The sequence below is a fragment of the Tamlana sp. I1 genome, assembly GCF_015355625.1.
GTDB lineage: Bacteria > Bacteroidota > Bacteroidia > Flavobacteriales > Flavobacteriaceae > Pseudotamlana.
This window is the reverse complement of record NZ_JACLAF010000012.1, coordinates 1-57671: the sequence shown is the minus strand read 5'-3', so window position 1 is coordinate 57671 and position 57671 is coordinate 1. Positions and strand designations below refer to the sequence as shown.

Annotated in this window: 44 protein-coding genes (1 of these 44 running past the window's edge); 28 read left to right on the top strand and 16 right to left on the bottom strand. The window is 34.0% G+C overall.

Going from position 1 to position 57671, the window contains the following annotated elements:
* The 3 genes in view from cysK to pepT are tightly spaced (at most 60 nt apart) and all read right to left on the bottom strand, a layout consistent with a single transcriptional unit that may run on beyond the window.
* Positions 1-191, bottom strand: partial view of a cysteine synthase A gene (cysK, locus tag H6X70_RS12165; protein ID WP_194767967.1) — the 5' end (the start) only. The gene continues 718 nt to the left of window position 1, outside the view; only the first 191 of its 909 coding nucleotides appear in the window; it begins with the start codon at positions 189-191; its stop codon lies off the left edge, out of view.
* A 60-nt stretch (positions 192-251) separates the two neighbouring features.
* Positions 252-761: a serine protease inhibitor ecotin gene (eco, locus tag H6X70_RS12160; RefSeq protein WP_194767966.1), complete on the bottom strand. Its 510-nt coding sequence runs from the start codon at positions 759-761 to the stop codon at positions 252-254.
* A 59-nt stretch (positions 762-820) separates the two neighbouring features.
* The gene (pepT, locus tag H6X70_RS12155) at positions 821-2059 is read right to left on the bottom strand and encodes a peptidase T (protein WP_194767965.1); all 1239 of its coding nucleotides are present in this window, start codon (positions 2057-2059) and stop codon (positions 821-823) included.
* Between the two features lie 162 nt (positions 2060-2221).
* Here pepT and H6X70_RS12150 point away from each other — a divergent pair, with 162 nt between their 5' ends.
* Complete coding sequence (locus tag H6X70_RS12150; RefSeq protein WP_194767964.1) at positions 2222-3253, top strand: quinone-dependent dihydroorotate dehydrogenase; 1032 nt, start codon at positions 2222-2224, stop codon at positions 3251-3253.
* Between the two features lie 99 nt (positions 3254-3352).
* Complete coding sequence (locus H6X70_RS12145) at positions 3353-5569, top strand: FUSC family protein (RefSeq protein ID WP_194767963.1); 2217 nt, start codon at positions 3353-3355, stop codon at positions 5567-5569.
* Positions 5570-5584: 15 nt separating this feature from the next.
* Here the strand turns inward: H6X70_RS12145 and H6X70_RS12140 are convergent, their stop codons facing one another.
* Positions 5585-7483 carry a T9SS type A sorting domain-containing protein gene (locus tag H6X70_RS12140; protein ID WP_194767962.1) on the bottom strand — a complete coding sequence of 633 codons (1899 nt, stop codon included), beginning with the start codon at positions 7481-7483 and terminating at the stop codon, positions 5585-5587.
* 222 nt (positions 7484-7705) lie between these two features.
* Between H6X70_RS12140 and H6X70_RS12135 the strand changes: the two genes are divergently transcribed.
* The 7 genes from H6X70_RS12135 to guaB all read left to right on the top strand — a co-directional run bounded on the left by H6X70_RS12135 (position 7706) and on the right by guaB (position 17186).
* The gene (locus H6X70_RS12135) at positions 7706-8569 is read left to right on the top strand and encodes a hydroxymethylglutaryl-CoA lyase (protein WP_194767961.1); all 864 of its coding nucleotides are present in this window, start codon (positions 7706-7708) and stop codon (positions 8567-8569) included.
* A gap of 129 nt (positions 8570-8698) precedes the next feature.
* A complete protein-coding gene (locus H6X70_RS12130; RefSeq protein WP_194767960.1) occupies positions 8699-9892 on the top strand; it encodes a DUF4856 domain-containing protein in 1194 nt (397 codons plus the stop codon).
* Between the two features lie 86 nt (positions 9893-9978).
* Positions 9979-11076 (top strand): imelysin family protein, encoded by a 1098-nt coding sequence (locus H6X70_RS12125; RefSeq protein ID WP_194767959.1) that lies wholly within the window; start codon positions 9979-9981, stop codon positions 11074-11076.
* Positions 11077-11133: 57 nt separating this feature from the next.
* Positions 11134-12498, top strand: a complete 1365-nt coding sequence (locus H6X70_RS12120; RefSeq protein WP_194767958.1) for an HTTM domain-containing protein — start codon at positions 11134-11136, stop codon at positions 12496-12498.
* Positions 12479-14902 carry a TonB-dependent receptor domain-containing protein gene (locus H6X70_RS12115; protein ID WP_194767957.1) on the top strand — a complete coding sequence of 808 codons (2424 nt, stop codon included), beginning with the start codon at positions 12479-12481 and terminating at the stop codon, positions 14900-14902. Before H6X70_RS12120 ends, H6X70_RS12115 begins: the two co-directional genes overlap by 20 nt.
* Before the next feature lie 37 nt (positions 14903-14939).
* Entirely contained in the window at positions 14940-15644 is a 705-nt protein-coding gene (locus tag H6X70_RS12110; RefSeq protein ID WP_194767956.1) for an Insecticidal toxin complex protein, read from the top strand.
* Positions 15645-15719: 75 nt separating this feature from the next.
* Complete coding sequence (gene guaB, locus H6X70_RS12105; protein WP_194767955.1) at positions 15720-17186, top strand: IMP dehydrogenase; 1467 nt, start codon at positions 15720-15722, stop codon at positions 17184-17186.
* 80 nt (positions 17187-17266) lie between these two features.
* Here guaB and H6X70_RS12100 read toward each other — a convergent pair whose 3' ends face one another.
* The 5 genes from H6X70_RS12100 to H6X70_RS12080 are packed head-to-tail and all read right to left on the bottom strand — an operon-like array spanning position 17267 to position 21412.
* On the bottom strand, positions 17267-17818 hold the full coding sequence (locus H6X70_RS12100; RefSeq protein WP_194767954.1) for a type 1 periplasmic binding fold superfamily protein: 552 nt from the start codon (positions 17816-17818) through the stop codon (positions 17267-17269).
* Positions 17819-17856: 38 nt separating this feature from the next.
* A complete protein-coding gene (locus H6X70_RS12095; protein ID WP_194767953.1) occupies positions 17857-20256 on the bottom strand; it encodes a TonB-dependent receptor in 2400 nt (799 codons plus the stop codon).
* 31 nt (positions 20257-20287) lie between these two features.
* Entirely contained in the window at positions 20288-20620 is a 333-nt protein-coding gene (locus H6X70_RS12090; protein WP_194767952.1) for a hypothetical protein, read from the bottom strand.
* A complete protein-coding gene (locus tag H6X70_RS12085; RefSeq protein WP_194767951.1) occupies positions 20621-20923 on the bottom strand; it encodes a DUF6787 family protein in 303 nt (100 codons plus the stop codon).
* 36 nt (positions 20924-20959) lie between these two features.
* Positions 20960-21412, bottom strand: coding sequence for a DUF6146 family protein (locus H6X70_RS12080; protein ID WP_194767950.1), 453 nt, complete (start codon positions 21410-21412; stop codon positions 20960-20962).
* Positions 21413-21598: 186 nt separating this feature from the next.
* Here H6X70_RS12080 and H6X70_RS12075 point away from each other — a divergent pair, with 186 nt between their 5' ends.
* Positions 21599-22213: a DUF502 domain-containing protein gene (locus H6X70_RS12075; RefSeq protein ID WP_194767949.1), complete on the top strand. Its 615-nt coding sequence runs from the start codon at positions 21599-21601 to the stop codon at positions 22211-22213.
* Between the two features lie 86 nt (positions 22214-22299).
* On the opposite strand, the gene H6X70_RS12070 is transcribed toward H6X70_RS12075, so the two are convergent.
* The 4 genes from H6X70_RS12070 to H6X70_RS12055 form a co-directional block, all read right to left on the bottom strand.
* Entirely contained in the window at positions 22300-22938 is a 639-nt protein-coding gene (locus H6X70_RS12070; RefSeq protein WP_194767948.1) for a DUF937 domain-containing protein, read from the bottom strand.
* A 143-nt stretch (positions 22939-23081) separates the two neighbouring features.
* Positions 23082-24032 carry a D-2-hydroxyacid dehydrogenase gene (locus H6X70_RS12065; protein ID WP_194767947.1) on the bottom strand — a complete coding sequence of 317 codons (951 nt, stop codon included), beginning with the start codon at positions 24030-24032 and terminating at the stop codon, positions 23082-23084.
* 180 nt (positions 24033-24212) lie between these two features.
* Positions 24213-25277 carry a 3-phosphoserine/phosphohydroxythreonine transaminase gene (gene serC / locus H6X70_RS12060; RefSeq protein WP_194767946.1) on the bottom strand — a complete coding sequence of 355 codons (1065 nt, stop codon included), beginning with the start codon at positions 25275-25277 and terminating at the stop codon, positions 24213-24215.
* 76 nt (positions 25278-25353) lie between these two features.
* A complete protein-coding gene (locus H6X70_RS12055; RefSeq protein WP_194767945.1) occupies positions 25354-26412 on the bottom strand; it encodes an acyl-CoA reductase in 1059 nt (352 codons plus the stop codon).
* 67 nt (positions 26413-26479) lie between these two features.
* On the opposite strand from H6X70_RS12055, the gene H6X70_RS12050 reads away from it, so the two are divergent.
* The 6 genes from H6X70_RS12050 to H6X70_RS12025 all read left to right on the top strand — a co-directional run bounded on the left by H6X70_RS12050 (position 26480) and on the right by H6X70_RS12025 (position 33928).
* Positions 26480-26833, top strand: a complete 354-nt coding sequence (locus tag H6X70_RS12050; RefSeq protein ID WP_194768078.1) for a 4Fe-4S dicluster domain-containing protein — start codon at positions 26480-26482, stop codon at positions 26831-26833.
* 263 nt (positions 26834-27096) lie between these two features.
* Positions 27097-28191, top strand: coding sequence for a redox-regulated ATPase YchF (ychF, locus tag H6X70_RS12045; RefSeq protein WP_194767944.1), 1095 nt, complete (start codon positions 27097-27099; stop codon positions 28189-28191).
* Between the two features lie 93 nt (positions 28192-28284).
* Positions 28285-28776, top strand: coding sequence for an SRPBCC family protein (locus H6X70_RS12040; protein WP_194767943.1), 492 nt, complete (start codon positions 28285-28287; stop codon positions 28774-28776).
* A 350-nt stretch (positions 28777-29126) separates the two neighbouring features.
* On the top strand, positions 29127-30977 hold the full coding sequence (locus H6X70_RS12035; protein WP_194767942.1) for a DNA topoisomerase IV subunit B: 1851 nt from the start codon (positions 29127-29129) through the stop codon (positions 30975-30977).
* 173 nt (positions 30978-31150) lie between these two features.
* Entirely contained in the window at positions 31151-31294 is a 144-nt protein-coding gene (locus H6X70_RS12030; protein ID WP_194767941.1) for a hypothetical protein, read from the top strand.
* Between the two features lie 3 nt (positions 31295-31297).
* Complete coding sequence (locus H6X70_RS12025; RefSeq protein ID WP_194767940.1) at positions 31298-33928, top strand: DNA gyrase/topoisomerase IV subunit A; 2631 nt, start codon at positions 31298-31300, stop codon at positions 33926-33928.
* A 1-nt stretch (position 33929) separates the two neighbouring features.
* Here H6X70_RS12025 and H6X70_RS12020 read toward each other — a convergent pair whose 3' ends face one another.
* Complete coding sequence (locus tag H6X70_RS12020; RefSeq protein WP_194767939.1) at positions 33930-35225, bottom strand: carboxypeptidase-like regulatory domain-containing protein; 1296 nt, start codon at positions 35223-35225, stop codon at positions 33930-33932.
* A gap of 327 nt (positions 35226-35552) precedes the next feature.
* On the opposite strand from H6X70_RS12020, the gene bshC reads away from it, so the two are divergent.
* From bshC to H6X70_RS11995, 5 genes are all read left to right on the top strand, one after another.
* On the top strand, positions 35553-37154 hold the full coding sequence (gene bshC, locus H6X70_RS12015) for a bacillithiol biosynthesis cysteine-adding enzyme BshC (protein WP_194768077.1): 1602 nt from the start codon (positions 35553-35555) through the stop codon (positions 37152-37154).
* 85 nt (positions 37155-37239) lie between these two features.
* Positions 37240-38613, top strand: coding sequence for a pyridoxal phosphate-dependent decarboxylase family protein (locus tag H6X70_RS12010; protein WP_194767938.1), 1374 nt, complete (start codon positions 37240-37242; stop codon positions 38611-38613).
* Between the two features lie 60 nt (positions 38614-38673).
* Positions 38674-40209 carry a glutamine-hydrolyzing GMP synthase gene (guaA, locus tag H6X70_RS12005; RefSeq protein WP_194767937.1) on the top strand — a complete coding sequence of 512 codons (1536 nt, stop codon included), beginning with the start codon at positions 38674-38676 and terminating at the stop codon, positions 40207-40209.
* Positions 40210-40388: 179 nt separating this feature from the next.
* Positions 40389-42317: a LysM peptidoglycan-binding domain-containing protein gene (locus tag H6X70_RS12000; RefSeq protein WP_194767936.1), complete on the top strand. Its 1929-nt coding sequence runs from the start codon at positions 40389-40391 to the stop codon at positions 42315-42317.
* Between the two features lie 183 nt (positions 42318-42500).
* Complete coding sequence (locus H6X70_RS11995; protein ID WP_194767935.1) at positions 42501-42728, top strand: DUF3820 family protein; 228 nt, start codon at positions 42501-42503, stop codon at positions 42726-42728.
* Between the two features lie 249 nt (positions 42729-42977).
* On the opposite strand, the gene H6X70_RS11990 is transcribed toward H6X70_RS11995, so the two are convergent.
* Positions 42978-43217 carry a hypothetical protein gene (locus tag H6X70_RS11990; RefSeq protein ID WP_194767934.1) on the bottom strand — a complete coding sequence of 80 codons (240 nt, stop codon included), beginning with the start codon at positions 43215-43217 and terminating at the stop codon, positions 42978-42980.
* 158 nt (positions 43218-43375) lie between these two features.
* On the opposite strand from H6X70_RS11990, the gene H6X70_RS11985 reads away from it, so the two are divergent.
* Genes H6X70_RS11985 through H6X70_RS11970 form a run of 4 tightly spaced genes read left to right on the top strand, consistent with a single transcriptional unit; the run spans position 43376 to position 48562 of the window.
* Positions 43376-45331, top strand: a complete 1956-nt coding sequence (locus tag H6X70_RS11985) for a peptidylprolyl isomerase (RefSeq protein WP_194767933.1) — start codon at positions 43376-43378, stop codon at positions 45329-45331.
* Positions 45332-45336: 5 nt separating this feature from the next.
* Positions 45337-46188: a peptidyl-prolyl cis-trans isomerase gene (locus tag H6X70_RS11980; RefSeq protein ID WP_194767932.1), complete on the top strand. Its 852-nt coding sequence runs from the start codon at positions 45337-45339 to the stop codon at positions 46186-46188.
* Positions 46151-47605: a peptidylprolyl isomerase gene (locus H6X70_RS11975; RefSeq protein WP_194767931.1), complete on the top strand. Its 1455-nt coding sequence runs from the start codon at positions 46151-46153 to the stop codon at positions 47603-47605. The genes H6X70_RS11980 and H6X70_RS11975 overlap by 38 nt, the downstream gene beginning before the upstream one ends.
* A 3-nt stretch (positions 47606-47608) precedes the next feature.
* Positions 47609-48562 (top strand): AAA family ATPase, encoded by a 954-nt coding sequence (locus H6X70_RS11970; RefSeq protein WP_194767930.1) that lies wholly within the window; start codon positions 47609-47611, stop codon positions 48560-48562.
* Positions 48563-48595: 33 nt separating this feature from the next.
* Here H6X70_RS11970 and H6X70_RS11965 read toward each other — a convergent pair whose 3' ends face one another.
* The gene (locus tag H6X70_RS11965) at positions 48596-50275 is read right to left on the bottom strand and encodes an LIC_10190 family membrane protein (protein WP_410529880.1); all 1680 of its coding nucleotides are present in this window, start codon (positions 50273-50275) and stop codon (positions 48596-48598) included.
* A gap of 348 nt (positions 50276-50623) precedes the next feature.
* Between H6X70_RS11965 and H6X70_RS11960 the strand changes: the two genes are divergently transcribed.
* The 3 genes from H6X70_RS11960 (at position 50624) to H6X70_RS11950 (ending at position 57393) form a co-directional block, all read left to right on the top strand.
* Positions 50624-53401 carry a bifunctional aconitate hydratase 2/2-methylisocitrate dehydratase gene (locus tag H6X70_RS11960; protein ID WP_194767928.1) on the top strand — a complete coding sequence of 926 codons (2778 nt, stop codon included), beginning with the start codon at positions 50624-50626 and terminating at the stop codon, positions 53399-53401.
* Positions 53402-53572: 171 nt separating this feature from the next.
* Entirely contained in the window at positions 53573-55843 is a 2271-nt protein-coding gene (locus H6X70_RS11955; RefSeq protein ID WP_194767927.1) for an aconitate hydratase, read from the top strand.
* A 278-nt stretch (positions 55844-56121) separates the two neighbouring features.
* Positions 56122-57393: a T9SS type A sorting domain-containing protein gene (locus H6X70_RS11950; protein WP_194767926.1), complete on the top strand. Its 1272-nt coding sequence runs from the start codon at positions 56122-56124 to the stop codon at positions 57391-57393.
* The last annotated feature ends 278 nt before the right edge of the window (positions 57394-57671 follow it).

Below are 57671 nucleotides of genomic sequence, written 5' to 3'. Positions count from 1 at the left end.
ATTTCAGTGTCTTTTGTAAGCAGGTTCTGTTTTTCAGCATCTTCAATCATAGCTATAGCGATACGATCTTTAATGCTTCCTCCAGGGTTGGCTTTTTCAAGCTTCATCCATACATTGTTGTTTGGAAATAATTTCCTTAGACGAACCACAGGTGTATTGCCTATGCCTTCTAAGATGTTATTTATTTTCATAATATAGTGTTTGTTTTCAAAATGTTGTAGTTTTAACTACTTAACTACTTAACTACTTAACTACTGAATCTTAGCGGTTTGTTCCACATCACTCCTAGACCAAATTTTATAACGTACCTCGTAGCCTTTTGGGGTATAAACCACAATGGGTAACTTACTGTTATAACGTACCATTTCACTAGCAGAGTTTACAAATGCTTCATGTTTTGTGTTGTCTGGACAAAGCATTCTCGTGCTTATAATTTGGCCGTTGGTTTCGAAATTTAGATACGAATAACCCCAACCCGAAACAGTTTCTTCACGAAAAGAACCAGATAAACTGCTTTTATTACAGTCTACTTCAGCCATTTTTCCAACGTAAAGTTCTACTTTAAAAGCATCATCATTTTGTGTTTTTGGTATATTAATAATGTGTCGAAGTTGCGCGTCGTCCGCTTTAGGATACATGCTAATATCATGTTTAATTGGTGTTGCCATAACTTCCGATGATTTGTTAGTTGAAGTAGCTTGGTTTTGAGATTTACAGCTCACAAAAAGCACGATTGCTAAAATTAAAAGTTTAAATTTCATAGTTTCTATTTTTTGTAGAATGCTAGCATTCTAAGTTAAATTCATTGAATAAGCAATAGCTATTCTTTTTTGGCCGTGAGTTCGGCTATTTTACAAATCACTTCGGTGGCTTTTATGATACTTTCCACAGGAACATACTCATAGCGTCCGTGAAAATTATGTCCGCCAGCAAAAATATTGGGGCAAGGTAACCCCATATAACTCAATTGCGCCCCGTCGGTACCACCACGAATGGCTTTAATTATAGGTTTTATACCGCTTTCAATCATAGCTTCTTCAGCAATATCTACAATGTGCATCACAGGTTCAATTTTTTCAAGCATGTTGAAATATTGATCTTTAATTTCGGTAGTAATCACTTCCCAACCGTATTGAGAATTTAGCTCTTTAGTGAGCTTTATCATCACTTCTTTACGCGCTTGAAAATGCCCTAGATCGTGATCGCGAATAATATATTCTAGTGTGGTTTCTTCAACTTCACCTTTCATGTCGTGTAAATGGAAAAAACCTTGATAGCCTTCGGTATGTTCGGGTGTCTCCATTCTAGGCAGCGAATTAATAAACTCGGTGGCAATGTACATGGAGTTTATTAATTTTCCTTTGGCATAACCAGGATGCACAATTTTACCTTTTATTTTCACAACGGCACTAGCCGCATTAAAATTTTCGTATTCCAGTTCGCCAATTTGACTTCCATCCATAGTGTAAGCCCAATCTGCACCAAATTTTTTCACATCAAATTTATGAGCCCCTCTGCCAATTTCTTCATCGGGGGTAAAACCAACTCTAATTTTTCCGTGTTTAATTTTTGGATGATTTACTAAATACTCCATGGCCGAAACAATTTCGCAAATGCCTGCTTTATCATCGGCACCCAATAGGGTTGTACCATCGGTTGTAATAAGCGTTTGTCCTACATAAAGGTTTAAATCTTCAAAATAATCTGGCGATAAAACAATGTTTTCTTCAGCATTTAAAACAATGTCTTTACCGTTGTAATTTTCAACAATTTGAGGTTTTACATTGGCACCTGTAAAATCTGGAGAGGTGTCAAAATGCGAAATAAATCCAATGGTAGGCACTTCATGGTCTACATTACTAGGTAAAGTTGCCATGATATAGGCGTTTTCATCAATAGTAACCTCTTGTAAGCCAATAGATTTTAATTCTTCGGCAAGTTTATTGGCTAAATCCCATTGTTTTTTGGTGCTTGGTGTTTCGTTGGAATTAGGATCGGATTCGGTATCGACAGTAACATAACTTATAAAACGTTTTATAATGTGTTCTTTTGAAATCATATAGAAAAAATAAAGGGATTAAGTTGTAAATGCATTGATTTACAGAAAGATAATGGTTTATGTGTTGCGCATCTAAAATACGAATATTAATTTTTTTGAGCTTATGAATTCACTGATTTTTTATTTAGATGAATAAGCCTTATTTTTGCACAAATAATACAGATGTACAAACTTTTACTTCGCCCTTTATTTTTCTTGTTCGATCCTGAAAAAATTCATCATTTTACCTTTTCACTAATTAAAATTTCATCTAAAATCCCTGGCATTTCAGCTATATTTAGAAGTTTATATGTGGTTGAAGACAAGCGCTTGGAACGCGATTTATTCGGACTAACATTTAAAAACCCAGTTGGACTTGCTGCTGGATTTGATAAAAATGCGGTGTTGTATAATGAATTAGCAAATTTCGGATTTGGTTTTATAGAAATTGGTACGGTAACGCCTAAAGCACAACCGGGAAACCCAAAAACGAGGTTGTTCAGACTTAAGGACGACCAAGGGATTATTAACCGTATGGGATTTAATAATGAAGGTTTGCAAGAGGCGATTTCGCAATTAAAGAAGAATCAAGGCAAATTAATTATAGGTGGTAATATTGGGAAAAATACCAGCACAAAACCTGAAGATTATACCAAAGATTATTTAGAGTGTTTTAATGCGCTACATCCTTTTGTGGATTATTTTGTGCTGAATGTAAGTTGTCCAAACGTTGGAAGTCACGCTAAATTAAACGATAAAGATTATTTAGAAGAATTAATTGGCGCGGTACAAAAAGCGAATGCTACTTTTGATGAGCAGAAACCAATTTTACTAAAAATTGCTCCAGATTTAAATAACCTGCAACTGGATGAAATTATTCAATTGGTTAGCGACACGAAATTGGATGGTGTTATTGCCAGCAATACTTCTACCGACAGAAGTGGTTTAAAAGCTTCAAACGAGTTGCTTGAGCATATTGGAAATGGTGGATTAAGCGGCCAGCCAATAAAAGAAAAAAGCACACAGGTTATTAAATATCTTTCAGAAAAAAGTAATAAAGCGTTTCCAATAATTGGTGTAGGTGGGGTTCATTCTGCTAAAGATGCCCTTGAAAAAATAGAAGCAGGTGCCGACTTGGTTCAAATTTACACAGGTTTTATTTACGAGGGGCCAAGCTTAATAAAGGCGATTAATAAAGCAATTTTATCCAAGTAGCCTTTCGGTTTTTTATGACATGTTACTTTTAGTTTAATTATTTAGAAATAAATAGCCTGCCCTAGAAAACCTTCTTAAATTTGATTCATAATTATTTTTATGATTAAAAATTTAGTCAGATACTTTAAAAGTGTCCACTTTGTAAAAGCTTTTTTGGTGGCTTTGGCCATTACCATTCCTGTACTCATATCTATTTACTTTTTTGATAGATTCGATATCGGGTTAAGCATTGCTTTAGGAGCTATTTTGTGCGCGCCATCCGATGTTCCTGGGAGTTTAAAACATAAGTTTTACGGCATACTATTTTCTATTTTTTTAATCTGTATTATTACGTTTTTAATAGGTTATTTTAGTCGTTCGCTGTTCTTTATTATCCCCTTATTAATTCTTTTAGTTTTTTCGGTTTCGTACATTTCGGTATTTGGTTTTAGGGCGTCTTTAGTATCCTTAGCTGGGTTGTTGGCTTTGGTTTTGGGGTTTGCATTTCATCATTCAGACATCTCTATTCTTCAATATACCTTATATATTGCTTTGGGCGGATTTTGGTTTTTAATTCTAACCATTTTGGGGCAAATAATTTTACCAAAGGTTGAAGTTGATTTTTTGTTTGTAGAGTTATTAGAAAAGACTTCAGAATTTATAAAAATACGAGGCAGATTATTAGTTGAAAGAGACAATAGAACGGCACTTTTCGAGCAGCTTTTTATTCTTCAATCAGAAATAAATGAACTGCATGAAACCTTAAGAGAAACAATTTTAGAAAAACGATTAAGCTCAGGATTTAGTAATAGAGCGCGGCGCCAACAGTTGATTTTTTCTAAAATCATGGAAATATATGAGTTGGCAATTTCTAATAGCATCGATTATGAAAAATTTGATGATTTATTTGAAAATCATCAAGAGAAATTAGACGAGTTTAAATTGTTGATTTTTGAAATTTCTAATCAGTTAAAACACATTTCTAAAGTGGTTTTAAAGGAAGAAAAACTTTCGTTTGATAACAACTTTAAAATCCTACTTAAAAAAATTGAAAACCATATTGAAATTTATAAAGTCACCATTGGTTTACCCGAATCTAGAGAAGGGACTATTTTTTTATTAAGTTATAAAACTTATTACGAGAAGCAAATAAGTAATATAAGAGACATTACTAGGATAATAAATAACTACTCTAAAAACGATAAAATTAGAGGTATAAAAGATGCCGAACAATTTATAACCCCTCAGGATTACGATGTAAAAAAACTACGTGCTAATTTCACGTTTAAATCTCCCATTTTTAGACATTCCTTACGCTTAACGGTAACCATGTTAATTGGGTATATTATTGGTTATGCCATGGAAATGCAGCAGCCTTACTGGATTTTATTAACCATAGTAGTTATCATGCGTCCTAGTTATGCTTTAACAAAAGAACGAACAAAGCATAGGGTAGTGGGGACTTTAATTGGCGCAGCTGTTGGTGTTGGGATCGTGTTTTTAACCCAAAACCCTTATGTTTATGGGGTTATTGCTGTTTTGTCGTTAATCATCGGGTTTTCCTTAGTAAAGCAAAACTATAGGAACGGTGCTGCTTTTATTACGCTATACGTTATTTTTATGTACGCGCTTATTCATCCTAATATATTAGCGGTTATAAAATTTCGAGTTTTCGATACTTTAATTGGAGCTTTACTAGCATATATAGGTAATTACTTTTTTTGGCCAGCATGGGAAGCTAAAGGTATAAAGGATTATTTTTCGCATGCTATTGAAAGTTTTTCAGGTTTTTTAATCGAAATTGATAAATTTTATCATAAAAAAGGCGAGTTGTCTACAAGTTATAGTTTAGCAAGAAAAGAGGCTTTTTTACAAGTTGGAAATTTAAATGCAGCCTACCAACGCCTGATACAAGAACCAAAATCGAAGCAGGAAAATAGCGCTATTATATATGATTTAATAACGATTTTAAACACTTATTTATCGTCGCTTTCATCTTTAGGCATGTACATAAGAACGAATGAAACCAACAAAGTGCCCAACCAATTCGAGGTTTATGTAAAACATATTCTATTTAATTTGAATAAAGCCGATGCCCTTTTAAAAGGTGAAGATTTTACCACCAGTTTAAACCCTGATGAGTTGGCTATTGCAAATAAAAACTACGATGATTATTTTCAAAATTTGGTCGATCAACGCGATAAAGAAATTGAAAAGGGATTGCCAATATCCCATGACATGCGTGTACAAATGCATGAAACGCAGCTAGTTTCTGAGCAAGTAAGGTGGTTGTATTACTTATCGGAAAGTTTGGTTAAGAAGGTGAAACAGGTTTAAAAAAAGCAAACACATTTACTTTACAATCTTTTTAACCACAGCTTCATACTTATCATTCACAATGCTTAAAATATAAGTTCCCGATTCTAATCGACTTAGGTTTATAGGTGCATTTGTTAGTGTTCCAGATATTAAGGTTTGGCCTCTTAAATTTGAAATTTGGAAGATGCAGTAGTTTTCAGAAGCATTATTTTTTACATACAATAAATCGTTTTTTACCGGATTTGGATAAATGCTGTACATTGGGGCATCGCTAATAGCAGTATGAATTGTTTTTATAAAAATATTGTCGATGGCAATATCGCCATCCCAACTTTCTCCGCGAATCGCTCGAAACCTTAAATTTATGGTTTGGTTGGTGTAACTTGATAAATCTACGGTTTTAGTTAAAAACGCGTCGGTTTGCTTTTTTTGTTGTTGCCCGTAAAGCGCAGGAATAACATCGTTTATATAGCCGTTTTCGGTTTTAATATCGACATGAAGTTCGCCAATATTTTTTCCAAACATATGATAGGCGAATTCCAAGGCGGTATTTTCGTAATCAACATATATGCACGGTGAAATAAATTCGGCGATATCGCCAGGGTTAGCTCCAGAAGCTTCAGCATAAATAAAGCTGTTTGGTTCTTGATTATCGTTTGTACTATGACTTGGCCCTGTACCTTCAGTTTGTGTATCGCCACGGTTTGTATACCAATGGTAATCGTTGGCAGAGGCTTCAAAACTACTCCATCCGTGATTTCCTGTAATTTCAAAACCTTCAAAATCTTCATGTAAAAGGACTTCCCAATCGGTGCCAACTTTAATGTAATTTTTAAAGCTTTTAGTTACGGTTCTAGTGGCGTTAGAAACTGTTAGCGTAACATCATAAATACCATCTTCAAAAGTGTGTTTAATGTTTTTTGTAGTGTAATCTATAATACCATCGGTGTTAATATCCCAAGCCCAACTTGTAGCGTTTTTGTTCGTGCTTTTAAAATTTACAGTTAAAAAGGAATTGCATTTACTTTGTTCATCAGCAATAAAATTAGCATCTAAATTCGAACAGCTTAAATAACTTTTAGTCGTATTGTAAAAAGCATAAATTCGTGCCAATTGCTGCTCGGTAAATGTGGTTCGGCAAGCTTTTTTAGAATACGACATTATGTTTTTAGGGTCTGGATGGTATCTGTCGCCGTTGGCATCAACCGCTGTACCTGTATAATGACAAAAATTATCGACGTTTTCGTGAGAAAGTCCAGGATCGGCAGGCGTATCGCAAATCCCATCGCCATCGGTATCACAATTACTACCATCAACCAATTCGGTTGTTTTTTCAAGATTGTCATCACCGTGGGTATGTAAAAGCGAGAAAAAATGCCCCAATTCATGCGCTAAAGACGAATCGTTTGTAGCACAATGGTTATTTAAAACAATGATATCATTTCTGTGGTCGTTATTGCTGTAACCGCAAATATCTTGATTAGACGTGTTTTTTATATCATCTGTAAAATAAATATTGATTAAACCAGGAACAAAATCGGTTTCTAAAACGACTGATTCATCACCTTTTTTAAAATGACTTAAGCTGTCATTGTTAATGTAATTGATGTCTTCACAAATAAAAAATTCCAAAAAGGCATCGGCGTAAATGCGGTTTAAATTTTCAACTATATCATGAAGTTCTGTAATTTGGAGTCCGCCAGAACCATCAGAATTCCGAATAATATGAATTTTAATAGGTACAGAATTCACCACTTTAAAATCACCACTTTTACTAAACTTCCTATTTAAAAATGCTTGTTCAAAAACTTTTAGTTGCGGTTTTATGTTATTATAGTAAGCTTGTTCTTTAGGAGAAGTAAGTGAGCCACAACCAAATTCCTCAACGTTTTGGGCATACAAATTTGTGGCAATCAGAAAGAAGACCGACACTATTAAAAATTTGTATGTATAGGCTAAAAGGTTCATTTCGAGCAAACAAGAATCAAATGTATATTTAATTAGAGATTTGCTATAAAAAAGCCGTTATAAGGTTTATATAATCGATGACAAATTAAAATGACGATCAGCGAATCAGAAATTACAATAGAAGTCTTCTGTACATATTAGAATTAAGAAGAATAAATACTATTTTTATGCTCTATTTTGAAGTTTATGCAAGCACCCATTAAAATTATTGAATGCCCAAGAGACGCCATGCAAGGTATAAAGCAGTTTATACCAACGCAGCAGAAGGTGCAATACATTCAATCGTTGTTGCGTGTGGGGTACGATACTATCGATTTTGGCAGTTTTGTATCGCCAAAAGCCATTCCTCAAATGGTGGATACTGCCGAAGTTTTAGCCCAATTAGACCTAAGTACTACAACGAGTAAACTTTTAGCCATTATCGCTAATACACGTGGCGCTACAGATGCTTGTAAGCATAAGGAAATTGATTATTTAGGATATCCGTTTTCAATTTCAGAGAATTTTCAAATGCGTAATACCCATAAAACCATTGCGCAATCTGTGGAAACCCTTTCTGAAATTTTAGATATAGCGCATAAGCATAATAAAGAAGTTGTGGTGTATATTTCCATGGGATTTGGAAATCCTTATGGGGACCCTTGGAATGTGGATATTGTAGGGGAGTGGACTGAAACTTTAGCAAATATGGGCGTGAAAATTTTATCATTAAGCGATACCGTTGGAAGTTCCACACCCGAAAGTATCGATTATTTGTTTTCAAATTTAATCCCTAAATATTCTCAAATTGAATTTGGTGCCCATTTACATACCAAGGCTAGTTCTTGGTTTGAAAAAATTGACGCTGCTTACCATGCAGGGTGCACCAGGTTCGATGGTGCTATTCAAGGCTTTGGCGGATGCCCAATGGCGAAAGATGAACTTGTGGGTAATATGCCAACCGAAAAATTACTTTCCTATTTTACAACTAAAAAAAGAAACGCATTAAATGCTATGAGTTTTGAGAGCGCCTTTAATGAAGCGTCTAAAATCTTTAAGGTTTATCATTAATTTTTCTCCTTATTTCAATTAAATCTAAATAAGCTTTGCAGATTTAAGAATGAATTATATATTTGCGCCTGAAAAAGACCATTGTTTAAAATAAGTCTAAATAAAAACTAACGTATCAATAAAATTCTAATGAAAAAATTAATTTTAAGTCTATTTGTAGCATCTACTTTATTCCAATCATGTTCAAATGATGATGATGGAAGCAACGAGCCAACGGTACAAGCGCCAGAAACCTATGCGTTTACCAGAAACGGTAATTCTACAGTGAGTTTTGATGGCCAAACAACTCGAATTAAAATGGCTGATGAAGTTGTTTCTGCTTTAAAAGTTAATACTACTACAGAATTCGAAATTTCGTCTATGTTTTCACATATTGAAGGTGGAGATGATTTTTCTGAAGTCGACTTAAATGCTTCAAATAAAAATGTAAGAAGTAAAGTAGCTGCTTCTTCTGATTATTTTTCAGATAACTCAACAGATGCTAATGCAATTAAAGCTGATTTTGATGGTTGGATCGCATCTCAAGTTAATGAGGTTTTTCCTAATTGGGATGCTATAGCTTCAGCAGGAAATGCAGGGGCATTACAACAATTAAGCGGATCAATACGTTACTTAAACGCTAAAGGTTTAGAGTATAATCAAGCATTTGCAAAAGGATTAATTGGAGGTTTAATGATCGATCAAATTCTTAACAATTACTTGAGTACATCCGTTTTAGATGCTGGAGACAACGTGGCAAACAACGATGATGAAGTTCTAGAATCTGGAAAAAATTACACAACTATGGAGCACAAATGGGATGAGGCTTATGGTTACCTTTACGGAAGCGAATTGGATCCTGCTGTACCTGTTTTAGATGCCGATCAATTTTTAGGTGAATATTTAGACCGTGTTAATGCTGATGAAGATTTTGCAGGAATTGCAGATGCTATTTACCAAGCTTTTAAATTGGGTAGAGCTGCAATTACAGAAAGCGAGTATACCGTTCGTGATAAACAAGTTAAAATTATTAGAGATAATATTTCTTTAATTCCTGCAGTTCGTGGTGTGTATTATTTACAAGCGGGTAAAAGTAAATTAGAGGCTGATCCAGCTTCTGCTTTTCATGCTTTATCTGAGGCTTACGGATTTATTTATAGCTTACAATTTACAAGAGATACAAAAAATAACGCGCCATACTTTACCAAAGCAGAAGTTGATACTATGTTAGCAACACTAATGGAAGGTAACGGTTTCTGGGATGTTTCAGCAGATACTTTAGATGAAATCTCTGATGAAATTTCAGTGAAGTTTGGTTTTACAACTGAAGCAGCTGCTAACTAAAAGTTAGTGGTTTATAAAAAAGTAGCTGTTGTATAATTTTATACAGCAGCTACTTTTAGTACTTTTGCAAATATTTTTTGAAGACTATGAATAAAATAAGAACGTTTTTATTAGCTCTGATGGTAATGGGTTTTGCTGTGGCTTGCAGCTCATCTGATGATAATTCAGAAACATCTGGCGATGGTTACAATCGCGGTGCCTTATTAACCAATTTAGCCGATAACATTATTATTCCGGCTTATCAAGATCTTAATGTAAAACTTATGTCTTTAAAAGCCGATAAAGAAACTTTTATAGCAACGCCAAATCAAACAAATTTAGATGTACTTAGAACTTCTTGGTTAGCATCTTATAAGGTATGGCAATCGGTTGAAATGTTTAACATTGGGAAAGCCGAATCTATACTTTATGGTTTTCAAATGAATGTGTATCCAACTTCAGTTCAAGAAGTTGAAGCCAATATCGCTTCAGGTTCTTACGATTTAACTCACCCTAATAATAATGCTGCTGTTGGTTTTCCTGCAGTCGATTATTTACTTTATGGAGTAGCTGCCGATGATGCAGCCATTGTAAATATCTATAACGACGCCAAATACACAAAATATTTGTCGGATGTCATTAATCAAATGCAAGCCTTAACCGAAACGGTTTTAAACGATTGGACATCTTCTTACAGAGATGTTTTTGTTAATTCTACTGAAAATACTGCAACAAGTGCTTTAAATAAATTTACCAACGATTATGTTTTTTATTTTGAAAAAGGTCTAAGAGCTAACAAAATAGGCATTCCTGCTGGTAATTTTTCCTCTACACCATTACCAGAAAAGGTGGAAGGCTATTACAGCAAAGTATATTCAAAAACATTGGCTTTAGATGCACTAGATGCTTCACAAAATGTTTTTAACGGAAAAGCTTATGCAACAAGTACTACAGGAGAAAGTTTTAAAACCTATTTACAGTTTTTAGGTCGTCAAGATTTAGTAACACAATTAGAAACTCGATTTGATGAAGCTCGTGAGAAACTAAACTTTTTAAACGACGATTTTTACACACAAGTCACTACCGATAATACAAAAATGACTGAAGCTTATGATGCGCTACAAAAAATAGTCGTGTTATTAAAAGTAGACATGCTACAAGCTTTTAATATTAGTGTAGATTATGTTGATGCCGATGGCGATTAGTAATCATATAAAACAATAAATTTAAGGTTGTCTTTTTAGGCAGCCTTTTTTGCATTTATGCCTATAACATTAAGATCATATATTAACCGAAAAACAAACGCAGCACCTTTAGCGGTTTTTCGTATGCTATTTGGTTTTATGATGTGTTATGGGATGATACGTTTTTGGTATCATGGTTGGATTGAAACCTTATATATTCAGCCTAAATTTCATTTCTCTTATTATGGTTTCGAATGGGTAAAACCACTTGGTAATTATACCTATTTATTATTTGTAATTTGTGGCCTCTCCGCTTTTTTTGTGGCTTTAGGTTTAAAATATAGGCTGGCCATTATTACTTTTTTCTTGAGTTTTACTTACATCGAACTCATGGATAAAACCACCTATCTCAATCATTATTATTTTATAAGTTTAATGGCTTTTTTAATGATTTTTCTCCCTGCAAACGCACAGTTTTCGGTGGATAATCTTTTACGAAAAAAAGCCTATCAAAACATTCCACAATGGACCATTGATAGCGTAAAACTTCTTTTAGGCATTGTATATTTTTATGCCGGATTAGCCAAACTTAATAGCGATTGGCTGTTTAAAGCCATGCCTTTAAAAATTTGGCTGCCTTCAAAATACGATTTGCCATTAATTGGCGATACTTTAATGCATCAAACTTGGTTTCAGTACGCCATGAGCTGGAGTGGCATGCTTTACGATTTAGCTATTCCGTTTTTATTGCTTTATAAACGTACTCGCGGTTTTGCATTTGTTTTGGTGGTTATTTTTCATGTATTTACGCGTGTTTTATTCCCTATAGGCATGTTTCCGTTTGTTATGATTGCATCGACACTTATTTTCTATGATGCTAGTTTTCATAAAAAAATAATCCGTTTTATTAATGATATTTTTCAAGGTTTCACTTCAAAAATAGCTGTTAGAACAGAACCCTGTTACAGATATACTTTTAAAAAACCTATTTTGCTTTTAATAGGATTGTTTTTTGTTCTTCAATTGGTATTTCCATTTCGATATCTGTTATATCCCAATGAATTATTTTGGACTGAAGAAGGCTATCGTTTTTCATGGCGCGTCATGCTAATGGAAAAAATGGGTATGTCTACATTTAAGATTGTAAATGGTAAAACAGGTGACTTTTTTTATGTTGATAACGCCGATTTTTTAACGCCTTTTCAGGAAAAGCAAATGAGTTTTCAACCCGATTTTATTTTAGAATACGCACATTATCTTGGTGATCACTTTACTGCACAAGGCCATAAAAACGTCCAAGTTTTTGTTGAAAGTTATGTGGCATTAAATGGACGACTTAGTCAGCCATATATAGATAAAACCGTAGATTTGTACCAAGAAAAAGAATCTTTTAAACCCAAACACTGGATCTTACCTTTTAACGATGACATTAAAGGCTTATAACTTCATTTTTGCACTTATTTTTAGTGTCACAATCTATGCACAAAACACTGTAAGTGGTGTTGTTGTGTTTTCAGAATCAAATAAAACCGTTGAAAATGTTCAGGTTTACGATAAATATTCTGGTTTAGTAGCCAAAACTAACGCAGCAGGCCAATTTCAATTTCAAACCACAAAAGAAGAGATGACTTTGGTGTTTTTTTCTTTTGAATATGAAGCCAAAGAAATTAAAATTAACACCTTAGAGGCTGAAAATTTAACCGTTGAATTACACGATTTAACTACGCAATTATCTGAAGTTGAAGTAAAAGCAAGAAAACGTCGTGTTTTTGAAATGCAGCGTTTAAAGGATGTTGAAGGTACAGCCATCTATGCTGGAAAAAAAACAGAGGTTATTTTAGTCGACCAATCCATGGCAAATTTAGCATCTAACAATGCACGCCAAATTTATAGTCAAGTTGCAGGATTGAATATTTACCAAAATGACGATGCGGGATTGCAATTAAATATTGGTGGTCGTGGTTTAGATCCTAATAGAACGGCGAACTTTAATACACGCCAAAATGGCTACGATATTAGTGCCGATGTTTTGGGCTATCCAGAAAGTTATTATACGCCTGCTTCCGAAGGTTTGGAAGAAATCCAAGTAATACGTGGTGCGGCATCTTTACAATATGGAACGCAGTTTGGTGGTTTGATAAACTTCAAATTGAAATCACCAAATCCCAACAAACCTATAGAGCTTATCACAAGAAATACATTAGGGAGTTATGGTTTATTTACCAACTTTACAAGTTTAAGCGGTACTAAAGATAAATGGAGTTATTATACTTATTTCAACTATAAAAAAGGGGATGGGTTTAGGCCGAATTCAGAGTTTGAATCTAAAAATGTTTTTGCGCAAATAGGCTATCAATTTACAGAGAAAACATCGTTAACCGGAGAGGTTTCCTATTTACATTATTTAGCCCAACAAGCAGGGGGATTAACAGATGATATGTTTGAAGAAGATCCGCTGCAAAGTAATCGTGCTAGAAACTGGTTTAAAGTAAATTGGTTGCTATATAATTTGAAATTTGCACACGAATTTTCTGAAAATACAAACTTAACGTTTAATTTTTTCGGTTTACAAGCGTCTAGAGATGCTCTAGGTTTTCGTACCAATCGTGTAAATCAAATAGATCCAGGAGGGGAACGCGATTTAATTAAAGGCGACTTTAATAATTTTGGTTTCGAATCACGATTATTAACGAAGTACAAACTGCTTAATAAAAATGCGACGTTTTTAATTGGAACTAAATTTTATAAAGCTAAAAATTTTCAACAGCAGGGTCCTGGAAGCGATGGTATTGGTCCCGATTTCGATTTTGCGACCGATGAATTTCCTTATTATGCCAATCAGTCTCGATTCGATTTACCCAACTTAAATGTGTCTTTATTTGGTGAAAATATTTTTTATATCACCGATAAATTTTCAGTAACCCCAGGGTTTCGTTTCGAATACATTAAAACACAAAGCGATGGCTATTACAAAAAAATTAACTTAGACGGCGCTGGAAATGTTATTTTTGAAGAAACCGTTGAAGAACAACAGGAATTTCCGCGTGCTTTCGTTTTAATGGGCTTAGGCTTAAGTTATAAAGGAAATAATAATTATGAACTTTATGGAAATATTTCTCAGAATTACCGCTCGGTAACTTTTTCAGATATAAACATTACAAATCCTGCTTTTTCGATTAATCCAGATATTTCAGATGAAGATGGTTTTACCGCTGATGCTGGAATTAGAGGAAACTATAAACGTTTTGTTTCTTACGATTTAGGTTTTTTTGGTTTGTTTTATAATGATAGAATTGGTTTTGTTCAAAAAGTAGCGCCAGACGGGAGTATTACTTCCGAACGTGGCAATGTTGGTGATGCTGTTATGTATGGTGTTGAATCCTTATTCGATTTTAATCTAAAGGGTATTTTTGGGTTTAATAATACCGTAAAATTAAATTATTTTATAAACACTTCTGTTATTGGCTCTAAATACACCCATTCCGAACAAGTTGGAATTGAGGGCAATAAAGTAGAGTTTGTTCCAGATTTAAATTTAAAAATGGGCTTACGTGGTGGTTATAAAAATCTGTTGGCAAGTATCCAGTACACGTATTTAGGTTCTCAATTTACAGATGCCACAAATTCGGTAACGCCTAGTTTAAGTGGGGTAGTTGGTGAAATCCCTGCATACGATATTGTAGATGTATCACTTTCATACAGTTACAAACGCTTCAAATTAGAAACCGGAATTAATAACCTGCTCGACCACAGCTATTTTACACGTCGCGCTACGGGTTATCCTGGTCCTGGAATCATTCCATCGGCACCAAGAAACTGGTACGCTACCCTTGAAATTAAGATTTAATAAATTCTTGTATTTTTAAGGTTTAAACAAAACGTCCATGCGATTCGTATTTTGTGTAGGTTTCCTTTTATTTAGTGTGTTTGGATACGCTATGGAATGGCCGTCTTTAAATGCTTTTAAAAAAGCAAACGGTCATGGTGTTTTAAGCGCATCAGACTGGTTAAAATCCGATCGAAAACACAACACCATAGTTTGGCAACATGCAAATGTTTATAATTTAGAGCACAACCGTCCTTTAGAATATAAAACAATTAAACAGCGTCGTGATTTTTATATGTGGTATTACACCGCAATGGATAATAAAGGATGTGAAGTCGTTTGGCCAAAGATGGCACATTTTATATCAAACAAGTTGCAGTTAATATATGCTTTTCCATACAGTTTGTTTACTACAAAAAGCGTCAAGTCGTACGCTTATAAAGGAAGTGAAACCGTGTTTAGTCATGCTTTTAAACGGCTTAAAGATTTGTATGTAAACAATAGGGTTTTAAAGGGTGCTGAGGCTTTAAAGTGGGATGAAGTCATGGTTCATAAAGAACAATACTTCTGGTTACAGGAAATTTATGAAGGTATTGATGAAAATACACTTCATACTATAGAACGAATGGCAAAAGGTAAGGGCTTTTATAAACTCCTTGTACCAAAAGAGATTCGATTTAAAACAGATATTACAAGCACAGAAAACAGATACGATTATGCACTTCATGTATTACGTGCTTATTGTAAAAACCATTATCAATAATTTAACGTGACTTAAAAGTTTAATGTTATTAAATATCGTATATTTGCACGCAATTAAATGATAAATTTATTGCACATGTCTACATCCAAAATTATCAATGAAGGATTAACATACGATGATGTACTATTAGTACCAGCGTATTCCGAAGTGTTGCCCAATACGGTAAATATTACCTCAAAATTCACTAGAAACATTTCTTTAAATACACCTATCATCTCTGCAGCGATGGATACGGTAACAGAATCTGCAATGGCAATTGCTATGGCTCGTGAAGGAGGAATTGGTGTTTTGCATAAAAACATGTCAATAGAAGAGCAAGCTTTAGAAGTTAAAAAAGTAAAACGCTCTGAAGCTGGAATGATTTTAGAGCCTGTAACTATAAAAGCTACCGATACTGTTTTAGACGCAAATAACTTAATGTTTGAGCACAAAATTGGAGGTATTCCTGTAATTAATTCTGAAAATGAATTGGTTGGAATTGTTACTAATCGCGATTTAAGATTCGAAAAAAATGAAAAGCGATTAATTTCTGAAGTGATGACTTCTGAAGGCTTAATTACAGTAAAAGAAGGCACGTCATTAAAACAAGCTGAAGACATATTACAAGATAATAAAGTTGAAAAATTACCTGTAGTTAATGCTAACAACAAATTAGTTGGTTTAATTACGTTTAGAGATATTATCAAGGTAAGAGAAAACCCAAGTGCAAATAAAGATGAATACGGAAGATTACGAGTTGCTGCTGCAATAGGAGTTACTCAAGATTGTATAGATCGTGTTAAAGCATTAGTTGCAGCTGGAGTTGACGCCGTTGTGTTAGACTCTGCACACGGACACTCCATTAACATTTTAAATAAATTAAAAGAAGTTAAAGCTGAATTTCCAGATTTAGATGTCGTTGCAGGAAATATTGTAACCGAAAAAGCTGCTTTAGATTTAGTTGCCGCTGGCGCTGATGCTGTAAAAGTTGGTATTGGACCAGGTTCAATTTGTACTACTCGTGTAGTGGCTGGTGTTGGATATCCGCAATTATCTGCTGTAATGAATGTAGCCGAAGCTTTAAAAGGCTCAGGCGTTCCTGTAATTGCAGATGGAGGTATTCGTTATACAGGCGATATTCCTAAAGCTATTGCTGCAGGAGCCGATTCTATAATGTTAGGATCTTTATTAGCTGGGACCAAAGAAGCGCCGGGAGAAGTTATTCTTTTTAACGGACGTCGTTTTAAATCATATCGTGGTATGGGGTCTGTTGAGGCTATGAAAAACGGTTCAAAAGATCGCTACTTCCAAGGGAAAGAAGATGATAGCTTGAAATTAGTTCCAGAAGGTATTGAAGGTCGTGTGCCTTATAAAGGAGATTTATATGCTACCATGCATCAATTTATTGGTGGTTTAAGAGCGGGGATGGGCTACTGTGGTTCTGCAAATATTGAAGAACAAAAAACGAATGCTGAATTTGTGAAAATTACGGCTTCAGGAATTGCCGAAAGTCATCCGCATGATGTAACCATTACTAAAGAAGCTCCTAATTATTCAAGGTAGTAAATAATATTTAGATAAAAAAAAGAGGCTATAAGCCTCTTTTTTTTATCTGTGTTTACAACAAAAATAACCCCAAATTGTTATTGTACTGTAATAGAAAATGTGACTTCAACATCTGTGCTTCCACCAGCATCGTCAGGGGTGCCATTGTTTGGTTTTTTTGGTTCGTGCTTTAAAATGATAGTAAGCGATCCTGTACCAGCATCTCCTGTAGTTAAGCTTGTTTCGATACCAATTGGGTTACCGTCTTTATCCTGATCTAATTTAGAAATAGAGATGTCATCTAGAGAAGAAACATAGAAAAATTCATGGTCATCACCTTCATCTTCCACTTCCTCTGTGATATCTTCCGCAGGGTTTTCCGTTTCGTTTAATAAGGCTGTTGTTCCCGAATAGGTAGTGTTAGCCGCTAAAGGACCAGAAACATCATAAGTACCGTCTTTTCCACCAGGGCCATCTAAATCTTGAAAAGTTAAGGTTACGATGTCATTTCCATTGTATAATGTATATTTAACGGTAGTAATAAGTTCTTCTTCGTGATCGTGATCATCATGACCGTCATCATCCTTAGAACAGCTTACAAAAGCTAGGTTTGCCACAAATAAAAGGGCTAATAATTTTACTGTTTTCATAGTTTTTAATTTTGGATATTTCATAATATTAATTTTATTTAATAATTTATTTTAACTTTTAAATTAATGTTTCTTCCTAATTCATCACTAAAATATCGAAGTCTATTTAAGTAGTCTCTGTACGAGGTATTGAAAATATTTTCGATATTAAATTCTACTTTCAAAGTACTTTTTTTAAATACCTTAAAATATGCCGAACTAGTAAAACTAAATAATGTATAGGCAGAAGGAGGGGTGCTAATATCAACATAATCATAACTGTCGGTAATAGCGTTGTATGTGTAAAAATTATAATCGGGGTAATTTTTTTGTTGTAATACAGTTTTATTTATTAAACTAACAGATAGTTGGTTTAAATCTTCATTATAGTAGGAAATACTATTGGTGAAATTTGCTGCAGGCATGTTTATAAGCGGTATACTTTCGGTTTCATTTGTACCTCGTAACCAACCTAAACTTCCTTTGTAATTAAAGTGTTTGTTAATTCTCACGTCTAAATCCAAGTCTACGCCATAAATTGTAGCATCCACTTGATTGTATTCCCAAACAGGAAATGCGCCTCTAATGGTTGTGGTAATGCCCGTAGGAATAAGCTGCATATAGCCTTTAATAGAATTGACATATGGGCTAAGGGTGAATCCGAAATGCTGATTATTTCTCTGTAAGGAAGCAACCAGCTTATTCGAAATTTCTTTGCCAAGGGTTAGACTTCCAATTTCAATTCTCGCTGCACTATGATGCAATCCATCACTAAATAACTCGGAAGGATTTGGCATTCTAGATGCTAAACCATAATTTAAAAACAATTCAAAATCATCGCTAAAATGTCTCATATAACTTAAGTTAGCAGAGAAATTCGGAAACGAAAATTCAGGGTAGGTTAAGGTTTGAGAATTACTTGTGATTCCAGATTCAAATTCTGGGAACAATTCATCGTAATTATAGGTGTCTTCCCAATCGGCAGTATTATACCATTTTCTCGCTTTAATTTCAGAATAATCAAATCTAAAACCAGTACTTATTTCACTAAATAAATTCAGTTTATAATTTCCAGTAGCATAGATACCCGCATCGTATTTTTTGTAATCTGGAATTATAGGGCTAACTCCAGTTCCTGAAATGGCATCATTTTCTTGAAACCGCAGTAAAAAACCGGTGTTAATTTCCGTTTTATCAAAAACGTCTATTTGTAAATTAGGTTGAAACGACGTGGTAAATAAACGAAGGTCGATTACAGGTGTATTAGCGTCATCACCACGCCTTATATCGAATTCTTTTCTTCTATTTATTTGAAAATCGTATTGCATGGATAATTTACCCAGTCTTTTAAAGCGCTTATAAGCTTCTACCTTTCCTAGTTGGTGCGAAACATGTTGCCTCGGATTATTTATTTCATACGAGAAATCTTCCTTAATTCGAGGTTCTTGGCTATTTATGGCTGTTACCAAATCGTTTACATTCCCAATGTGTGAGGCTGCTAAAATTCCTAATTCATTATCAACAAAACTATAATAGGCATCAAATCCTTTTTCAAAACTGCTATAACCGATATTCGCTGAAACATTAGCATTTTTTATCCCGCTATTCGTTAAATAATAATTGGGTGCTTTAAAGTCGCCAAATTGCTTATAACTACCTTGTATTTTAGCATAAAATCCCGATTTGTAGGTTTTAACGAGTTCTGAATTCACATTGCCACCAAATCCATTTGTGTTCAATGAAAATGAAGTACTACCAAAAATGCTATCTTTTGCAGCATATTTTTTTGGTTTCACAAGAATTAATCCACCTATAGCGTCGCTTCCGTACTTTAGTGTATTGGCTCCCTTTATCACTTCTAATTGATTACTGGTATTAATATCAATATTAGGCGCATGCTCGTCTCCCCATTCTTGGTCGAACAAGCGTACATTGTTATTTACTATAATTAACCGACTACTATGTAAGCCATGAATCATGGGTTTTACAATGGTGTTGCCAGTATTTAAAGACGATACGCCGCTAAGTGTATTTAGGGCATCTCCTAAAGATTTATCGGTGAATGCTTCTATTTGTTTTTTATGAACCGTTTGCTGTATAGACGTTTTTTCTTCCTTAGATGTCCCCTTTATTAATACTTCATGTAGGGTTTCTATATGGTGTTCCATATGAATGTCTATATGCAGTTTTTTAGGGATGTCTACCTCTAACCGTTTGGAATTGCAACCCACATGAGTTACAACCAATACTATAGTGCCTTCACATACATCTGGAAAGGAAAACTTGCCATCAATATCTGCAGCAGTATAGGTGTTAGCGGTTTCGTTATGAATAGTAGCTCCCGATAAAGGAGTGCCATCATGAAAATCGGTTACGGTACCAACTAGGGTGTGCGTACAGTTTTGGGTGTAGGCTAAACTATAAAAGCATAGCGCTACAATCCATAAATATTGTTTCATTGAAATTTTGTTTTAGTTTAAAAAAGAAATTTTAAGCTAAAACAGGAGGGCCTCTTAAGGAAAAAGAAAGCGGTTTGTGATGTTTGAGTGTTTTATAATTTATAATTGATACATTTTCAGGAGGATTGGTTTTAAACCAATAGGCCATAGTATCAATTAAAAGTATATGTGTGTGTAAAGGGAACTTTTGAAACTCACAATCTAAATCAACTTGATGAAAGTGAGTGGAGTCGTCTCCCGAGCAAACTTTGTGGTTATGATGCTCAAAAACATGCACAAACTTTGCTGCAGCAGGAAACAACAAAGTAGTCACAAGACATAAAGTGAGTATTCTAAAAATGATATGTTGCTTTTTTGCAATCATTTAATCTACAAAACGCTTTAAACCAATTCTGCGTAACATTTTTTTCTCGAAATTCCAGAAAAATTTATATTGACCAAAAAGCCATCCAAAAAAGACAAGCATGAATTGATACATCACAAATAATAAAAGAATTCGGATAGCCCAATACCCAAAACTTCCAAGGTTTTCACTTGTAATATTTAAGTAATTTAAAATGGGTTTACCGATGAAGGATGCTGTAGAACCTGTAACAGAAAACACTACAAGTATGACAATAACTTCCCAGTTATGTTCAATATCCCAACGTTCTTTTAGTTTTTTCACAAATGTAATTTAGGTGCAAAAATAGTTAAATCAAATTTAAATTCTAGGCTCAAAAGGCCCTAATCTTTGTTTATAGGTTAATTGGAAGTAAATGAAATAATTATAAAGTAAATAATTTACGTCGTAACCATAGTCTATGCCTTGATTGTAATTTATTTGTAATTCGTATAAATTTGGAGGATAACGTTGTGGCTGTAATACCCGCTGATTCCACTCCATGACATAAAGGTAGTTTCTATTTTCTAGAAAGCTTTGTGAGTAATACCCTTTTGGTCGCGCTGTACTTGCTACCCAATAATTAAAACCAGGTTCAATTATAATAATTTCATATTCTATCTCGTCGTTAGCAATGGTAACCGTATCATTTAGTTTTAAAGCTTCCAAACGTTCGTCCTGTGTTGTTGTAGTAGACTTTGATGTGTTGCAGCTAGATATAAAAAAGATTAGTAATAGTATACAAGCTAATTTATTTATAGAATTTAGTAGCATAGTTGTAAATTGATGTATTTGAAACAAATATTAAGATACAAAAAACAAATTAGAATTAATAAACTGTAGTCGTGAATATTATATCTGGTGTGAAGGGGTAAATTGCTGAAAATGTAATGATTCTTTAATTTGTAATTATATATTCGCATTATAAATATTAAATGGTAATCGTAATAAAATAACCCTATGAAAAATATTTTATCCTTTATAAAAACAACCTTAATTGGTGGATTGTTTTTTATTATTCCAATTTTTTTAGTGATTTTCTTAATTGAAAAAATATTACGTGTCTTTCGTAAAATTGTAGGTCCTATTGCCGATAAAATTGATTTTACTTTTTTAGGCGGACAAATAACATCTAAATTTATTGCTGTACTACTTTTGTTTATTTTATGTTTTATCGCTGGAGTGTTTGCAAGAACCAATAATGCTACTCGTTTTAAGGATTGGATAGAGAACAATATTTTGTCTAACGTGCCTGGTTATTCGTTATTAAAAGGCATGACAGAAGCCGCAGCAGGATTGGATTCTAAACATTTAAAAGACGTTGTACTTGTTGATATTGAAGAAGTTTGGCAAATTGGTTTTTTAATGGAACGGATAGACGATGAACTTAATGCGGTATTTATCCCTGGTGCTCCAAATCCTATGGCAGGCGATGTTGTTATTGTTAAATGGGATCGCTTAAAAAGAATAGATATTGAAGAAATAAATGTTATGAAATTTTATAGAAAATTAGGGGTAGACTCTGATAAAATTATCGATGGTAAGTTTGATAATTCTACGTTTTCAAAAAAATAAATAAGTGTTCGTATTTAAGATATAAAAAAAAAGCTGTGTGAATCGTTAATTATTTCACACAGCTTTTCTAATTTATAGTGATTGGATTATTTTCCACCAAATAAGCCACCTAGTACACCGCCAAGACCGCCTTTATTTTTATCGCCACCCAGCATCATTCCAGCTACATCATCAATAACGCTACCATCACCATCGGCATCTAGCATGCTTTCTAAGAAGTTTTGTTCTTGACCTGATGAGTTTCCACCTAATAAACCACCTAAAAGGCTTCCCATATCATTTGGTGAGTTTACATTTTGTTGCCTAGTTTGTTTGCCCAACAAACCCATTAAAAGCGGGGCTGCTATTTTTAAAATCTGACTCACCGAATTGGCATCCATACCAGATTTAGCTCCTAAGGTATTCTCAATGTGTTGTTGTTTAGAGCCTAAAACATGACCTAAAATATTTCCGCCGTCATTAATAACATCGGCGTTTACACCACCTTCAAATAAACTGCCTAGATTATCTAGGATACTGCCGTCATGTTTGCTATTTAAAGCATTCATAAGTCCTTCGGCACCTTGAGGGGAGTTAGCGTTTCTTTTCATCGCTGCTGTTAATAAGGGCAGCGCCATAGTTAAAACATCCTGTGTTTTGTTTTGGGGTTGGTTGGTTTGTCCAGCAACACCATTAACAATGGTTTTTCCGAGGTCGCTGTTTAATAAATCTAAAATTCCAGACATGATATAAATGGTTTAATTAATTAAATTATTTTATAAGGAACCTTGAATTTACAAAAAAAGTCCCAACCTTTTAGGGTTAGGACTTTAATATAAATTAAATTTTCTTGTAATATTCTTACTAAATAAGTTTTTTAGAAAAAATATTAGCCAAGAATATTAATGATTTGTTCTGCTAATTCAGTACCAATTCTATCTTGGGCTTCGTTAGTAGCTGCACCTGTATGCGGTGTTAAAGATAATGCAGGATTCATTAATAACTGAATTTCTGGCTTTGGTTCTTTTTCAAAAACATCTAATGCTGCTCTAGAAACTTTACCGCTTTCTAATGCTTTTACAAGCGCTACTTCGTTAATTACACCACCACGAGCTGCATTGGCAATAATAACTCCGTCTTTCATGATGTTAAATTCTGCTTCATCAATAACGTATTCGTCTTGAGCAGGAACGTGTAATGTGATAAAATCAGATTGTTTTAAAACGTCTTCTTTAGAAATGGTTTTTATATCAAAATTTACTTTCTGACCATCGAAAAAGTCCAATTCTAAATTTACTTGCTCTAAAAACGGATCGAAAGCAACCACTTTCATCCCAGCTCCAAGAGCTACTTTAGCTGTGGCTTGACCAATACGACCAAATCCTAAAACTCCTAAAGTTTTTCCTTTTAATTCGGTTCCTTTCGCGTAAGCTTTCTTTAAACCTTTAAAGTTTTGATCGCCTTCTAATGGCATATCTCTGTTAGAGTTATGTAAGAAACGTGCTAATCCGTAAAAGTGCCCGAATACTAACTCGGCAACAGAGTGCGAAGAAGCTGCTGGTGTGTTAATTACGCTTAAGCCTTTTTCTCTAGCGTACTCAACATCGATGTTATCCATACCAACACCACCACGACCAATAATTTTTAGTCCTGGACATGCGTCAATTAAGTCTTTACGTACTGTAGTTGCACTACGTACTAATAAAACAGTGATGTCTTTTTCGTTAATATAATTAATTAATTGTTCCTGTGCTACGGTTGTTGTAATCACTTCATGACCTGCTTTTTCTAAAGCATCGATACCACTTTGTGAAATCCCGTCGTTTGCTAATACTTTCATTTATCTAAGTTAAAAGTTAAAAGTTAAAAGTTAAAAGTTCTTTGAACGAACGATAAACCATTCAACTTAAAATTAAATTTTATTTATTTGAGTAAACCTGTTAACTGTGACTGGCTACTGCTACTTTTTATACGTTCGAGTAAGGCACTGAAAACAGCGACTGCTCACTGCAAACTTATTTTATGCTTTACTCTCTAATTCGCTCATCACTTCAACTAATGCTTTTACGCTATCTAAAGGTAAGGCATTGTACATAGAAGCTCTGTAGCCACCAACACTTCTGTGTCCGTTTACACCACTAATTCCAGCTTCTTTAAGCATAGTTTCAAAAGTGTCTTTTAATTTATCATCAGTTAAGTTAAAAGTCGCATTCATTGGCGATCTGTCTTCTTTGGCTGCAAATCCTGTAAATAATGGATTTAAGTCAATTTCAGAATACATAACAGTCGATTTCTTTTCGTTTTCTGCTTCAATTCTAGCAATACCACCTAATCCTTTTAACCACTCTAAAGTTAACATAGAGGTGTATACAGGGAAAACAGGAGGCGTGTTGTACATGCTGTCTGCTTTAATGTGTAATTGGTAATCTAAAATAGAAGGAATCTCGCGCGATACTTCACCTAAAATTTCATCTTTAATAACTACAAGTGTTGTTCCTGCTGGTCCCATATTTTTTTGAGCACCGGCATAGATTAAGCTAAATTTTGAGAAATCTAAAGTACGAGAAAAAATATCGCTACTCATATCACACACTAAAGGTGCGTTAGTTTGAGGAATGTCTTTAAACTGTGTTCCAAAAATAGTATTGTTTGATGTGTAGTGTAAGTAATCTAAATCTGAAGGAATTTCGATTCCTTTAGGGATATAGTTAAAATTAGCATCGGCAGAAGTAGCTACTTCTACAATGTTTCCAATTTTTTTAGCTTCTTTAATGGCTTTCCCACTCCAAGCTCCAGTGTTAATGTATCCTGCTTTTTTCTCTAAAAGGTTTAAAGCCACCATTAAAAATTGCGTACTTGCACCACCTTGTAAAAATAATGCGGTATAACCCTTGCCCTCTAAACCTAAAAGCTCTATAGCTAAAGATCTCGCGTTGTCCATGATACCTACAAAATCTTTACTTCTGTGAGATATTTCAATTAAGGATAAGCCACTATTATTATAATCTACAACTGCCTCAGAAGCTTTTAATAGAACTTCTTGAGGTAAAATACTAGGTCCTGCACTAAAGTTATGTTTTTTCATTTTTCTTGGTAAAAATTAAGTTGTAAAGGTCTTAATTAATTACATATTTTTAATTAAAAATTCTTTAAAAGTTTGGTCAAATCGCTAACAAAAATTCAACGGAATCCACATCATCTGCATAATCCCAAAGTTGAGGTTTTTGAGTGGCCCCAAACGGAATTTCTTTTTTTGTAAATCCGTTAGAAACAATACATTGAATTTGCTCTTTATTTGCTTTTAATTTTTCTGATAAAGCGTCTTTATTTTCATAATATTCATAAAAAACGGTAGCAATAGGCGAGGCTAAACTTTCATCTTCTTTAATCATGAAAAATCCGTTTTCAAGCATGTCAAATTCACTCATTAAATACACAGCCTTATTATAGTCATAATTGTTGGCGTATTTTGCTTTGTTAATAATAGGATGCCAGTGGTACATGCCTTCAAAAAAAGCATCAAAATTATAATTTTTAGGAAGGTATAATTTAGAGACGTTTCTACAGCCTAAACCGTAGTATCTAAAAATATCTTCCGAAAGGTTTTTTAAATCGTCTTCAGATTCTTTACCTGTTAAAACAGCAACCGAATTTCGATTATTTCTAATTATAGCAGGTTTATCTTTAAAATAATATTCAAAATAACGCGCGGTATTATTGCTTCCTGTGGCAATAACGGCATCGAAATTTTCAATTTTCCCTTCTGTAAAAGTGATTTTTCCCTTAAACTGAGGTTCTACATATTCCAAATATTTAGCTAAATAGGGTAGAAGATGTTTGTCGTTTGAAGACTGTTTAACCAAAACCTCATGGCCTGTAATAAGCACAGCTAAAAAATCGTGAAAGCCCACTAGTGGAATGTTTCCAGCCATAATAATAGCCACTTTTTTAGGAGTAACGTTTTCTGTGTTATATGGTTTTAACCAGGTGTTTAAGTTATCTAAGGTTAAGGCATCGGCCCAAGATGCTAATGCAAAACTGATATTTTCTGGGGTAAACCAACCATTGTGTTCTTCGGCTAATTTTAGCTGATGTTTAAAGCCATCGAAGAAAATATCGTTATGTTTAACATTATCGTCTTTTTGGATAACTTCATTAGAAAATTGCCTTAAAAAATCTCCTAAATTTATAAAAGCATTAATTCTTTCTTGTAATTGCATCCTTAATTTGGTTATGAAGGGTTTTGGCGTTATTTTTGCAATTGCAAATTTAGAAAGAAAAAACGCTATGGCAATTATAATAACAGACGAATGTATAAATTGTGGTGCATGTGAACCGGAATGCCCGAATACGGCAATATATGAAGGTGCAGATGATTGGCGCTACAAAGATGGTACGAGTTTGGAAGGAACAGTAGTATTAACAAATGGATCTGAGGTAGATGCAGATGAAGCTCAAGAACCTATTAGTGATGAGCTTTACTATATTGTACCAGATAAATGTACAGAATGTAAAGGATTCCATGACGAGCCTCAATGTGCTGCGGTATGCCCAGTAGATTGTTGTGTTCCGGACGACGATCACGTTGAAACAGACGACGAATTATTAGCTAAGCAGCGCTTTATGCACCCTGATGGTTAATAATAGTATATAATATTAATGTATAATTAAAATCCTGAGCTAATAGTTTGGGATTTTTTGTGTTGAATTAATATTTAAAAATTCAACCAACTTCCATTAATCATCAACTAAATTAAAGCTTCAAATAGTTGTAAAAAATAATCACGGAATTAACTACATTTGCAATCGCAAAATAATTACTACTTACTAAGTAAGTTCTTAAGCTAAATTAATATTATAAAAAAATTTCCGATGTCTCGGAAATAAAAAAAATCTATTTTCAAATGAAAGCAGGCATCGTAGGATTACCAAACGTAGGAAAATCAACTTTATTTAATTGTTTATCTAATGCTAAGGCGCAAAGTGCAAACTTTCCGTTTTGTACTATCGAACCTAATATTGGTGTGGTAAATGTACCAGATCCGCGTTTAGAAAAATTAGAATCTTTGGTAAATCCTGAGCGTGTAATTCCTGCCACTGTAGAAATTGTAGATATTGCAGGTTTAGTAAAAGGCGCGAGTAAAGGTGAAGGTTTAGGAAATCAGTTTTTAGCAAACATTCGTGAAACCGATGCTATTTTACACGTTTTACGTTGTTTCGATAACGATAATATTGTGCATGTTGATGGTAATGTCAACCCAATTCGCGATAAGGAAACTATCGATATGGAACTGCAGTTGAAAGATTTAGAAACAGCCGAAAAGAAACTTGATAAAGTAAAACGTGCTGCTAAAACTGGAAATAAAGAGGCGCAAAAGGAAGAAGCTGTTTTACTGAAAATTAAAGCAGGATTAGAAGCAGGGATTTCGGTTAGAGCTTTAGAGTTTGCTGAAGACGATTATGAAGATTTTGTAGTGCCTTCGCAGTTTATTACCGATAAACCAGTAATGTATGTGTGTAATGTAGATGAAGAATCTGCGGTTTCTGGTAATGCTTATGTCGATTTAGTTAAGGAAAACGTTAAAGATGAAAACGCTGAAGTTATTGTTTTAGCGGTTGGAACTGAAGCGGACATTAATGAATTAGACGATTATGAAGAACGCCAAATGTTTCTTCAAGATATCGGTTTAGATGAAGCTGGATCAGCTAAATTAATTCGTGGCGCCTATAAATTATTAAACCAACAAACCTATTTTACTGCTGGTGTTAAAGAAGTTCGTGCTTGGACTATTGATATTGGGGCTTCGGCACCACAAGCGGCAGGAGTTATTCACACCGATTTTGAAAAAGGTTTTATTCGTGCAGAAGTTATTGCTTATAATGACTATGTTGAGTATGGAAGCGAATCCAAAGTAAAAGAAGCTGGAAAAATGCGTGTTGAAGGCAAGAATTACATTGTAAAAGATGGCGATGTAATGCACTTTTTGTTTAATGTGTAATATTATCCTTCGATTATTTATAGGAAAAATATTTTTATAATTGCAGAATTTAATTATGTTTGCGGCCTAAATTGCTCCAAATTAAACTCTTAAATGCCTGAAATCCTACTTAAAACAGAAATTCATTCTGATATAAATACGTGTTTTGATTTAGCACGAAGTATCGATTTTCACAAGGAATCATTAAAACACACAGACGAAATGCCCGTTGCGGGAAAAACCACAGGACTTATTAAAAAAGGGGAGTGGGTAAGTTGGGAAGCTAAGCACTTAGGTTTCGTACAACATTTAACAACCAAGATTGTGGCCTTTGATAAACCGCATTATTTTGTAGGTGAAATGGTTTTTGGGGCTTTTAAGTCTTACCGTCATGAGCATATTTTTAAGGAAAAGGAAGGTTTTACTTTAATGATTGACAAGTTTTCTTTTGAAACGCCTTACGGCTTATTAGGTAAGTTTGTTAATTGGTTCTATTTAAAACGGTATATTACAAATCTTCTGAAGATTAGAAATAATATGCTGAAGTCTGCAGCCGAAAGCGAAAATGGTCATGCGTTTTTCTCAAAGCTTATAAATTCTTACTAATCGCATTCGTTTTTATTGTGTTTTTTATTTAAAATCATTCAAATAATCATCCCTGTTTTTTAAAATTGAAGATTTTCCTTCTTGGTTTTATTGGAGCCAGTTTTATATTGTTAAGTGTCGTTACTTAGTCTGCTTATTAGGTAGGAGCATTTGGTTAATCCTTAAATTTGTTGTTGTAAAATTTAAGGCTCACGCTATGTTGTAGTAGCTCTTAAAAAGAATCGGTCTAATCGAGGTTCTCAACAGGAATAAAATTTTATTGTTAATTACTTTGTTGGTCTGCTGTTTTATTTTTTATTTGGTTGTACTATATTAGCAATCTATCTTAAAAAAAACACAGCACCTACTTAATGGCAGAAACATCTAATTATACCGAAGATAATATCCGTTCGTTAGACTGGAAAGAGCACATTCGAATGCGTCCAGGAATGTATATTGGAAAGCTCGGAGATGGTTCTTCGCCAGACGACGGTATTTACATTCTGCTTAAAGAAGTTTTAGATAATTCCATCGACGAGTATGTCATGGGAGCTGGAAAAACCATCGAAATTTCCATTCAAGGCACCAAAGTTACGGTTCGCGATTATGGTCGTGGTATTCCACTGGGGAAAGTCGTAGACGTAGTTTCTAAAATGAACACAGGTGGTAAGTACGATTCTAAGGCCTTTAAGAAATCGGTAGGATTAAATGGTGTAGGTACAAAAGCCGTAAATGCCTTATCCTCATTTTTTAGAGTGGAATCTACGCGTGATAATAAAAGCGCTTCCGCGGAATTTGAGCAAGGAAACCTCATTAATAAAGAATTATTAGAAGAAACCTCGCGCAGAAAAGGAACAAAAGTATCCTTTGTTCCAGATGAATTAATTTTTAAAAACTATAAATTCAGAAGTGAATATATAGTAAAAATGCTGAAAAATTATGTGTACTTAAACCCAGGTTTAACCATAGTTTTTAACGGCGAAAAATATTATAGCGAAAACGGTTTAAAAGATTTATTAAGCGAAAATATTAATGAATCTGACCGTTTATATTCTATTATACATTTAAGGGGCGATGATATCGAAATCGCTCTAACCCACAGTAAAACGCAGTATAGCGAGGAATACCATTCTTTTGTAAACGGACAAAATACTACCCAAGGCGGTACACATTTAAATGCATTTAGGGAGGCACTCGTAAAAACCATTAGAGAGTTTTACGGTAAAAATTTTGATGCTTCCGATATTCGAAAATCTGTTGTAAGTGCTATTGCTATAAAAGTTATGGAACCTGTTTTCGAGAGTCAGACGAAAACCAAACTAGGTTCTACCGATATGGGTGGAGACTTGCCAACTGTACGAACTTATATCAACGATTTTGTAAAACGCTATTTAGATAATTATTTACATAAAAATCAAGAAGACGCCGATAAACTTCAGCGTAAAATTTTACAAGCCGAACGAGAGCGTAAAGAGCTTTCGGGCATTCGGAAACTAGCAAAAGACCGTGCTAAAAAGGCCAGTCTTCACAATAAAAAATTACGCGATTGCCGTGTGCATTTTGGCGATATAAAAAACCCAAGAAATCTAGAAACCACGCTGTTTATAACCGAGGGAGATTCGGCTTCGGGAAGTATCACAAAATCACGTGATGTTAACACCCAGGCGGTTTTCAGTTTAAAAGGAAAACCACTAAACTGTTACGGGTTAACAAAGAAAATTGTTTATGAAAATGAAGAATTTAACTTGCTTCAAGCGGCTTTAAATATTGAAGAATCTTTAGAAGATTTACGCTATAATAATGTGGTTATTGCTACCGATGCCGATGTGGATGGTATGCACATTCGTTTGTTGTTAATTACATTTTTCCTTCAGTTTTTTCCAGAGGTTATTAAAGAAGGACATTTGTATATTCTGCAAACCCCACTGTTTCGTGTAAGAAATAAAAAGGAAACCATTTATTGCTATTCCGATGAGGAACGACGTGACGCCATAGAAAAATTAAAACCAAAGCCAGAAATTACTCGATTTAAAGGACTTGGTGAAATCTCTCCCGATGAGTTTAAGCATTTTATTGGTGATGATATTCGATTAGATCCTATTATGCTAGATGACAACATGTCGATTGAAGATTTATTAGAATTTTATATGGGCAAAAACACACCAACACGTCAGGAATTTATCATCGATAATCTCAAAGTCGAGTTGGACGTGATTGAGTAGTTTTCTTAAAACTTTTATCGTTACTTTTATTAAAAATATAACGATAAATTAGTGATAAATTTTGTTGAAATTATTTAAGTAATTTTATCTTTAAATGTAACTTTGTTACAGCTAATAAAGATGAATTAATTTGTGAAACACCCCTGTTATTTTGGGGACAAAACTTAAGTAAGATGTTATATACAAAGAAAAAAGATTTAGAAATAGTACGTTCATACGAGTATCTTTATGTGTTTCCTGCTATCGATCAGGTAGAAAGATTACAAGCACGTGGAAGAGTAATGCTTAATGGCAAACCAAAACCTGTTAAAAAATAATTAATGATTGAAAACGGAGACGATTTAATTAACGAACAAGACGAACCTAAAGAAACCATTACCCGAGTTACGGGAATGTATAAAGATTGGTTTTTAGATTATGCTTCTTACGTTATTTTAGAACGTGCCGTTCCTGCTATTGAAGACGGTTTTAAACCTGTACAGCGCCGCATCATGCACTCCATGAAAGATTTGGATGATGGGCGCTATAATAAAGTAGCAAATATTGTAGGGCACACCATGCAGTACCATCCTCATGGGGATGCAAGTATTGCTGATGCCATGGTTCAAATAGGGCAAAAGGACCTATTAATTGATACCCAAGGTAACTGGGGAAATATTTTAACAGGCGACAGAGCTGCAGCCTCTCGTTACATCGAAGCCCGTATTTCTAAATTTGGCTTAGATGTTGTTTTTAATCCTAAAATTACCGAATGGCAAGCCAGTTACGATGGGCGTAGAAAAGAACCCATAAACCTGCCAGTTATGTTCCCGTTGCTTTTAGCTCAAGGAGGCGAAGGGATTGCGGTTGGACTTTCAACAAAAATATTACCACATAATTTTATCGAACTTATAGAGGCTTCAATAAAGCATTTACAAGGCAAACGATTTACACTTTTACCAGATTTTCCTACGGCAGGAATTGCCGATTTCTCTAATTACAATGATGGTTTTCGAGGCGGAAAAGTGCGTGTTCGTGCTAGAATTTCGCAACTCGATAAAAACACTTTGGTGATTACCGAATTGCCTTTTGGAACGACTACGTCTACTTTAATCGATTCCATTTTAAAGGCGAATGATAAGGGTAAAATTAAAGTCAAAAAGATTGAAGACAATACCGCTGCAGAAGTTGAAATTCTAGTGCATTTACCTTCGGGATTATCGCCAGATAAAACCATAGATGCCTTATATGCTTTTACCAGTTGCGAGTCCTCTATTTCACCTTTAGGCTGTGTTATTGAAGATAATAAACCATTGTTTATTGGCGTAACCGAAATGCTACGTCGCTCAACCGATAATACGGTTAATCTTTTAAAGCAAGAACTTGAAATTAGATTAGGCGAGTTTGAAGAGCAATGGCACTTTGCTTCCTTAGAGCGTATTTTTATTGAAAATAGAATTTACCGCGATATTGAAGAGGAAGAAACTTGGGAAGGCGTAATAAGTGCGATTGATAAAGGCTTAAAGCCACACATCAAACATTTAAAACGTGCCGTTACCGAAGACGATATTGTGCGTTTAACCGAAATTCGTATCAAACGTATTTCAAAGTTCGATATCGATAAAGCGCAACAAAAAATAGATGCTTTAGAAGAGCAGATTGCTGAAATTAAACACCATTTAGCAAACTTAATTGATTATGCTATTGCCTATTTCACAAGACTTAAAAAGGAATACGGGGAAGGTAGAGAGCGTAAAACCGAAATTAGAACTTTTGATGATGTGGATGCCACAAAAGTGGTTATTCGAAACACAAAACTGTATGTAAATCGAGCTGAAGGTTTTATAGGAACTTCTCTTAAACGCGACGAATATGTTTGCGATTGTAGTGATATAGACGACATTATTGTATTTACTAAAGAAGGTAAAATGATGGTGACTAAGGTCGATTCTAAAACCTTTGTTGGTAAAGATATCATTCATGTAGCGGTCTTTAAAAAGAAAGATAAACGCACCATTTATAACTTTATTTACCGCGACGGAAAAGGTGGTCCTTCATACATAAAACGCTTTGCAGTAACAAGTGTTACTCGCGATAGAGAGTACGATTTAACCAACGGAAACAAAGGTTCGGTTGGCTTATATTTTTCTGCAAACCCTAATGGTGAAGCCGAAGTGGTAACCATTTTATTGCGTCAAGCAGGAAGTATTAAAAAATTAAAGTGGGATATCGATTTTGCTGATATCCTTATTAAAGGACGTGTTTCTAAAGGAAACTTAGTTACTAAATATCCTATAAAACGTGTTGAATTAAAGGAAAAAGGCGTTTCTACACTAAAACCTCGAAAAATTTGGTTTGATGATACCGTTCAACGTTTAAATGTAGATGGTCGTGGCGAACTTATTGGTGAATTTAGAGGTGAAGATAAATTACTTATCATCAACCAATCTGGATTGGTTAAAACTGTAACACCAGAAGTGACCATGCACTTTGATGACGATATGATTGTTATGGAAAAATGGCAGCCTAAAAAGCCTATTTCTGTAGTTTATTTCAATGGTGAAAAAGAACTGTATTATGTAAAACGTTTTCTAATTGAGCAAGAAGGCAAAGAGGAATCGTTTATTCCAGACGACCCTAAATCGCAGTTGGAAATTGTTTCTACCGATTGGCGCCCAATGGCCGAAATTGTTTTTGCAAAAGAACGAGGAAAAGACAGAAAGGATAATCTAGAAGTCAATCTGGAAGAGTTTATCGCCATTAAAGGTATAAATGCCTTAGGAAATCAGCTTACAAAAGATAAAGTGAATCAAGTGAATTTATTAGATCCTTTGCCTTTTGAAGCACCAGAGGAAGTACATGCGGAAGATCTAGAAGTGGTTGATGAAACCGAGGTAGCCTCTGAAAACGAAGAAACTCCGAAGGAAAATCGGAGTTCTAAGGATGATGATTCGCAGACTACTTTATTCTAAATTAAGTACGCTCTAATTGCTTCTGAATTTTTTTAATAGCCGATTGAATGGACTTTTCAGGTTCTATAATATTATAAGCACCCCAAAATCTAGGATCTGAAAACCCCGAAGCTCTTTCTGTTAAAATGGTATGCGGTCTTAAAACTTGATTCTTAGTTTTGGTAAGTTTATCATCTTTAACTTCCCAGTCGGTTATCGCCATTTCACTATTTAATGTGTAAGTGCTATTAAATAGTTTTCCTTTCCAATTCACTTTAAAGGTTAATGATATGTTACTGTAAGCATAAAGCCATTTTCCATCATCACCGGTTCTGTAATTTACGCGATAGGCTGTTTCGGTTGGGTAAACTTCGGCTCTTTGCGGTTTTTTTCTAACAAACATGGGACTAGATAAGGCTCTGTTTGAAACATTTAAACTATAAACAGCATTGGTTAATGCGAATGTTTCAACATCAATAAAAAGTTTTCCATGGTATAAAGGTTCGTTTATATTTTCCTTTTGTTTAAAATTGATAACATAAATTAAACGGTCGTCAATTTTTGTAGTTTTACCAAAATTAAAGTCGTAATAAGGCATGGTCTCATTAGTAAAAATGTATTCTGGGTACTTAATCATATCAGTATAAAGATTACTAAATGGACCGCCCTGTAATTTTAATGCGATGGTATCTAATCGTTTATAATCGGTGGTTTTTCTAGCTTTTACCAATTCAACATAATCGGTTCTAAGATTGTTATAAGGCTCTTTGTGAATACGAATAACAGCCTCGGATAAGGATGCATTTTTTCTTCTCTTTTTAATGGTTTCACGGTAAAAGGCAGTCATTAACGTGTTTTTATTAGTGTATAGACTACTTTTTTTGCTTAAACATTCAAGTACAATTTCTTTAGCATTTTTAGCTTTTGAAACGATGCTAACTTCATCTAAAGTTGTTAAAACGGGTTTTAAAGCAATTTTTTTAGTCTGACTTAAATCGTTTATATGAAGTTCTAATTTTTCATAACCCAAATAGGAAATGTTAACCATACCTTCTGAATATTTTTCAGGAATTTTTAAGGCGAACAAACCATCACTATTAGTTACGGTACTAATATTGGTATTTTGAAGCACAATATCAGCAAAAATGAGTTCTTTATGTGTTTCAGAATCAATAACTTTACCTTCAATTTCTACGAAATTTTCTGGCTTTTCTTCAATTTCTACAATTGTTTCAGTTTCCTGGGCACAAACGCTGTTCACATTAATAAATAATAATGCGAACACAAATAATGTCGTGATATAGTTTGGTTTTTTCATGATAAAATGATTTAATGACTGCCCGAAAGGATAAATGGTTTATTGTTGAACTTCATAAAAAAGATCGTTTAAAATGATTTGATTAATTCAATTTTAAATATTTACTTTTCAAACAGCGTCATTAATATACGAAATTGTAGTGTAAAAACCTATTAATCAGTTGTTTTGATTGATGTTTTAAAGCGGTTTTATGATTATTTGTAAGGCTTTTCATTAGTTGCTATCTGGGTATCATCAAGACCTTACTTGCAAGAAGGATTTCTTAACTTAATTTTTAGATTTCCTGAAATAGAATAACAGTATATTTACATGATTTTTAAGTGGAATATGCAGCATAAAACCCTTCCTTTTAATAAAACAGGCTATTTTTCGTCGTTAATTTGTGATTATTTAGATGAAAATCACGAGTTAAAACCTTTTTATAATCGATTTCCTAATTTGGAAAATTTTCAGGCACAAATCGATGAAAAAAGCAAATCTTTTGAAGACGCTTCTAGAACCACTTTGGTTTCGGCTTTAAAGCAACAATATGAGGGTTTTGAAACTTCCGAATTAACAAAAAGTCATATTGAATTATTAAATTCTGAAAACACGTTCACAATAACCACGGGACATCAGCTTAATTTATTTACCGGACCTTTATATTTTTTATATAAAATTGTTTCGGCCATCAACCTTTCAAAAGCACTTAAAATAAAGTATCCCAAATGTAATTTTGTGCCTGTTTATTGGATGGCTACAGAAGATCATGATTTTGAAGAAATTAATTATTTCAATTTCAATGGAAAGAAAGTCCGTTGGAATAGAGAAGCATCTGGAGCTGTTGGCGAATTATCTACTGAAGGTTTAGAAGCTATTTTTCAGGTTTTTTCTGAAGAACTTGGGCAAAGTACCAATGCTAAAATTGTAAAAAAATGGTTTGAAGATGCCTATTTAAAACATGATAATTTAGCTGATGCGACTCGTTTTTTAGCCAATACTTTATTTCAAGAACATGGCTTGGTGATTGTTGACGCTAATGCTGCAGCACTCAAAAAACAGTTTGTGCCATATATGGAGAGCGAACTGCTAAATCAAGTGGCGTTTAATGCCGTTCAAAAAACTAGTGACGCATTGAGTAAGGTTTCCGAAGGATATAAAATTCAAGTAAATCCACGAGAGATTAACCTGTTTTACATTGTTAAAAACTTACGCGAACGTATTGTTTTTGAAGATGATTTATATAAAGTTTTAAACTCAGAAATCACATGGAACAAAAGCGAATTATTGAAAGAGCTTCATGTAAACCCAGAACGGTTTTCACCTAATGTGATTATGCGTCCCTTGTATCAAGAAGTTATTTTGCCAAACTTATGTTATATAGGTGGCGGTGGTGAATTGGCGTATTGGTTTCAGTTAAAATCGTTTTTTGATGCGGTTGAAGTCCCTTTTCCAATGCTATTACTACGCAATTCGGTTTTAATTCAAACTGAAAATCAGCATAAAAAATTAGAAAAGTTAGAGGTTTCTACTGAAGATTTATTTTTAAAGCGAAACACCTTCATTAATAAAAAAGTTAGAGAAATTTCGAATATAGATATCGATTTTTCAGAACAGAAAAAACACTTAAAAACACAGTTTTTAGCGCTTTACGACTTGGCCAATCAAACTGATAAATCGTTTTTAGGAGCAGTAAAATCTCAAGAAATAAAACAATTAAAAGGTTTAGAGCATTTAGAAAAACGTTTGTTAAAAGCTCAAAAACGAAAGTTGTCCGACCACGTTTTACGCATGACGGATATTCAAAATGAATTGTTTCCAAACCAGAGTTTGCAAGAGCGAAACACGAATTTTTCGCAGTTTTATATGGAATATGGCGAAACACTTATTCCTAGTTTAATAGAAAGTTTAGATCCATTAAATGATGAATTTTTAGTCCTGACTTTATAAAAATAGTCGAGGCTGTAAATGCTATATAAAACCCTGATTTTTTTCAGATAATGCTAATTTTATAACAGACACTAAAATAATTCTAATGCATAAAATTGATTTTGATTTAGTTGAAATGACCATGGATACCATGAAATATGTTATCGATAGAGTCTCTTCAACCACAACAAAAATTGGAAAACCCAAAAAAGAAGAAGAATTAAAAGCCTTGGTAGGGGAAACCGTTACCGAAAAAGGTATTGGTGGCGAGTACGCTTTTAATTTGTGGCGAAAGCATTTGGCTAAGGTAAATGTGCCTGTAGATCACCCAAGAAATTTAGCATTTGTACCGGCATCGCCAACACGCGCAGCCATTATGTTCGATTTGGTAACTGCGGCATCAAGCATTCATGGAGCATATTGGATGGAAGGTGCTGGAGGTATTTTTTGCGAGAATGAAGCCATGCGATGGATGGTGTCTTTAACAGGATTGCCAGAAGGTGCTTTTGGGGTGTTTACTAGTGGTGGAACCGCAGCAAACCTATCAGCTATAGTTGCAGCTCGTGAAAATTGGCGCAGTTCGAATGCCGTACATAAATTAGAAAAAGGCCTAATTATTACTTCCATTGGCGCGCATTCTTCAATAAAAGCCATGGCTAAAGTAGCCGATATTGATGTGGTTTTAGTTGATACCGAAAATCGTTTAGAAAAGGAAGCGCTTCAAGATACTATAGATGCTTTATCAGCAGAAGAAAAACAACGTTTATTCGCGGTAGTAGGAACAGGAGGAACTACCAATGCAGGGATTGTAGACGATTTAGAAGGTATAGCGCAAATTTGTGAAAAGGAAAATTTATGGTTTCACGTCGATGCTGCTTATGGTGGAGGTGCCTTAATGGCCGATTCTGTGAGACATTTGTTTAATGGTATCGATAAAGCCGATAGCATTACCATCGATCCACATAAATGGATGTTCTCGCCTTACGATTGTGGAGCAGTTATTTATAAAAATCCAGAATTAGCAAAGCAAGCCCATTCTCAACAAGGCTCCTATTTAGATATTTTTAAAGATGAAGGGGCGCATGGTTTTAATCCAACCGATTACCAAATCCAATTAACACGTCGTGTAAGAGGCTTACCTCTATGGTTTTCGTTAGCCACACACGGTACCGACCGTTATAAACAAGCGGTTGAACGTGGTATTGAATTGGCACAAATAGCAGGTAGATTAATCGAATCGATGCCACATGTTGAATTGGTTAGAGAACCTAGTTTATCTTGTGTTTTATATAGAAGAATTGGTTGGAAACCTGAAGATTATACGCATTGGACATACGAGAATCATGAATCTGGTTTCGCGTTAGTAACGCCAACCAAGTGGAAATCTGGCGATACTTTTGAAACCGTTTCACGTTTTTGTTTCATCAATCCAGATACTACTGAAAACGATATTCAGATGATTTTAGAGACAATGGTCTAAAAAAATATAAAAAACTGGACAGGTAATTCGTCAATAAAAAATCAATTCCTATTTTTGCGCATGCAACATGATAAGGTACTTATATTAGACTTCGGATCGCAATACACACAACTTATTGCCCGTAGAGTTAGAGAACTCAACATTTACTCCGAAATACATCCATTTAACAAAATTCCAACCAACCTAGATGAATACAAAGCTGTTATTCTTTCTGGGAGCCCTAATTCTGTAAGAGGAGAAGATGCTTTACATCCAGAATTATCTGCGATTAGAGGGGTAAAACCTATGCTTGCCGTTTGTTACGGTGCGCAGTATTTAGCTCATTTTTCAGGCGGCGAAGTAGCACCATCAAACACCAGAGAGTATGGTCGTGCTAATTTATCGTTTATTGAATCTGGTGAAGCGTTTTTTGAAAATATTAATGAAGGCAGCCAAGTTTGGATGAGCCATTCAGATACTATAAAAAAACTACCTTCAAACGGGGTTTTATTAGCTAGTACACATGATGTGAAAAATGCGGCTTATAAAATTGAAGGAGAAACAACTTATGCTATTCAATTTCATCCAGAGGTATATCACTCAACAGATGGCAAACAATTGCTAGAAAACTTTTTAGTTCATATTGCTGGACTGAAACAAGATTGGACACCAGATTCTTTTGTTGAAGAAACCGTTGAAGCCATTCAAGCAAAAGTTGGAAATGAAAAAGTAGTTTTAGGACTTTCAGGAGGTGTAGATTCTACAGTTGCCGCAGTGCTTTTAAATAAAGCTATTGGCAAAAACTTATACTGTATTTTCGTAAATAATGGCTTGCTTCGTAAAAACGAATTCGAAAGCGTTTTAAAGCAATATGAAGGGATGGGACTTAACGTAAAAGGCGTTGATGCTTCCGATCGTTTTCTTGCAGCTTTAGCAGGACTTGAAGATCCTGAGCTAAAACGTAAAGCCATTGGTAATGCTTTTATTGAAGTTTTTGATGATGAAGCCCATAAATTAACCGATGTAAAATTTTTAGCGCAAGGCACAATTTATCCAGATGTTATTGAAAGTGTTTCGGCAACCGGAGGCCCTTCAGCAACCATTAAAAGTCACCATAATGTTGGTGGATTACCCGATTTTATGAAACTTAAAATCGTAGAGCCTTTAAGAGCTATTTTTAAAGATGAGGTAAGACGTGTTGGAGCTACTTTAGGTATCGATCCTGAGTTATTAGGGCGTCATCCTTTTCCTGGTCCAGGTTTGGGAATTCGTATTTTAGGCGATATTACTGCCGAAAAAGTACGTATTCTTCAAGAAGTTGATGCTATTTTTATCAACGGACTTAAAGAATGGGGCTTATACGATAAAGTTTGGCAAGCGGGCGCTATGTTACTGCCTGTAAATAGTGTTGGTGTTATGGGCGACGAGCGTACATACGAAAAATGTGTAGCGCTTCGTGCAGTAGAAAGCACCGATGGTATGACTGCCGATTGGGTAAATTTACCATACGAATTCTTACAAAAAACATCAAACGACATAATAAATAAAGTTAAAGGCGTTAATAGAGTAGTTTACGACATTAGTTCTAAACCGCCTGCAACTATCGAGTGGGAATAGTAAAAGGTCTATAAAACGAGAAATTTTCATTTTAATAAAAGAATTTTTATACCGTTTTGTGGCACAATATATGTTTTAAAAAAGAAGGATGTTTATAGCATCCTTTTTTTAAAATGAAGTTTAGGCGTTCAAGTTAATGACGTTTTATTATATTTATCTCAGAAGATTATAACAAATTTATGAATAGAATATTTTTAGTACTGGTTTTTGTTTTTAGCTTTATATCTGTTAAAGCTCAAAATTTTAGCACACATAACGTAAAAAAAGGAGAAACGATTGAAGGCATTGCAGCAAAATACTATGTAACTCCAACCGAAATTTATAAGTTAAACCCAGATGCTAAAAAGGAATTAAAACCTAATACTGTTTTAATTATTCCAATTTCTAAAGCCGATAAACCTAATATTACAGTTACAAAAGAACTTCAAGGTTTTAAATCGCACCGAGTTAAACGTAAGGAAACGCTTTACAGTTTAACAAAAGAGTACAATGTAACCGAAAGCGAACTTAAAAAACACAATACCTTTTTGTACGCAGAACCTTTACGAAAAGGCGATAAACTTCAAATTCCAGTTTATAAAGTTACAGAAGTTATTGAGGAAGAGAAACCAACAAAATTATATACGGTTTTGCCAAAAGAAGGCAAATGGCGTGTGGCTTATAAATTTGGAATCACTTTAAAAGAGTTGGAAGCCTTAAACCCAGATATGGGTGATGTTTTAAAGGAAGGTCAGATTTTAAAAGTTCCAAATCTGGATGATACTGAAGAGAAAGTGGTTGATGATAAATATAGCTACTATAAAGTATTACCTAAAGAAGGCTTTTATAGGTTGAAAATAAAGTTAGGTTTAGAGCAGTCTGAAATTGAAGCACTTAATCCAGAGGTGGCCGAAACAGGTTTAAAATCAGGAATGATTCTAAAGATTCCGTTTTCAGAAGAAATCGCTCCAATTACCGGAGGTTCGACTATTGAAAAAGTAAATTTAACAGATAGTATTGTAGATTTTAGTTCAAAGCGTATTGCGATTATGTTGCCTTTTCGTTTAAATCGTGTCGATTTTAATACTGTTGACGAGTCCAAAAAAGCGATAAACAGTGATCCGTATTTAAATGCGTCATTGGATTTTTACACAGGCGTTTTAGTAGCTATCGATTCCTTGAAAAAATTAGGCATATCTCTAAAAGTCGATGTTTACGATACTAAAAACACAGTAAGTGAAGTTTCCAAAATAATTAATGATAATAATTTTGATGATGTCGATGCTGTTATTGGTCCGCTAACATCTATGTGTTTTACTAAAGCAGCTTCCGAATTAAATTCTAATCATATTCCAGTAGTATCTCCAATTGGCTTAAATTTGAAGCTACGTGATAATGTGTTTCAGTCTAGACCTTCAGATGAATTATTAAAGAAGAAAGTTATAAATTTTGTAAAATCAGATACGGTAAATAATGTATTAATTGTATCGGATTCTAAAACAAGTGCCATTGCAAATTCAATAAGACAAGAGTTTGTTGGCGCACAACATGTCCAATCTAGACTTAATAAAAAAGGAGAAGATGAGTTTTTTGTAACAAGAGAAGACATAGAAAAAAAGTTAAAACCAGGAAAAAATGTGGTGTTTTTAGAAACTAAAAACGAAGGTTTTGCTTCTAATGTTACAAGTATTTTGGCGTCTTTAATTAAAAAAGCAGACAAAGAATTAGAGCAAGAAGCTGTTAATATTACTTTGGTTACCACTAATATAAACTCAGCATTCGAAGGCGATCAAATTAACAATAATCATTTATCTAAACTTCAATTTCATTTTGCGACAGGTTCAAAAGAATATGATGAAAACGAAAAGAATTCATTTGTAAGCGCATATAACAAGCAATACAAAACCATTCCAAACAAACGTGCTGTAAAAGGTTTCGATTTAACGATGGATGTTGTTTTACGTTTAGTGTCTTCTAAAGATTTATACAGTTCAGCAAGTCAACCACTTTTAACAGAATATGTTGAGAATAAATTTGCTTATAAAAAGGAGCGCCAAGGGGGGTATTATAACGATACTGCTTACTTAGTAAAGCATGAAAACTTAAGAATAGTTAATGCTGAAGATTAACTTGTAACTTTATAAACAGGAGACTATCTGAAAAGTCAGTTACATTTGATTTGTCATATTGAGTTTTTCGAAACTAATATTGATTAGTAGTTGGTAGTATTTCGACAAACACAATATGATATTAAATATACTTTTTAGATAGTCTTTTTATTTGAGCCTAACAGGCCGTACTTCCATAAAAATATGCTCCCAGATAAACAATTCCTAATAGATTTAGCACATACAAAAATGCCTTTTGGCAAGTATAAAGACCGCTATTTAATTGATTTGCCAGAGTATTATATTGTGTGGTACCACAATAAAGGATTTCCAAAAGGGAAACTAGGTACTATGTTAGAACAGGTTTACGAACTAAAGTTAAACGGCTTGGAATCTATTATTCGAGATATAAAACAGCGGTTTCCTAAATAGAGGTTGTTTTAGTAGTGAAGTTTTTGTCATCTAGAGGTATCCTAGCTTAAAATAATTACCAAGAGATAACTGTATATTCTCAATTCAAATTCATGAAAAAAGTTATAATGGTAGTTTAAAATAATGTACTAATTCTAAAGATCCTTGGTAAGGAATATCCCCTTTAGGGGATTATAGGGGTGTTTTTTTGAAGCAAATGAAAATAGATTAAAAGTGACTACCCATTTCCGTTTATTAAGATTCTACACTTTATTCTTCAGAAAAAACTTGACCTCGATGTGGTTTTAAAGCATCTCGAACAGGTCTCATATCACTTTCATTTACAACTAAAAATGCAATAGCGTGCATGTCACTTAATGTGGTAAAACCTGTAATGTTTGCATCCAGATTTTCTATTTTAATATATTCTTTTAAATGGATGTTATGGTGTTCGGCTGTTTTAGTCGCATTTGGCCCGTGAAAGTCCCAAATTAGTTTAAGTTTTCGCATGCATTGTTGTCTTAAATGGATTGTAAAAATACATAATTTTCATGTTGAAAATTATAAAAGTAAGATTGAAATATTAGCCGTTTTTAATCGTTGATAAAACAACTTGTTATCTACGTTTATATTACTATTTTTGTAACTATTTAAAATATTTTGACCCTATGAAATTGAAACATTTTTTCACACTACTTTCAGTATTGTTTGTTCTTATTGTTCAGGCACAAACTGTTGAAGAAGAGGTGCTATTTACAGTTGGCGACGAGTCTGTGTATGCTTCAGAATTTATTCGTGTATATCAAAAGAATTTAGACTTAGTTCAAGATGAATCTCAAAAAAATGTTGACGAATACTTAAAATTATTCACCAGTTATAAGTTAAAAATTCAAGAAGCTAGAAGTTTAGGCTTTCATGAAAAACAGGCTTATCAAAAGGAATTAGAAAGCTACAAAAAACAACTGGCTCAAAATTATATTTCAGAATCTAAGGTTACCGAAGCTTTAGTTGAAGAGGCCTACGAACGTTTGTCTTATGATGTAAATGCCGATCATATTCTTGTAAAACTTTCTGCAAACGCCCTACCACAAGACACACTAGCTGCTTATAACGAAATTTTAAAAATACGTGATAGAGCATTGTCTGAAGGTTTTGAAAAGGTTAGAAGCGAAGTACACAACGGAAAAACCATTTACGGCGAAAAATTAGGTTATTTCTCTGGATTTAAAATGGTTTACGAGTTTGAAAGCGCTGCATATAATACAAAAGTAGGTGAGATTTCTATGCCGTTTAGATCGTCGTTTGGTTATCATATTGTGAAGGTTAACGATAAGCGTAAATCGGAAGGAGAGCGTGAAGTGGCACATATTATGATTCTAACCAAGCCTAACGACACCGATTCTATCGCTCAAAAGGCAGAACAAAGAATTAATGAAATATATAAGAAATTAAATCAAGGTGAAGCTTTTGAGGATTTAGCTAAGCAATTTTCAGAAGATAAAAATTCAGCAGCAAAAGGTGGAGCGTTACCGTCATTAAGTAGAGGGCAATTAAGTGTTCCAGAATTTGAAGACGTTGCGTTTAGTTTAGAAAATGTTGGTGATGTTTCAACGCCATTTCAATCGAAATTTGGCTGGCATATTGTGAAGCTTAACGGCAAGAAATTCATGCCCGATTTTGAAACCATGAAACCTGAATTAATCGAAAAAGTAAAACGCGACCCAAGGTCTAAGTTAATAGATGAAGCCTTAGTGGATAACTTAAAAAAGAAATACGGGGTTACTAAAAACCAACCTGCCTTGGCGTATTTTGAATCTATTTTAAACGATTCTTATTTTAAAAATGGTTGGGCAATACCAAACGGTTTTAAAGCAGATGACATTTTGGTAGTAATAGGAGATGCAAAATTTAAATACAAAGATTTTGCCGATTATTTACTTAGTACACAAAACCGCTCGAGACAAAAAATGCCAATTGAAACATTGGTGGATTCAAAGTATGAAGAGTTTCTAAAAACGAACTTGATGCAATATCAAGAAGCGCATTTAGAAAGCGAAAACCCAGAATATGCTAATATTATTAGTGAATATCGAGATGGCTTATTACTGTTTGAATTAATGGAAAATACCATTTGGAATACAGCTAAAACAGATTCTATTGCAATTAGAAATCATTATGATTCGCATAAAGAAAGCTACATGTTTCCAGAACGTATTGATGCTGTAATTGCATCTTCATCAAAGAAAAAAACACTTAAACAAGTAGCTAAATTGCTTAAACAAAATACCGATTTAGAAACTATAAAGTCTCAGATCAATAAAAACGATACTGTTGATGTTATTTTTACTTCAGGTATTATGGACGAAAGTCATCAAGGATTGCCTAAAGATTTTCAATTCCAAAAAGGGGTTTCTAAAATACTAAAACATAACGGGGGTTATGTGGTGGTTCAGGTTAAAGATATTTTACCTGCCTCTCAAAAATCTTTCGAGGACTCAAAAGGTGCAGTGGTGAACGATTATCAAACAATTAAGGAGCAAAAGTGGATTGACGAATTAGGAAATAAATACGAAGTAACAGTCAATCAAGAAGTTTTCGAAAAAGTAAAAGATCAACTTAAATAAAAAAAGTGCGTATAAAATTCAGCATATTATTACTTGTATTGGCCGTGTCTTGCGATTATTTTAATAAACCGGAAGACTACAGTAATGCCGTGGCACGAGTAAATACAAGCTACTTGTTTCCTGAAGATATTGAAGGCTTAGTGCCTCAGGATGCTTCGGTTGCCGATAGTACTTTAATTGTTCATAATTTTATAAACCGTTGGGCAACGCAGCAGTTGTTGGTTGATGGCGCGATGCTAAATTTAAGTCAGAAAAAACAAGATGCTTTTAATAAGCTTGTTGTTCAATATAAAAACGATTTATACGCAAAAGCCTATATTCAAGCTTTAGTGAAACGCAGTATAGATACTTTGGTAACTCTTGAGGAAGCTGAAAAGTATTATGAAAACAACAAGGAAGTTTTCAAATTAAACGAAGAGCTTATAAAGTTTCGATACATTCACGTTGATGAAAATATTATCGATTATAGCAATATAAAAACACGATTTGAGCGCTATGAAAGTTCAGATAAAAGGATCTTGGATTCAATTTCAATTCAGTTTAAATCTTACTCCTTAAACGACTCTATCTGGATTAAATTAAGTCAGGTAATAAAGAAAATACCAGCGGTTACTCCTGAAAATAAAGATGAACTGTTAAAAAAATCTAATTTTATACAGCTCAAAGATTCATTAGGAGTATATTTGATGCAGATTAACGATGTGTTATTACGCAACAACACAGCGCCGTTAGAGTATGTTAAGCCTACTATAGATCAAATAGTCATTAACAAACGCAAGCTGGAATTAATTAAAGATATTGAAAAAGACATTACTAAAGATGCCATTAAAAATAAACAATTTGAAATTTATAAATAATTTGAAACACATTTTGGTTTTATGCATAACACTTCTTTCAGTAGGTGTTATGTCTGCTCAGGAGATTATTGAAGAGGAAGAGGTCGCAGAAGCTGTTAAAGCAGTAGATACAACCAAGAGTCAAAATGCTAAAAAGGTTGATGGTGTTGCTGCAGTAGTTGGTGATTATATTGTATTAGATTCGGATATTAAAAAAGAAAGAGAACAAATTAAAGCCGCTGGCGGTTCTTTAGAAGGGGTAGACGATTGTAATTTATTTGGCTTAATGTTAGAGCGTAAATTATATGCGCACCACGCTATTCAAGATAGTATTCCTGTTTCCGATGCTGAAATTAGAAAAAATGTCGATTATCAAATCGAACAATTTTTACAGCAAACAAACGGTTCTATGGAAAAGCTTTTAGAGTTTTATAATAAAGAAGACGAAAAAAGTTTTAGAGAAGAAATGTTTGAGATTAATAAAGCCAACGAATTGGCACAAAGAATGCAAGCTCAAATTATTGAAAATGTAGAAATAACTCCTGAAGAAGTAAGAACCTTTTTTAATAAAATTCCTGAAGAAGAACGTCCTGTTTTTGGTACCGAACTTAAAGTGGCTCAAATTGTAGCAGAACCACAGGTTTCAGAAGAAGAAAAACAAAAAATTATCGATCGTTTAAAAGGATTTAAACAAGATATTATAGAAAACGGAGCAAGTTTCCGTTCTAAAGCAGTGTTGTATTCCGATGACCCTGGATCGGCAAGTAAGGGTGGAAAATATACGCTTAATAGAAAAAAACCTAAAATGGTTAAAGAGTTTAGGCAAGTGGCTTTTTCGCTACAAGAGGGTGAAATATCAGAGCCTTTTGAAACCGATTTTGGCTATCATATTATTATGTTAGAAAAAATTAGAGGTCAGGAATATGATGTGGCCCACATTCTTTTAATTCCAAAAGTATCGGATAAAGCAGTTGCTGAAGCCAAAGACCGTTTAGAAAAAGTTAGAAAACGTATTATAGATGGCGACATTACTTTTGCCGATGCCGCAAGAGAAGTGAGTGATGAAAAGGAAACTAAATTTGATGGCGGACAATTAATAAATCCAACAACACAAGATTATAATTTTGAGTTAACCCGTATGGATCCAGAATTGTATTCTCAAATTCAGAACTTAAAAGACGACGAGTTAAGTATGGTTTTGAGAGAAGAAGACAGAACGGGAAAAGTTAAATTTAAAATTTTAAAAATTACCGATAGAATTGATGAGCATGAAGCTGATTATGGTCGTGATTATATAAAAATAAAAGATTTAGCTCTTGATGAAAAGAAAATCAAGGCGATTGATGCTTGGCAGGAGGAACATATTTTAGATACATACATTAAAATTAGTGGCGAATATAGAGATTGCGATTTCTCTGGAAATTGGTTAAAAAAATAAAATATGTCAGACGTAGCGGCTATTGAATCCTTTGTTAAGCAATTTAAAAATTTAAAAACCGAAATAGCGAAAGTTATTATTGGTCAAGATGAGGTTGTAACACAAATTTTAATTTCAATTTTTTCTGGAGGTCATGCCTTATTAATAGGTGTGCCAGGTTTAGCTAAAACCTTAATGGTTAATACGATTGCTCAGGCTTTAGGTTTAGACTTTAAGCGCATTCAGTTTACACCAGATTTAATGCCTTCCGATATTCTAGGATCTGAGATTTTAGATGAAGACCGTCGTTTTAAATTTATAAAAGGCCCTATTTTTTCAAATATAATCTTAGCCGATGAGATTAATAGAACCCCACCAAAAACTCAAGCTGCTTTATTAGAAGCCATGCAAGAACGAGCGGTTACTGTTGCAGGGCATCATTATAAATTAGATTTGCCATATTTTGTATTAGCCACACAAAACCCTATCGAGCAAGAAGGTACGTATCCCTTACCTGAAGCACAGCTAGACCGTTTTATGTTTGCTATCAATTTAAGTTACCCGTCGTTTGAAGAAGAGGTTCAAGTTGTAAAGTCTACTACAACTGATTCTAATATTAAGATAACCCCATTATTTAAGGCGCAACAAATTGTAGATTTTCAGCATTTAATTCGAAGAATTCCTGTTGCCGATAATGTTATCGAATATGCTGTTTCTTTAGTTGGGAAAACAAGACCAGCTTCCGATGCTGCTCCGGAATTAGTGAAAACTTATATCGATTGGGGTGCAGGCCCACGTGCTTCACAGAATTTAATTCTTGCAGCCAAAACACATGCAGCCATTCATGGCAAATTTTCACCAGATATTGAAGATGTGCAAGCCGTAGCCTACGGTATTTTAAGACATCGAATTATTAAAAACTATAAAGCAGAAGCAGAAGGTATTTCAGAAGAACATATTATCCGTAGTTTGTTTTAAGTTTGTTTGCTTAATAAGTTTTTTTAATTTGTATTATTCAATTTTTTTAGAACGAAATCCATCGTTTAGGTTTCCTGTTCTTAATTCAGGAATATACTTATAGTAGGTTTTAAAATATTCTATTTGTTTTTGATTAACACAAGGCAAATTCCCATCTCCTGTAGCCCAGAAAAAAACATCTACACCAGGTGAATAAAATTCAAAATTTTCAATTTTATATTTAGTAAATTCTGTAGTTGTTTTACTTTTTCTTTCAGGGTGAATAACATTTTCTAGTTTAAAGGTATTTAACTTCATCGCAAACTTATTATCTGTATAAGCATTTAAGTTAATTGGGACAAAAATAGGGACGGCACCAATTACGGTTGCAAAAACCACCAAAATTATTTTATGCTGTCTCTTTTTAATGATAAAAGAAAAGATCTGTATTCCTAAAAAAGCTATAAAGATAAAAAAGAAACGGTATTGTGGAGAGGTATGCCATAACAGTATAAATTGTAGTGCAGTAATTAAATATATAATTATGAAGGGGGTTCTGTTTTTTAGTTTGAATAATAAGTAGGGGAAAACGAACAATATAAAAAGGAATATTTTGTTTAAAAAACCATCTAGTTTAGGTAGAGAGATCCATAGTTTTAATTTCTCATAAAAGGCTAGTTGGGAAACATCTGCGTTGTTCAAAGCATCCAAGTAGGTACCTAGTTTATAAAACTCGATTATTTTATCTGGTAATTTCCAATCTAAACTTATTGATTTGAATATTTTTAATGGGTATAGTGGGTACCCCGAGATTATTATGTTTTTACCTATAAATAATATTAAGCATAATAAACTAATTAAACTGTATAAACCGATTTCTTTTTTTAAGTGTTTGTAATGCTTTATAAAAAGCGTGAAAGGTAAAATGAGTAGCGTAACAATAGTAACTTTTACAAAACATAAAAATACCGTTAAGAATAATAGAATTTTAAAGTCATCACGGGATATGTTATTGTATTTATTAACGAATAAATAAAAGAGATATGGCGCTATTAAAAAAATAATTAAGTCAGGTGATGGCGCATTTATAAACTGAAAATAGAAAAGAGAACACAATAAAGTGAGTCCTAGATTTAGGGATTGAAAAGTTTGTTTTTTTGAATTCAGTTTTTCAATGAATAAGAAAACCATAACAACGAATACAAACCCATTTATATCATTTAGACGATTTGATATAAACGGAAAATTAAATCCGGCTTGCAAAACATGCCAAGCAGAATTTTGAGCAAAGAACATGTGTAAATTTGCTAATCCTTTAACAAATCCATAATTATTTATCCACTTAATAGTTTGAATGTAGTAAGACTCATTGTCTAACAAGTAAGGTTTGGTAGCGCTTTGTGCTAATGTTATAATAAAAATGAAAACATATAAACATTTAAAACCAATATTTAGTTTATTATAAGCAAGTATTAGCTTAAAAAAATGATTTTTAATTTTTTTACGGAATAATGCTATAATCAATAGGTTGGCAATAAGAATTACCGTGTAAAATTCTATATGTATTCTAATGAAAAAAGCAAAAATACAAGTAATTATAGTGTATAAAAACAGTCCTAATATATGATGAATACTTGCGTGACATTTTTCAATTTTAAAAATGTAGCGAAATAAAAAACCAAAATTTAAAGTGGTTAAAAATATATAAATCCAACTAATGAGAATTATCAGCATTAAAAAAGGCTTTAATTACAAATGTAAAAATTAAATTAGGATGCTGTTGTTGATAATTCATCAATTATTTGTGAAAATTTATAATAAAAATTAAATCAAATTAAATTTTTATGCCACAATAATAATTTGACAGCCTTAGGAGCTGTATTGCTTAATTTCTTATTAAAAAGATGCTTTAAATTTGTATTTTGCAGAGCTTAAAAAAAATGAGGGTGGTTAGTTTCGTATGGAACACTGTCTTCTTCTAATTTTTTAAACGGTTTGTATAAGTTTGTATTAACGACACCCTCTGCTGTATGCAACTTTACAACCCAACTTTTAACATTGAAAAAGAATTAATTTTATTATATGAACACTTATAAAGATTACCTAAAGGAGATCGAAGAACGCAAAGGTCAGGGGCTTCACCCAAAGCCAATTGATGGGGCTGAATTGTTAACTGAAATCATTCAGCAAATTAAAGATGTAGATAATGAATATAGAGAAGATTCTCTAAACTTTTTTATCTATAATGTTTTACCAGGAACTACCGCTGCTGCTGCTGTAAAAGCTAAGTTTTTAAAAGAAATTATTCTAGGGGAGTCAGTTGTTAAAGAAATTACGCCTGCATTTGCTTTCGAGCAATTATCGCATATGAAAGGAGGCCCTTCAATTGAGGTCTTGTTAGATTTTGCTTTAGGTGAAAATATTGAACAAGCAAAAGAAGCTGCTGAAGTTTTAAAAACACAAGTGTTTTTATACGAGGCAGATACAGATCGTTTAAAAGCAGCGTACGAAGCAGGAAATGCTATCGCTAAGGAACTTATTGAAAGCTATGCTAAAGCTGAGTTTTTTACAAAGCTTCCAGAGATTGAAGAAGAAATTAAAATCGTAACATTTATCGCTGGGGTAGGTGATATCTCTACAGATTTATTATCTCCAGGAGGAGATGCACACTCACGTTCAGATAGAGAATTACACGGACAATGTATTTTCGAACACAATAAAGAACAACAAGCAGAATTAAAAGCTTTACAAGCTGAACATCCAGATAAACGTGTGATGTTAATTGCTGAAAAAGGCACCATGGGTGTAGGTTCATCTAGGATGTCTGGTGTAAATAACGTGGCTTTATGGACAGGTATCAAATCGAGTCCGTATGTACCGTTTATTAATATCGCTCCAATTATTGCAGGAACAAATGGTATTTCTCCAATTTTCTTAACTACTGTAGGTGTAACAGGAGGTATTGGTATCGATCTTAAAAACTGGGTTAAAAAAACCGATGCAGAAGGGAATACGATAAGAGATGCTGCAGGCGATCCTGTTTTAGAAGAAGTGTATTCTGTAGCTACAGGAACCGTTCTTACTGTAAATACAAAAGAGAAAAAATTATATAATGGCGATCAGGAATTAATGGATATTTCTGCATCATTAACGCCTCAAAAAATAGAGTTTATCAAAGCTGGTGGATCTTATGCCGTTGTATTTGGTAAAAAACTTCAAACTTTTGCTTCAAAAGTATTAGGTATTGATGTGGTTCCCGTTTACGCACCTTCAAAAGAAATTTCAATTGAAGGACAAGGGCTTACTGCGGTTGAAAAAATCTTCAACAAAAATGCTGTTGGAACAACTCCAGGTAAAGTTTTACATGCAGGTTCTGATGTGCGTGTTGAAGTAAATATCGTAGGATCTCAAGATACTACGGGTTTAATGACCTCTCAAGAATTGGAAAATATGGCTGCTACAGTTATTTCTCCTATTGTTGATGGTGCTTACCAATCGGGTTGTCATACCGCTTCTGTTTGGGATAATAAATCGAAAGCAAACATTCCTAGATTAATGAAATTTATGAATGATTTCGGATTGATTACCGCAAGAGATCCTGAAAACAAATACAAACCAATGACCGATGTAATTCATAAGGTTTTAAATGATATTACTATTGATGATTGGGCTATTATAATTGGTGGAGATTCACATACAAGAATGTCTAAAGGTGTTGCTTTTGGTGCCGATTCTGGAACAGTTGCTTTAGCACTTGCTACAGGTGAAGCTACAATGCCAATTCCACAGTCTGTAAAAGTTACCTTTAAAGGACAAATGGAACCTTATATGGATTTCCGTGATGTGGTTCATGCTACACAACAACAAATGTTATCGCAGTTTGGTGGCGATAATGTTTTCCAAGGAAGAATTATTGAGGTGCATTTAGGAACACTAACTGCCGATCAAGCCTTTACATTTACCGACTGGACTGCAGAGATGAAAGCCAAAGCTTCTATCTGTATTTCTGAAGATGATACTTTAATTGAATCTTTAGAAATTGCGAAGTCTAGAATCCAAATCATGATCGATAAGGGTATGGACAATAGTATTGCTGTACTTCAAGGATTAATCAATAAAGCAAATAAGCGTATTGAAGAGATTAAAACTGGCGACAAACCAGCTTTAACTCCTGATGCTAACGCGAAATATTTTGCTGAAGTGGTTGTTGACTTAGATAAAATTGTTGAGCCAATGATTGCCGATCCAGATGTAAATAATGCTGATGTTTCTAAACGTTATACACACGATACCATCAGACCATTATCTTACTACGGCGGAACAAAAACTGTAGACTTAGGGTTTATTGGTTCATGTATGGTTCATAAAGGAGATATGCAAATCTTAGCTCAAATGTTGAAAAACATTGAAACCCTTCAAGGTAAAGTTGAATTTAAAGCGCCTTTAGTAGTAGCGCCTCCAACTTACAATATTGTTGATGAGTTAAAAGCAGAAGGTGACTGGGAAGTACTTCAGAGATACTCAGGTTTCGAGTTTGACGATAACGCTCCTAAAGCTGCTGCGCGTACTAAATACGAAAACATGTTGTATTTAGAGCGTCCAGGGTGTAACCTTTGTATGGGTAACCAGGAAAAAGCAGAACCAGGAGATACGGTAATGGCTACATCTACACGTTTATTCCAAGGGCGTGTTGTAAAAGATTCTGGCGAGAAAAAAGGAGAGTCTTTATTATCATCAACTCCAGTGGTAGTTTTATCAACTATTTTAGGTAGAACACCTAGTTTAGAAGAGTATCAAGCCGCAGTAAAAGGCATTAACTTAACTAAGTTCAAGCCTTCAAGCAAGTTGTTAGCTGTATAATCATCAGATTATATCATTATAAATCAAAAGCCTGGGTTTTTCTCAGGCTTTTTTTATGCTTAAATTTTAGTTTGCCAAATGAAGTGAGTTCATTATATATGTTTCTGATACCCTTTTATTCTCCTATTACATTTTGTATCTTAGTAGAATTAAACAAAAAATAAAAAAACTATGGCATTTGATATTTATATGATTAAGAAGGTTTACAGTCAAATCGCTGAGCGTGTTGATAAAGCACGTGATATTGTGGGTAAACCATTAACGCTTTCAGAAAAGATTTTATATTCTCATCTCTGGGACGGAAATCCAACAAAAGCATTTAGTAGAGGTAAAGATTATGTAGATTTTGCGCCAGACAGAATAGCCTGTCAAGATGCAACAGCACAAATGGCCTTGTTACAGTTTATGCAAGCCGGAAAAGCTAAGGTAGCCGTACCAACAACGGTACATTGCGATCACTTAATTTTAGCAAAGGAAGGTGCTGCAAAAGATTTAAAACACGCCAATAGCGTTAGTAGTGAGGTTTTTAACTTCTTGGAATCTGTTTCTAATAAATATGGTATCGGGTTTTGGAGACCTGGCGCTGGTATTATTCATCAAGTAGTTTTAGAAAATTATGCTTTCCCTGGAGGAATGATGATTGGTACCGATTCACATACCGTAAATGCAGGCGGATTAGGCATGGTTGCCATTGGAGTAGGTGGTGCCGATGCTGTAGATGTTATGGCTGGTATGGCTTGGGAATTAAAGTTTCCTAAATTAATTGGTGTCAAGTTAACTGGAAAATTATCAGGTTGGACGGCGCCAAAAGATGTGATTTTAAAAGTAGCCGAAATTCTTACTGTAAAAGGAGGAACTGGTGCTATTGTTGAATATTTCGGTCCTGGAGCAACGGCTATGTCTTGTACAGGAAAAGGTACCATTTGTAATATGGGTGCTGAAATTGGCGCAACAACGTCAACTTTTGGATACGATGAATCTATGGAACGCTATTTACGTGCTACAGAAAGAGCCGATGTTGCTGATGCGGCTAATGCTGTTAAAGAATATTTAACTGGCGATGCCGAAGTATACGCAAATCCAGAGCAGTATTTCGATGAAGTTATAGAAATCAACTTATCTAAATTAGGCCCATTATTAAACGGTCCATTTACACCAGATTTATCTACTGAAGTAGGTGCTGCAATGACTGAAAAAGCTAAAGCAAACGATTGGCCAATAAAAGTGGAGTGGGGGCTAATTGGTTCTTGCACCAACTCCTCTTATGAAGACTTATCAAGAGCCTCTTCTATCGCGCAACAAGCTTTAGATAAAGGCTTGAAAATGAAATCTGAATTAGGTATTAACCCAGGTTCAGAACAAGTGCGATACACCGCAGATCGTGATGGAATTCTTGGCATTTTCGAAAAACTAGACGCTAAAATATTCACCAATGCCTGTGGGCCTTGTATTGGGCAATGGGCACGATACAGCGATCCTAAAAATGCACCAAAAAATAGTATTGTACATTCCTTTAACAGAAACTTTGCTAAGCGTGCCGATGGAAACCCTAATACACATGCCTTTGTAGCATCTCCAGAGTTAACGGCAGCAATAGCCATTTCTGGTCGTTTAGATTTTAACCCTATAACCGATAAATTGATTAATGAAAATGGCGAAGAAGTTATGTTTGACGAGCCAACAGGATGGGAATTACCACCTAAAGGTTTCGAGGTAAAAGACAACGGTTACTTGGAGCCAGAAGCAGATGGAAGTCATGTTCAAGTAAGTGTAAGTGAAACCTCAGAGCGTTTGCAATTATTAGAACCATTCCAGCCTATAGGCGACTCTATAACAGGAGCTAAATTATTGATTAAAGCGTTTGGAAAATGTACAACCGACCACATTTCTATGGCTGGACCTTGGTTGCGTTTCCGTGGGCATTTAGATAATATTTCTAATAACTGTTTAATTGGTGCTGTTAATGCATTTAATAAGCAAACCAACTTGGTTAAAAACCAATTAACTGGCGATTACGCAGGCGTTCCAGATACGGCTAGAGCATACAAAGCTGCAGGAGTTAAGTCTATTGTTGTTGGTGATCATAATTACGGAGAAGGTTCTTCTCGTGAGCATGCTGCCATGGAACCACGTCACTTAGGTGTTGTGGCTGTTTTGGTGAAATCTTTTGCTAGAATTCATGAAACAAACCTTAAAAAACAAGGCATGCTAGGCTTAACCTTCGCAAACGAATCCGATTACGATTTAATTCAAGAAGATGATACTATTAACTTCTTAGATTTAAACGAATTCGCTCCGGATAAACCATTAACAATAGAGTTTGTTCATGCCGATGGCTCTAAAGCTATAATTGAAGCAAATCATACCTATAATGCAGCGCAAATAGCATGGTATAAAGAAGGTTCTGCTTTAAATTTAATTAAGAAAGAAAACGCTGCTTAGGAAGAGTAACGTTTAATAAATGAGATAAGAGGCTGTCTGATATTTCAATTTAATTTGATTTGTCTGACAGCCTCTTTACTTATTGAATTACTCTAGTTTATAGTATTTAAAATTAAGTAATTCATTTATCTATTTTTCAATAATTCAAGAGTACATTAAAAGTCTTAAATATTGTTGTTATTAAAATTATAAGTGTTAAAAACACATTTGTATGAATATTTTTTATGTATTCACAAATGTTAATTGTACACTTGTATAACTTTTTTAAACTAAACAGAATGAGAACAACATTACTTTTAAGAAAATTATTTTTATTTTATTTATTTTTTTTAACGATTAGCGTAACCGCACAAGGGGATGCTACTTATAATTGGACAGGAGGGACAAATACTGACTTTTATACAGCTTCAAATTGGACTAGTACTTCGGGGGGAGTTTTATTTGATAACAATGGGTTTAAAGTTGTAAGGGTTTCTTCAACTTCAAATTCGCCAGTTATCAATTCATTTATAGATTGGCAACCAGGAATTTTTGATAACCTTGATGGTGTAAATCTCACGGTAAATGCAGATTTTAATGTGTTTTTTAATGACTTTTTGAATGGAACGGTAACAGTAAATTCAGGAGCTAATTTTACATGTAGAAATATCTTTAGGGTTGGACGTGAAGGTAAAGGGGTAATTAATGTTGATGGAGGTGTTTTTAGAGCAAACGACCCTGCGAACTGGCAAGCTATTTTTATAGGTGTATTACAAAATGGCGATGGTATTGTAAATGTTAATAACGGAGGCTCAATTGAAGGTGGCTACCATGTTGAAGTAGGATCAAGAGATCATTACCCTCTAGGGGAATTAAACGTTAATACAGGTGGGGTATCTTCAGCGTATTGGGCAACTGTTATAGGGCCAAACGGAACCATTAATGTTAATGGAGGGACTATAAATGCAGGAAAAAGTTTAATTGTAGGTGATTTATATGTTGATACCGCCGGTACAGAGGGGGCTTTAACTTTAACACCAAATACAGGAGATTTAAACCTTAATTCAGGAACTGTAATCGTTAATCAAAATAGTTTAGATAAGCCTGAATTTATAGTACATACAGATGCTCAAATTTTAGTTGATGAAGGTAGCTTAGAATTAATTAATCCTGGCTACAATTACACTGCAGATATTAATGCCATGGTAACGAGTGGCCAAATTGTGCCTGCTACAGGAAAAAAAATAACTATTAACTACGACGGAACGAAAACGACTGTAACTGCTGAAGATATTTTAAGTGTGTCTGATAATAATTTAGAGAAGGCTTTTAAAATTTTTCCAAATCCAACAAATGGTAGTATTAATTTGAAATCATTAAATAATAATGCTTTTGATGCTCAATTAATTATTTATAATATGTTAGGTCATAAAGTTTGGACCGCTCAGTTAACGAGTACCTCAGGGATGCAAAAAATAAATATTGGCGAGAAATTAACTTCAGGAGTTTATATCATACAAATAAGCACGGATAATAACTTAAAATTCACCACTAAAATTAGCATCAAATAGGTTTTAATTTTTTCTGTTGAATATAATCGATACAAGTTACTAGAGGATTATAGCTATAGATGAAGGCTGGGCATTGTAATGATTGTTCAGCTTTTTTAATTGATGTTTTTATGGCGCATTCAGAATTTAGCTTAATTACATAATAATCAAATATAAAAACCAAAAATTGATTAAATATCAGTCTTGGTTTTTTGTTTTTTTATTAAAATCTTGATGCATTAGAGTTTTTAGGTGCTAATTGAACATAGGTATCCCTGTGAAGTCTTTAAAACAACTAA

Excerpts from the sequence above, each read along its gene's own strand:
- eco (WP_194767966.1), bottom strand. The coding sequence starts at position 761 with ATGAAATTTAAACTTTTAATTTTAGCAATCGTGCTTTTTGTGAGCTGT.
- pepT (WP_194767965.1), bottom strand. The coding sequence starts at position 2,059 with ATGATTTCAAAAGAACACATTATAAAACGTTTTATAAGTTATGTTACT.
- H6X70_RS12150 (WP_194767964.1), top strand. The coding sequence starts at position 2,222 with ATGTACAAACTTTTACTTCGCCCTTTATTTTTCTTGTTCGATCCTGAA.
- H6X70_RS12145 (WP_194767963.1), top strand. The coding sequence starts at position 3,353 with ATGATTAAAAATTTAGTCAGATACTTTAAAAGTGTCCACTTTGTAAAA.
- H6X70_RS12135 (WP_194767961.1), top strand. The coding sequence starts at position 7,706 with ATGCAAGCACCCATTAAAATTATTGAATGCCCAAGAGACGCCATGCAA.
- H6X70_RS12130 (WP_194767960.1), top strand. The coding sequence starts at position 8,699 with ATGAAAAAATTAATTTTAAGTCTATTTGTAGCATCTACTTTATTCCAA.
- H6X70_RS12125 (WP_194767959.1), top strand. The coding sequence starts at position 9,979 with ATGAATAAAATAAGAACGTTTTTATTAGCTCTGATGGTAATGGGTTTT.
- H6X70_RS12120 (WP_194767958.1), top strand. The coding sequence starts at position 11,134 with ATGCCTATAACATTAAGATCATATATTAACCGAAAAACAAACGCAGCA.
- H6X70_RS12115 (WP_194767957.1), top strand. The coding sequence starts at position 12,479 with ATGACATTAAAGGCTTATAACTTCATTTTTGCACTTATTTTTAGTGTC.
- H6X70_RS12110 (WP_194767956.1), top strand. The coding sequence starts at position 14,940 with ATGCGATTCGTATTTTGTGTAGGTTTCCTTTTATTTAGTGTGTTTGGA.
- guaB (WP_194767955.1), top strand. The coding sequence starts at position 15,720 with ATGTCTACATCCAAAATTATCAATGAAGGATTAACATACGATGATGTA.
- H6X70_RS12100 (WP_194767954.1), bottom strand. The coding sequence starts at position 17,818 with ATGAAAACAGTAAAATTATTAGCCCTTTTATTTGTGGCAAACCTAGCT.
- H6X70_RS12095 (WP_194767953.1), bottom strand. The coding sequence starts at position 20,256 with ATGAAACAATATTTATGGATTGTAGCGCTATGCTTTTATAGTTTAGCC.
- H6X70_RS12090 (WP_194767952.1), bottom strand. The coding sequence starts at position 20,620 with ATGATTGCAAAAAAGCAACATATCATTTTTAGAATACTCACTTTATGT.
- H6X70_RS12080 (WP_194767950.1), bottom strand. The coding sequence starts at position 21,412 with ATGCTACTAAATTCTATAAATAAATTAGCTTGTATACTATTACTAATC.
- H6X70_RS12075 (WP_194767949.1), top strand. The coding sequence starts at position 21,599 with ATGAAAAATATTTTATCCTTTATAAAAACAACCTTAATTGGTGGATTG.
- H6X70_RS12070 (WP_194767948.1), bottom strand. The coding sequence starts at position 22,938 with ATGTCTGGAATTTTAGATTTATTAAACAGCGACCTCGGAAAAACCATT.
- H6X70_RS12065 (WP_194767947.1), bottom strand. The coding sequence starts at position 24,032 with ATGAAAGTATTAGCAAACGACGGGATTTCACAAAGTGGTATCGATGCT.
- serC (WP_194767946.1), bottom strand. The coding sequence starts at position 25,277 with ATGAAAAAACATAACTTTAGTGCAGGACCTAGTATTTTACCTCAAGAA.
- H6X70_RS12055 (WP_194767945.1), bottom strand. The coding sequence starts at position 26,412 with ATGCAATTACAAGAAAGAATTAATGCTTTTATAAATTTAGGAGATTTT.
- H6X70_RS12050 (WP_194768078.1), top strand. The coding sequence starts at position 26,480 with ATGGCAATTATAATAACAGACGAATGTATAAATTGTGGTGCATGTGAA.
- ychF (WP_194767944.1), top strand. The coding sequence starts at position 27,097 with ATGAAAGCAGGCATCGTAGGATTACCAAACGTAGGAAAATCAACTTTA.
- H6X70_RS12040 (WP_194767943.1), top strand. The coding sequence starts at position 28,285 with ATGCCTGAAATCCTACTTAAAACAGAAATTCATTCTGATATAAATACG.
- H6X70_RS12035 (WP_194767942.1), top strand. The coding sequence starts at position 29,127 with ATGGCAGAAACATCTAATTATACCGAAGATAATATCCGTTCGTTAGAC.
- H6X70_RS12030 (WP_194767941.1), top strand. The coding sequence starts at position 31,151 with ATGTTATATACAAAGAAAAAAGATTTAGAAATAGTACGTTCATACGAG.
- H6X70_RS12025 (WP_194767940.1), top strand. The coding sequence starts at position 31,298 with ATGATTGAAAACGGAGACGATTTAATTAACGAACAAGACGAACCTAAA.
- H6X70_RS12020 (WP_194767939.1), bottom strand. The coding sequence starts at position 35,225 with ATGAAAAAACCAAACTATATCACGACATTATTTGTGTTCGCATTATTA.
- bshC (WP_194768077.1), top strand. The coding sequence starts at position 35,553 with ATGCAGCATAAAACCCTTCCTTTTAATAAAACAGGCTATTTTTCGTCG.
- H6X70_RS12010 (WP_194767938.1), top strand. The coding sequence starts at position 37,240 with ATGCATAAAATTGATTTTGATTTAGTTGAAATGACCATGGATACCATG.
- guaA (WP_194767937.1), top strand. The coding sequence starts at position 38,674 with ATGCAACATGATAAGGTACTTATATTAGACTTCGGATCGCAATACACA.
- H6X70_RS12000 (WP_194767936.1), top strand. The coding sequence starts at position 40,389 with ATGAATAGAATATTTTTAGTACTGGTTTTTGTTTTTAGCTTTATATCT.
- H6X70_RS11995 (WP_194767935.1), top strand. The coding sequence starts at position 42,501 with ATGCTCCCAGATAAACAATTCCTAATAGATTTAGCACATACAAAAATG.
- H6X70_RS11990 (WP_194767934.1), bottom strand. The coding sequence starts at position 43,217 with ATGCGAAAACTTAAACTAATTTGGGACTTTCACGGGCCAAATGCGACT.
- H6X70_RS11985 (WP_194767933.1), top strand. The coding sequence starts at position 43,376 with ATGAAATTGAAACATTTTTTCACACTACTTTCAGTATTGTTTGTTCTT.
- H6X70_RS11975 (WP_194767931.1), top strand. The coding sequence starts at position 46,151 with ATGCCATTAAAAATAAACAATTTGAAATTTATAAATAATTTGAAACAC.
- H6X70_RS11970 (WP_194767930.1), top strand. The coding sequence starts at position 47,609 with ATGTCAGACGTAGCGGCTATTGAATCCTTTGTTAAGCAATTTAAAAAT.
- H6X70_RS11965 (WP_410529880.1), bottom strand. The coding sequence starts at position 50,275 with ATGCTGATAATTCTCATTAGTTGGATTTATATATTTTTAACCACTTTA.
- H6X70_RS11960 (WP_194767928.1), top strand. The coding sequence starts at position 50,624 with ATGAACACTTATAAAGATTACCTAAAGGAGATCGAAGAACGCAAAGGT.
- H6X70_RS11955 (WP_194767927.1), top strand. The coding sequence starts at position 53,573 with ATGGCATTTGATATTTATATGATTAAGAAGGTTTACAGTCAAATCGCT.
- H6X70_RS11950 (WP_194767926.1), top strand. The coding sequence starts at position 56,122 with ATGAGAACAACATTACTTTTAAGAAAATTATTTTTATTTTATTTATTT.